We start from the raw sequence: 56138 nt of genomic DNA on the forward strand, positions 1-56138 counted from the left end.
CGGAGCAGGAGTTGCACCTGGTGATGGACAACTACGCCACCCACAAGACGCCCGAGGTGAAGGACTGGCTTCAGAAGCACCCGCGCTTCCATGTCCACTTCACACCGACCTCCGGATCGTGGCCGAACCTCGTCGAGGTCTGGTTCGGGATCATCGATCGCCAGGCCATCCGTCGCGGCGTGTTCACGAGCGTGAAAGACCTCAACGCGAAGATCCGCCAATTCATCACCGGCTGGAACGACCGCAAACACGCCTTCGTCTGGGCCAAGACCGCCGACGAAATCCTCACCAAAGCGAACCGTCAACCAACTTCAGAAACGCGACACTAGCTGCCCAGCGTCGCGAGCGCCGGCATCCGTGTCGGCGCCGCCGGCTGGGCCCACGCCGCCGGTCACCGACGACGCGAAGCGTCGGCGGTCCGTGCCGGCGGGGAGGGCGAGCCCTCAACACGGATGCCGGCGCGGTCCCCCGGGACTCAACGCGAGTACGTCGTCGGCAGCGGCAGCGCCGCGGGGTTCAGCCGCGCCACGATCTCCGTGAGCACGCGCGACGTCTGCGCCTCCCCCACCCACAGGTGCCTGCCGCCGGCCACGGCGACGAACTCGAGCTCGGGCACCGACCGGAACTGCTCCCGCGCCTCCTCGGGACGCAGGAAGTCGTCGAGCTCGGGCACGACGGCGACGAGTCGCTTGCCGCTGCCGGCCCACGCGGCGACCTCGGCATCCGTCGCGCGATGCAGCGGCGGCGACAGCAGGATCGCGCCGACGATCGGGTGCCGCAGGCCGTACTTCAGCACGACCTCGGTGCCGAACGACCAGCCGACGAGCCACGGGTTCGGCAGGCCGCGCGCGGCGACGAGGTCCAGCGCGGCCGCGAGGTCGTGCTGCTCGTCGACGCCGTCGCCGAACTCCCCCGCCGACGTGCCGTGCGGCGAGGTCACGCCGCGGAAGTTGAACCGCAGCACGGCGAGGTCGGCGAGCGCGGGCAGGCGCGCGGCGGCCTTGCGGATGATGTGCGAGTCCATGAAGCCGCCGTGCGTCGGCAGCGGATGCAGCGCCACCATCGTCGCGACCGGCTCCCGCCCGACCGGGAGCGCGAGCTCCGCGACGAGGTCGAGGCCGTCCGCGGTGCGCAGCGTGAGCGCCTCGCGTCGCGCGGGCAGCTCGACGGCGCCGCGGATCTCGACGGCGCCGGGGATCTCGACGGCGCCGGGGGCGGCATCCGGTCCGGTCGCGTCGGTCATGGCCTGATCCTCCAGCAGTGGGTGTGCCAGTGCCGCCGGGCGGCGAGCGCGTCGGCGTCGCCGAGGATGCCGTCCGCCCGCCACGCGACGACGTGCGCGACTCCCGCGCCGATCTCGAGCCCGCACGCGGGACAGGTGTACGCCTTGACCGCCGAGTCGGCGCGCTGCGGCTGCACGTACCAGTCGCCGTCGCGCTTCACCTCGGTGCGCTTGAACCCGGCCGTCGCGCGGGCGAGGTCGAGCGCCTCGGGCTCCTCGCGGCGTCGTCCACGGGGGCGATTGCTGCGGGGCATGCCCTCCAGCCTACGAGCGCGACCGCGGTCAGGTGGTGCGGCCGTCGGCCGCCTCGATGCGGGTCTGCTCCAGGTCGAGCATCGCCTGCGCGCGCTCGATCAGGCGCGACGGGTAGGTGCCCTCGCTGCGCGCCTCGAGCAGCGCCTCCCGCTGGGCCTCGATCATGTGGTGCACGAGCACGCGCCGGCGGCGATGCGGGCTCGACGCGACGTCCTCGGGCTCGTCGACGCCCTCCTCCGCCCGCTCGCGCGCGGCGTCCACGATCGCCTGGGCCTCGTGCTTGACGCGCTCGCGCTCCTCGTCGGTGAACGGCTGCCCGTCGATGACCTCGAGGGTCGGGTCGTCGACGGCCGCGGCCCCGGCCTCCGCGAGCTCCCCGAGCAGCTCCGCGAAGCGGTTCTCGTCGGCGGCGCGATCCGGGCCGCGGATGCCGGTGAGCCGGATCACGAGCGGCAGCGTGCCGCCCTGCAGCACGAGCGTGATGACGGCGACCACGAACGCGATGAGCACGAGCTGGGGCCGGTACGGCCAGTCGTCGGCATCCGTGGGGAGCGTCTGCGCGGCGGCCAGGGTGACCACGCCGCGCATGCCGCTCCATCCGATGACGATGCCACCGCGCCAGCCGAGGCCCTCGCGCCGCAGCTCCTCGGCGTCGTGCACGCGCCGCTGGTGCTCGCGCCGGGCACGCTCGTAGCGCGCGGTGAACCGCTCGTCCCCCTCGATGCGTTTCTGCACCCGTTGCAGCGCCTCGCCGAACCGCGTGTTCCGGCTGCGCGCCCGCGAGTTCTGCCGTCGCAGCAGCAGCAGCAGCGGCGCCACGAAGACGAACCGGATGCCGATGAGCACCGCCGTGACGAGCGCGCCGACGAGGACGGTGACCCCGAGAGGCAGCGTGCCCTCCCGGTCGACGGCGACGATGATCGAGCTGATCTGCACGCCCATGATGAGGAAGACGACGTTCTCGAGCACGAACTGGGCGGTGCGCCAGTTGATCCGCTCGGTGATGCGGGACTGCGCGCTGAACCGTTTCGCGCTCTCGTGCCCCGTGTACAGGCCCGTGACGACCACCGCGAGCACGCCCGACGCGCCGCGATCCTCCGCGAGGATGAAGGCCACGAACGGCACGGCGAACGAGATCGCGGTCTGCAGCACCGAGTCGGGCAGCTTCTCGCGCAGGCGCACGCTGATGAAGCCGATGACGAGCCCGACCACGATGGCCACGACGACGGCGTAGACGAAGTCGCCGATGGCGCCCCAGAACGACAGCGTCGCGCTCACCGCGGCGATCGCGGCCTTGAGCATGGTGAGCGCTGTCGCGTCGTTGACGAGCCCCTCGCCCTCGAGGATGGTCGTGAGGCGCGGGGGCAGTCCGAGCCGCTTGCCGACCGCCGTCGCGGCCACGGCATCCGGCGGGCTGATCACGGCGCCGACCGCGATCGCCGCGGGCAGCGACAGGTCGGGCAGCAGGAAGTACAGCAGCAGCCCGCTCGCGAACGCCGAGACGACGACGAGCAGCACGCTGAGCGCGCCGATGCTCGTGAGGTTGCGGCGGAAGTCGACGACCGGCACGGTGATGGCCGCCGAGTACAGGATCGGCGGCAGCAGTCCGACGAGGATGATCTCCGGGTCGAACTCGGTCGGCGCTCCCGGGATGTAGCTGAACCCGATGCCGACGAGGATGAGGATGATCGGCGTCGCCACGCCGAGTCGTTTGCTGAAGGCACCGGCCGCGACGATCGTGAGCACCGCGACGATCGCGAAAAGGGCCAGGTCCACGCGACGACTTTATCGACTCGTCAGTACCATCCGGAGTTCTGCGAGTGCGCCCACGCGGCGCACGGCGTGCCGTACCGTCCCGCGATGTAGCCGAGTCCCCAGGTGATCTGCGTCGTGGCGCTCGTCCTCCAGTTCGAGCCGACGGAGCCCATCTTCGAGCCGGGCACCGCCTGCGGGATGCCGTAGGCGCCGCTTCCGCCGTTGCTCGCGTAGACGTTCCAGTGCGACTCGCGGTTCCACAGCGCGACGAGGCAGGCGAAGTGCTTGTCGCCCCAGCCCTTCTTCTCGACCAGGTCGAGCGCGATGGCCTTCGCGGAGCCCGGGTCGGGCTTGCCGACCGCGGGCGCCTCGGCCTCGGCCTTCTCGACCTCGGCCGGCGCCACGGTGATCTTGTAGTCCGGCCGGTCGACGTCGGTGCCGTCCCCCGCCCCGACGAGCAGCGTCTGGGCGTCGCGCACGCCGTACTGGTCGACGAACGACTGCTCGGCGGTCATCGCGAACGCGTTCGACGGGTCGATCATCGGCACCGCGACGAGCGCCGTCGCGGCGAGGAACGCGAGCGTCGGCAGGATGCGGGACGAGCGGATGAGGTACCCGACGCCGCGTGCGGGCGCGCCGGAATAGGCCGGCCCGGCCGCGCTGTGTCTCCGATGCGTACCCACGAAGCCAGAAGCCTAACGGATCGGTAACGGCTGGCCCCCGGTCGGGTGCCACGACCCGGGTCGCTCGGCCGCCTCAGCGCACCGCGAGCATGACGCGCACGACGGTCTCCAGCAGGTAGTCGACCTTGGCCTCCGAGTAGCCGTGCCGCACGGGGGAGAACGCCACCGTGCGCACCTCCTCGACGCTCATCGGGGCGCCGCTCTGGAAGTAGTCGACGAGGCGGTCCAGGAACGCGTCGACCTGCTTCACGTCGTAGCCGCGGGTGAACTGGCCCTCGCGCGAGAACCGCTCGCCGGCCGGCCGCGCGAGTCGGTCGAGCACGACCTGGGCGGTCTCCCGGGCCTGCGCGAACCAGGCGTCCTGCCCGCCGGGGGCGGCGAGGGCGCGGTCGCGCTCGCGCTGGGCGAAGGCGTCCTCGAGGCGCTCGAGGGCCGCATCCACGTGCACGGGTGAGTACCCGCCCTTCGTCATCGGGAAGGCGATGCGACGGATGGTCGAGCTCGACACGACGGACAGCGCGGACGGATCGGCGGTGTAGGCGCGACGGGCCTCCTCGAGGAAGTCCTCGACGTGGTCCACGTCGTAGCCGGGGACCGACTTGCGCGTGCGCGGGAACGTCGAACTCACCGCTCCATCATGCACTACGGCGACCGCGGGAACGCCCTATCGGAACAGCAGGAACAGGGCGTAGGCGACGGGAGCGGACAGCATCGTCGAATCCAGCCGGTCGAGCACGCCGCCGTGGCCGGGCAGCCACGTGCTGATGTCCTTGATGCCGAGGTCGCGCTTGATGAGCGACTCGGAGAGGTCGCCGCTCGTCGCGCTCGCGACGAGCGCGAGTCCGAGCGGGATGCCGACCCACCACGGCTGGCCGAGCATGAGCCACGCGATCAGGATGCCCGCGATCGTCGCGGCGACGACCGAGCCCGCGAACCCTTCCCAGGTCTTGCCGGGGCTGATCATGGGCGCCATCTTGTGCCGCCCGAAGGCGAGCCCCGCGGCGTAGGCGCCGGTGTCGACCGAGACCACGACGATGAGGAAGCCGAGCACCCACCACTGCCCGCCGTCGTTCCCGACCAGCACGATGGCGAACGAGCCGAGGAAGACGATGTAGACGAGCACGAACACGCCCGCGAGCAGGTCTTTTCCGAGCTCGCGGGCCGCGACGCGGCGACCGGGGACGACGGACTCGACGAGCCGCCACACGGTGACGAGCACGACGGCCGCGAGCAGTCCGAGCCAGTGCCCCTCGTCCCGGGTCAGCCCGAGGGCCGGCACGCCGTAGAACGCGAGCGGGACGATGCCGATGCTCGCGATGACGAGCGGGATGCGCGGCACGTCGCGCCCCGCCGACCGCAGCGCGCCCGCGAGCTCGAGGGCCGTGACGGTGACGAGCGCCGCGCCGAAGAGCATGAAGAACTCTTTGACGACGATGAGGCTCGCGACCACGGCGGCGCCGAGCACGAGTCCCACGATGATCGCGAGCGAGAGGTTGCGTCCGCTCCGGGCGTTGATCCGATCGCTCGTCGCTCTCGCCCGCGCCTCGAAGTCGTGCAGATTGGCCTCGATCTCCGCGCGCGACGGCGGATGTCTGCGCCCCGGGGGCGTGCCAGAGCCCTCCGACATCAGACCTCGAGCAGCTCGGCTTCTTTGCGCTTGAGCGCCTCGTCGATCTGGTCGACGTGGCCCTTCGTCGCGCCGTCGAGCTCCTTCTCCGCGCGCGAGATGTCGTCCTCGCCGACCTCGCTCAGACCGTCCAGGTCGTCCTTGGCCTTGCGACGGATGTTGCGGATCGCGACCTTCGCCTGCTCGCCCTTCTCGCGCACGATCTTGACGAACTCCTTGCGCCGCTCCTCGGTGAGCTCGGGGAGCGTGACGCGGATGATCTCGCCGTCGTTGCCGACGTTCGCGGAGAGGTTCGGCATGGCGACGAGCGCCTTCTCGATCTCCTTGAGCGCGCTCTTGTCGTAGGGCGTCACGAGCAGCACGCGCGCCTCGGGGTTCTGCATGCCCGCGAGCTGGTTGAGCGGGGTCGGCGAGCCGTAGTAGTCGACGAGCACGCGCTGGAACAGGGCCGGGTTCGCGCGTCCCGCGCTCACCGTTCCGAAGTCGTCCCTGGCGACCTCGACGGCCTTGTCCATCTTCTCCCTGGCCTCGGCCAGAACGTCGCTGATCGCCACAGTCACTCCTTCGCGTCCAGTCGAGTGTAGTGGGCGCGCCGGCACCCCTCAGGCGGAGACGAGCGTGCCGATCGTCTCGCCGCGCAGGGCGCGGGTGAGGTTTCCCGCGGGCTCCATTCCGAAGACGAGCATCGGCATCCGGTTGTCCATGCACAGGCTGAACGCGGTCGAGTCGACGACCTTGAGGCCCTGCACGAGCGCCTCCTGGTAGGTGACGGTCTCGAGCTTGCGAGCCTCGGGGTTGTGCCGCGGATCGGCGTCGTACACGCCGTCGACGCCGTTCTTCGCGACGAGCACGATGTCGGCCTTGATCTCCAGCGCCCGCTGCGCCGCGACCGTGTCGGTCGAGAAGTAGGGCAGGCCCGCGCCCGCTCCGAAGATGACGACCCGGCCCTTCTCGAGGTGCCGCTCGGCGCGGCGCGGCACGTAGGGCTCCGCGACCTGCTGCATCGAGATCGCCGACTGCACGCGCGTCGAGGCGCCGGCCTGCTCGAGGAAGTCCTGTAGCGCGAGCGCGTTCATGACCGTGCCGAGCATGCCCATGTAGTCGGCGCGGCCCCGATCCATGCCGCGCTGGCTGAGCTCGGCGCCGCGGAAGAAGTTGCCGCCGCCGACCACGACCGCGACCTCGACGTCGTCGAGCACGGTGGCGATCTCGACCGCGATCGCGCTCACGATGTCGGGGTTGACCCCCAGTTGACCACCGCCGAACGCCTCCCCCGAGAGCTTCAGAAGAACCCGTCTCTTGGCGGCGTGCGACATCGATCTCCTCGGTTGTGGGTGGTCGGGCCGGGTCAAGGCTATCGGTTCGCGATGCGCGCGCGGCGGGCGGGACGGGGCGACGGCCGGAAACGGATGCCCCTGGGTCCCCCTTTGAGCGGACACTGCGTCAAGCGGACACTGGCGCTTGCGCACGTCGCTGGTCAGGCTGGCGCCCGCTCGATCGGCGGTGCGGAGGCGCCGCGACCTTGCCGACCGAGAGCTTGTCGTCCTTCCCGTGGTTCTTCGCGTGGTCCTGCTCGAGGAGCGCGACCGGCGTGACGTAGGCGCCGAGAGCACTGGTCGCCCCGTGACGCGAGCCACGCGAGAAAGCACGCGTCGATGTCGCACGGGACGCGTCGGTCATGCCGCTGAGATCAGGTCCATCCCGCTGCCCATCGAACGCGTGCCACCTGAACCAACTACTGGCGCGCGGGGCCGCCCCGGCATATAATCGGCCTCCAACGAGAGCTCGTCCTCCCCAACGAATGGCGAATCGAATGACGCTCGTTCCGCGAAGAGTGACCGTTGCAATTGTCGCGTGCCTTACGCTGATCGTCACCTCGGTTGTCGCGGCAACCCCGGCCTCAGCCACCTGCACAGCGACCGCCAACAGTTCGACAGACACCTACGTCAAGCCGTTCCCCAACACGTATGGTGGAGACAACATCGGATGGGTCGTGGGCTCGGAGGGCTGCAACAGCTCCCATTCCGGAAACGATTGGGATCGATTCGATGGCGCTCAGGGCACTTTTCCCGTGTACGCAATGTCCGGCGGAGCTGCCATATACATTGAGTTGAACGATGTCGGCGGATACGGCAGATACGTCGCAGTCAACAACCAGTACGACACGAACGAATGGGCTGTAGCCCATCTGGCCACCACGTGCTATGGGTGTGGGACGGAGAGCTATATCGTCGAAGGGGAGACTGTCGGCACAGCGGGATCCTCTGGGACCTATGCCGATTACACGCACGTTCACGTCTCGATGACTCCAGACTGGAACGGGTGGGGCAGTTCCACCAACTTCTTCTCTCCGCGGGTATTTCTTGCGTCTCACGGTGTCACGTGGACCTCATATCAAGAGCCTTGACTCACAAAGGAGAGGGAAGCCGAAGTGAACGCTGCATCCTCTAAGCGAATCCATGCCGCTGGCCTCGCCATTCTTGTCGCCTTCCTCATCTCCGGTTGTGCGAGCCCAGAACCCGGAGCTTCACTACTCAAGGAATCAGTCGCCGACGACGGCAGGGTGATGACCGCCGAGTACCACCATCTCGCGAACGTGAATCTGCCGGATAAACTGATCGCCCCCGATGCACGATATTCGAGCGTGCCGTGGGCCGTCATCGAACGCTTCCCCGACGTGACGACGCTCTTCATCGCGTTCGTCGACAATGCGCGAGTGGCCGAAGGGTGCATCGCACACGTCGGCACAGCGGTGTATGAGACGAGCACCACCGTCACAATCGCCGCGCTGAGCGGCGAGTCCGATCAACCATGTGATGAGGAGCCGGCCATCGGCGGAGGCTACTTCGATCTGGGCGAGCCGATCGGAGATCGAACGCTTCTTCACGCAGCGCTCTCCGCACCATGGGACGATCTGGGCAACCCTCTACCGACGCGCGTGGGGCCGACGTATTCGACTCCGACGCCCGAGGCAGTCCCGAGCTTCGACAGCGACGCGACCTGCGACAACCTTCTTGATCCGTCGACGCAGTCAACTCTGCGCGAGAGCGGCCTGTCTCTCTCGGGGACTTTCCGCGACAAGATTCTCGCCGCGCCCGATCAGCAAATCCATGCATTTCTTCGTTATGGCGGAATCGTGTGTGCCTGGATGAGCGACGGGGAGAACTCGACCATTTACGCCTATGGTCGAATCGCCGCTGACCAGGCGGACGACGAGCAGGCTTCTCTTGTCGCCAGTGGCTATACAGCGGTTAAAACGTCGGCGGACAGAGCTTGGCAGGATCAGCGAGACGGATACGGCACGTTCGCTTTCGGACACGGTTACTGGGCTTACGCCGACATCCTGGACGACAGCTCCGAGCTCGCGTTCCTCGAGGAGATCATCGGCAACGTTCCCGCGTTCTAAGAGGACGGCCCCGCTCGCTGTTCGAGAAGCGGGGCCGTCCGTTGTCGGACTGCTACGCGCCGACCTTGAAGCGCACGAAGTCGGTGATGGTCAGGCCGGCATCGGCCGCGACCTTGCCGACCGAGAGCTTGGTGTCCTTCGCGTAGTCCTGCTCGAGCAGCGCGACCTGCTTGAAGTACGCGCCGAGACGGCCGGCGACGATCTTCGGCAGGGCGGCCTCGGGCTTGCCCTCTCCGCGGCTGATCTCCTCGACGATGCGACGCTCGTTCTCGACGGACTCGGCCGGAACCTGCTCCTTCGAGACGTACTGCGGGTCGGCGAACGAGATGTGCTGCGCGATCGAGCGCGCGGTGTCCGCGTCGTCGCCCGAGTACGCGAGCACGACGCCGACCTGCGGGGGCAGGTCCTTGCTCGTGCGGTGCAGGTAGATCGAGAACGTGTCGCCCGTGATGCGGGCGACGCGACGCAACTCGACCTTCTCGCCGATGACCGCGGCCTGGTCGTCGATGGTGTCCTTGACCGACTTGCCGCCCTCGACGATCACGGCGTTCGCCGCGTCGACGTCCTCGGCGCCCGAGTCCGCGAGCGCCTGCAGCACGGTCTGGCCGAGCGCGATGAACCTGTCGTTCTTCGCGACGAAGTCGGTCTCGCAGGCGAGCTCGATGAGCGTCACCGCGGTCGCCGACTCGACGACGCCGACGAGGCCCTCGCTCGTGGAGCGGTCGGCACGCTTCGCGTTGCCCTTCGCGCCCTTGAGGCGGAGGATCTCGACCGCCTTCTCGATGTCGCCCTCGGCCTCGACCAGGGCGTTCTTCGTGTCGACCATGCCGGTGCCGAGGCGCTCGCGCAGGGCCTTGATGTCGGCGAGACTCACGTCAGCCATCTCTGTTCCTCACTTGTCGTGATCTGGTGCGGCAGCGCTCCTGACGAGCGATGCCGCGGATGGGGCGGTTCGGAACCGCGGATGCGGGCCCGAAACCACGGATGCGGTTCGGAACCGCGGATGCGGACGGAGCCGGGTTCGGCATCCGCCCGCGATGCGGGAGCGTGGCTTCCGCGGGTGTCTCAGGAGAGACGGTGCTTACTCGGCGGCCTCGGTGGCGCCCGCGTCGGCCTTGGGCGCCTTCTTCGCGGCCGGCTTCGCTTCGGCAGGCTCAGCGCGGCGCTTCGCGGCGGGCTTCTTCTCGGCCTCGGTCGCCTCGGCCTCGATCTTGGCCTCGGCGGCCTCCTCGGTCTCCGGGGCGTGCTCGACGACGAGGGCCTCGTCCGCGGCGGCCTCGGCGTCGGCGATCACGGCCGCCTCGGCGTCGTTCTCCTCGACGGGGACCTCGGCGGCGATGACCTCGGCGACCGCCGCGTCGGCGACAGCCGACCCGCCGACGAGCGCGTCGCCGGCCTCGATCTGCTCGGCCGGGGTCGCGGGCGTCTCGCTCGCGGCGAGCAGCTCGGCCTCCCACGCGGCGAGGGGCTCGACGTCGGCCTCGGCACCGCCCTGGTGACGCTGCGTGAGGCCCTCGGCCGCGGCATCCGCGACGATGCGCGTCAGGAGCGCCACGGAACGGATGGCGTCGTCGTTGCCCGGGATCGCGTACGTGACCTCGTCGGGGTCGCAGTTCGTGTCGAGGATCGCGATGACCGGGATGCCCAGCTTGTGGGCCTCGTCGATCGCGAGGTGCTCCTTCTTGGTGTCGACGATGAACACCGCCGACGGCGTCTTGGCCAGGTTGCGGATACCACCGAGCGACTTCTGCAGCTTGGTGAGCTCGCGCTTCTGGATGAGGAGCTCCTTCTTCGTGTAGCCACGCGTGGTGTCGTCGAAGTCGATCTCCTCGAGCTCCTTCATGCGCGCGAGACGCTTGGAGACCGTGGTGAAGTTGGTGAGCAGGCCGCCGAGCCAGCGCTGGTTGACGAACGGCTGGCCGACGCGGAGCGCCTGCTCGGCGATCGCGCCCTGCGCCTGCTTCTTGGTGCCGACGAACAGGATCGTGCCGCCGTGGGCGACCGTCTCCTTGACGTAGTCGTACGTCTTGTCGATGTACTCGAGCGACTTCTGCAGGTCGATGATGTGCGAGCCCGAGCGCTCGGTGAGGATGAAGCGCTTCATCTTCGGGTTCCAGCGGCGGGTCTGGTGTCCGAAGTGGACGCCGCTGTCGAGCAGCTGGCGGATGGTGACGACGGCCATGGTCGTTCTCTCTTTTCTGGCGCGCGGGGGCGCCCCTCAGTTGTCTTCTCGCCCCGGTGGCAGTGCCGGGCTGTGCGGAACCTGGTGCCCCACGCGCATCCGCACACACCGTTTGCGGTGTGCGACTGGAGGATGCGGCGCCCGCTGCGTCGGCATTCCGGCCGACGCGGTACGGTTCAGGGCACGCGTAGTCATCCCGATGGACGGGATGCGGTGTCGAGCATAGCAGAGCGGATGCCGCGCCGATCCGCGGAGCGCGCCGTCCACTCCTCCACCGGTCACGGCTGTGCACCGGTGCCGGCGTCGTGCCCGGAGCGAGACGCTCGGAGCGGAGCCTGGGGCGATGAGGTCTCGGGTCGGCTGGCGACGCGGTGCGCGGGTGCGACGCGACGCGCGGGTGCGACGCGACGCGCTCGCGCTGCTGACCCTGGTCGCACTCGGCGCAGCGCTGTCGCTCGGTGCGACGGCGTCGCTCGGCGCGACGGTGGCCGCCGACGACGTGACGGCGGGCGAGACCTGGCGCTGGCCGGTCGACGGGCCGCACGTCGTCATCCGTCCCTACATCGCGCCGGCCACCCGGTACGGCCCGGGCCACCGCGGGGTCGACCTCGCCGCGGGCGACGACCTGCTGGCGCCCGCCGACGGCGTCGTCTCGTTCGCGGGGGTCGTGGTCGACCGCGGCGTGCTCTCGATCGATCACGGCGGCGGCGTCGTCTCGAGCTACGAGCCCGTCACGACGGACCTCGTCGCCGGCGACTCGGTGCGGGCGGGCCAGGTCATCGCGACGATCGACGGCGGCCACTGCGCCGACCCGTGCGTGCACCTGGGCGTGCGCGTCGACGGCGAGTACGTGTCACCGATGCTCTACCTCGGGGGCGTCCCCCGCGCGGTGCTGCTGCCGACGCGCCCGATCGACTGAGCGCGCCCGCGCGTGCGCCGGGCCGCGCGGCTGCGCCAGGCCGCGTCGGGCCGGGTCGCGTGTGAGGACGGTTTGGGCGTTTGAGGACGGATCAAACCGTCCTCAAACGCCCAAAGCGTCCTCACAGGCAGTCGAGCGCGGGCGTGCGCAGTCGAGCGCGAGCAAGCGCGGGTAAGTGCGGGCGTGTGCGGGCGTGTGTTCAGCAGCCGGGGCCGGCGGGGTTCTGTGTGCAGGATCCGTTCACGAGCACGGTGGATGCCGTGCCCACGAGCACGTCCCACTCCCCGGAGCGGACCGTCAACGTCCCCTCGACCGGTGTCCACGCCTGGACGCCCGCGAACCGGTACTCGGCACGGTAGATCACGTCCGCGACCACCTGCACCGTGCCCCGGCCCGCATACACGTGGCTCGAGTCGGTCGTGGTGAACTCGTCCTGCCCGAGCGTGCGCCAGCTGCCGCCCGCCGTCACCGTGTCGAGCACCACACCGTCGCCGAAGTCCCACCGCCACGACAGACCCGTGAACCGCACCTGCACCGCGGCACCGAACAACACCCCGGATGCCGTCACCGGTGCCGGGGCCCCGTACGCGTTCATCGGCAACCCCACCAGGGCCCACCCCTCCGGCTCCAGGAACACCACCCCACGGCCCGGCGCGAACCGGGCCACATCCGACAGCGTCACCACCACCCCACCCGTGTCCTCATCCGACACGTGCTCCCCACACACATCCGCCCCCGGATCCACCGGCCACGAATACACACAGTCATTCCCCAACAGCGCCGGAGCCGCCGACACGTCGCTCGAGTCGATCGGCGACGCCGTTCGACCACCGCCACTCTTGCCAGGGAGTTGCGTCGAACGGTTCTCCTCGGCGTGCGTGCGAAGCGACTCATCGATTCGAACGACAGTGGCGTCGGTGTGTGCGCTCACAGCACACAGGCCCGCTTCGCGCATCAAATCGGTGCAGAGCTCATGCGCTGGGGCTCCCGACACCGGACCGGTAAGTGCGCCGAGCACGAATGTGGCAACCGCGGCGCCGACGCCTAGCAAATGGCCGCGCCGGTCCATTGGTCCAACCCGTCGACGACGAGAACTCCGCCCTCGACGACAAGATGCACCAGGGTGTCTTGCCGCTCTGGAGTGCCGCTCGCTACGGCCGAGACGCCGTTCTCGTCCACAAGATCGCTGTCGGTGTTGTCGACGCACACGTGTATGGCCGCCGAGGTGGGGCCGTCAGCCTGCAGCGACGCGTGGTCGAAGCTGGCGCTTCCGACTTTCTTGACGCCGACGCTTCGAAGCGCCTCGGCTCCCGCCTTCTCGCGCTCGAACAGGGCTTCGGAGACATACGGGCGCATCGTCTCGACGGCCTCGCCGCCTGCCCGCGCCATGGCGTCCGACGCGACCAGGTACGCCGAGAAGGCAGCGGTTGCCTGTTCCAGCGATATCGACGACGAGATGCGCGTCGGCCGCGACGGGATCGGCTCCGGGTCGGCCGTGACGCTCGCGCATCCGCTGAGAAGCGCGATTACGACGAGGACCGTCCACGATCGCGTTCGCATGGCGACGAAGGTAGGCAACCGCATCCGTTCGCGCACGCGGTTTCCACATCCGCGGTGTCGCGGCGGCGCCGGTCGCGTCTGAGGACGCTTTGGGCGTTTGAGGACGGTTTGAACCGCCCTCAAACGCCCAAAGCGTCCTCAGACCCAGGCGAGTGCGGGCGAGTGCTCCCCACACACATCCGACCCCGGATCCACCGGCCACGAATACACACAGTCATTCCCCAACAGCGCCGGAGCCGCCGAACCCATCGAGGAACTCGCCGAGCCGCTACCACCTTGGAGCGTGGTGCCGCCCGGCGAGCTCGAGCCCTCATCACTACGGCTTGACTCATCGCGCGACGTTCTCAAGGAACCCGTCAGGTCCACTTCTCGTCCGTCGGAGCGAGCGTCGAGCTCGGGGCAGAGCCCCGCCCGCGCGAGTGCCTGCGCGCAGCTTGGATCCGCGGGAGCGCCGGCCGCACGTGCCGCGGTCGGAGCGAGCAGCGCGAGCGCCACAACCGTCGCCGCGGTCAGCACACGGATTGTCCGGACCACAGGTTCAATCCGTCCACTCGCAGTTGCGTACCCTGGCGCACGAACGTGACGACGACCGATTGCCGATCCGGAGTGCCCTCCTTCACCGCTGAGTGGCCGTCGGCGTCAGTGAGGTGCGTTTCTGAACCGTCCAGGCAGAGATACGCCACCATCTCGGATTGGTCGCTCCGCTGCACCGTGAATCCGTCGAACGTCGTCGCTCCGTCCTGGTGGACGCCCGCTTCTTTGAACGCGGTCGCGGCTCTCTGCTCGACGACGAGCATCCTGGGCGTCACATACGGCTTCACGGGCGACGCATCGCCGCGCTCGGCGACGGCCACGGAGTCGCTCGCGATGAGATACTGGGCGAAGACGGCTTGGGCCTCGTCCGCCGAGACCGCCGCAGGCGTCGAAGCGTGCGACGCCGAGGTCTCGACCGGGGGGCGCGCCCCATCCGAGCACGCCGCGAGAATGAGCGCCAAGACGATCGCCGCTGACGCTGTCCATCCCACGCGCATGGCGACGAAGGTAGGCAACCGCATCCGTTCGCGCCTACGGTCTCCACATCCGCGCCGGGCCGCATCCGTGGATCAGGCTCGGGGGTGGGCGCGCGCGTAGCTCTCGAGCAGGCGCTCCGTCGAGACGTGCGTGTAGATCTGCGTGGCGCCGAGGCTCGCGTGGCCGAGGAGCTCCTGCACGGCGCGGAGATCCGCCCCCCCGTCGAGCAGGTGGGTCGCCGCGGTGTGACGGAGCGTGTGCGGACCGGACGGGCCCGCGCTCGGCAGATCGACGAGCAGCCCCGCGATCATCTCGTAGACCGTGCGGCTGCCGACCCGTGCCGCCCGGGTGTTGAGGAACAGCGCGTCGGAGGAAGCGCCCAGTTCGTCGCGGGCGACGAGCCAGCGCTCCAGCGCTCGGCGGGCCGGCACCCCGAACGGCACCACGCGCTCCTTCGCACCCTTGCCGAGCACGCGCACCGTCATCCGTTCGAAGTCGACGTCGGGCAGGTCGAGCCCGGCGAGCTCGCTCACGCGCAGCGCCGAGGCGTAGAGCACCTCGACGATCGCGAGATCGCGCACGGCCATCACGTCGCCGCCGGCGGCGCGCGCCTCGAGCCCCGCCAGCAGCCCGTCGATCTGGGCGCGGGTGACGACTCGCGGCAGGCGGTGCTCCCTCTTCGGGGTGCGCAGGCGCGCACCGGCGTCCGCGGGCGTGCGGCCGGTGCCGGACAGCCAGTGCGTGAACGCCCGCGCCGCGGAGGAGCGCCGGGCGAGGGTCGCCGAGGAGAGTCCCTGCTGCGAGGAGCGCCACATCCAGCCGCGCAGCAGCTCCAGGTCGAGCTGCGCGACATCCGTCACCCCGGTCTCGTCGGCGAACGCGGCGAGCGCCGCCAGGTCGGACCGGTACGCCCGCGCGGTGAGCGCGCTCAGCCCGCGCTCGACGACGACGTGCTCGATGAAGCCGTCGATCTCGTCCGCGATGCCCACCCGACCATCGTGACGGATCGGCGGCATCCGTCGGCTACTCCGCGCCGCGATTGAACGTGGAATCCTTCCGGCTGAATGCCTCCGTGCGCTCCTCGGGCGTCATCGCCTCGATGCGCGAGCGAGCGGATGCCGGGAAGCTCGACGTCTCGGGCTGGTCGACGAGCGGCACGGCGGTGTGCACGATGCGGTCGTCGTAGACGTGCACCATCGAGATCGCCTGGTTCGCATCGACCCCGGAGATGAGCCGGTCGGGCGTCGCGAGGGCCATCGTGTAGCAGGTCGCGGCCGCGACGCTCACCGGGATGCCCGCGAACGTCGAGTGGGTGCTGTAGTGCAGGTGGCCGCCGAGGATCGCCCGCACGTCCGTGCCGCGCACGACGTCGGCGAGCGCGCCCTGGTCGAACAGCTCGAGCATCGCCATCGCCGGCATGAGCGGCACCGGGACCGGCGGATGGTGCACCGCTATGACCGTGCCGTGCGGCGCCGGGGTGGCGAGCACGCCGCGCAGCCAGTCGAGCTGCGACGAGTCGAGCGCGCCGTGGTGGTAGCCGCGCACCGTCGTGTCGAGCGAGACGATGCGCAGGCCGTCGAGGTCGTGCACGCGATCCTGCGGCGCCGAGGTCGGTTGCTCGCCGAACAGCTCGGCCGCGTAGGGTTCGCGCTCGTCGTGGTTGCCCATCACCCAGATCACCTCGGCGCCGATGGCGGCCGCCGCCGGTTCGACGATGGAGCGCAGGCGGCGGTAGGCGTCCGGCTCGCCGAGGTCGGCGAGGTCGCCCGTGAACACGAGCGCCTGCGGCAGCGGATCGAGGTGGCGCAGCATCGTCACCGCGCGCTCGAGGTGCGCCACGGTGTCGACCGCGCCGTGCAGCGGCGCCCCGCCCGCGAGCAGGTGCGGATCGCTGAGGTGGGCGATCGTGTGGGTGGGCGCGCCGTACTGGCCGAGCAGCATCACGGCGCCAGCCTAATGGGGGTGCATTGCGTGGTCCTGTGGGCCAGTGTGGTGTCCGAGTCCGCCAGCGGGTGAGCACTCTCGCAGCCTGACCCTTCGAGGTCTACGTCTAGATCGTGCCCCCGCTGGTTGGTGAGGAAGCGGTGATGGCTGCTGGGATGACGTGCTTCGAGCACTGAACCATTAGGGCGCTGCGGGCTTCCTCCAGGGACGCGTCATTGATCAGGGTGAGCGAAGGGAGCGGGACGATGTTGTTCCTTGGTGATGACTAGGCGGAGGCCCATCACGACATCGAGCTGCAGGACGGGCAGGGTGCGGTACTGGCCCGGCATCGACTGCCGGAAGGAGTGGCTGGCCTGGCGCGGTTGCATGCGCTGATCGCGGATCATCTCGACGAGGACGATGGCCCGGAATCGGTGTTGGTGGGGATCGAGACGGATCGGGGCGGGTGGGTGCAGGCTCTGATCGGAGCTGGGTACACGGTGTATCCGATCAACCCGCAGCAGTCTGCCCAATACCGGCTACGGCACTCGACATCGGGCGCGAAAAGCGACCCGGGAGATGCGCACGTGCTCGCGGAGATCGTCCGTACCGACCGTGATCATCACAGGCCCGCGACCGGGGACAGTGATCTCGTCGAGGCTGTGAAGGCACTGGCGAGGGCGCATCAGACGATGATCTGGTCGCGACAGCGGCAGGCCAACCAGCTGCGGTCGATGCTGCGGGAGTTCTACCCGGCCGCGTTGACCGTGTTCAGCGATGACCTCGCCGGGCGAGACGCCCTCGCGGTCCTCGCCGCCGCGCCAACTCCGACTGCCGGTCGGGCGCTGACCCGGGCCCGACTGGTCTCGGTGCTGCGCCGGGCAGGACGGCAACGCAACCTCGAGCACCGCGCCGCAGAGGTCCTCACCCCGCTGCGGTCCGAGCAGCTCGAACTGTCCGACCCGGTCGCGGCCGCCTACGGCTCCGCGGTCACCGCGATCGTGACGGTGCTGACCGCGATGACCGGCCAGATCGCCGCGCTGGAAGCGGAGGTCGAGTCGTGTTTTGGTCGGCACCCGGACGCTGAGATCATCACCAGCCAGCCCGGCCTGGGGACAGTCCTCGGCGCGAGGGTGCTCGCCGAGTTCGGAGACGACCCCGACCGCTTCGCCGACGCGAAAGCACGCCGGAACTACGCCGGCACCAGCCCCATCACCCGCGCGTCCGGCACCCGCCGCGTCGTGCTCGCCCGCTACGCCCGCAACCGACGCCTCGCCGACGCCCTGCACCAACAGGCGTTCTGCGCCCTCAGCACCTCACCAGGCGCCCGAGCGTTCTACGACGCGCACCGCGCCGCCGGCGCGACACATCACACCGCACTCCGAGCACTCTCGAACCGGCTCGTCGGGATCCTCGACGGCTGCCTCCGCCACCACACCCGCTACGACGAAACCATCGCCTGGGCACACCGACATGCCCTCGCCGCTTGACAAACCACGCCCCTGGGATATCTAGGCGCGCGCCGTACCTCACGCGCGGCGCCAGCCGTCGGGAGTCTCGCGCGCGCGCCCGTCGAGGGCGAGCAGACCGAGGATCGCCTGCGCCCGCGCGACGGCGAGCCCCGATCGCACCGCGACGTCGTGCGGCGTGCGGGACGAGCGCGGCGCGAGCGCGTCGAGCACGCGGATCTCGTCGGAGGTCGGCTCGGCCGCATCCCGCGCCCCGTCCGGCCGCTCCGGATAGAGGTCGAGCTGCGCGGGGCCGACGAGCGGGGCGAGCTCGGCCATCTCGGCGGCGGTCGTCACGAGGGTCGCCCCGAACTCCCGGACCAGCCGGTGGCATCCCGCCGACGTCGCGCTCGTCACCGGCCCGGGCACGGCGCCGAGCGGACGCCCGAGAGCGGATGCGTGCGCCGCGGTGTTGAGGGATCCCGACCGCCAGCCCGCCTCGAGCACGACCGTCGCGCTGCTCGCCGCCGCGATGAGTCGATTGCGCTGCAGGAAGCGCCACTTGGTCGGCGGCACGCCGCACGGCACCTCGGAGGCGACCGCCCCCACGCGCGCGATGCGGGTGAGGAGGTCGTCGTGCCCGCTCGGATAGAACCGGTCGACGCCGCCCGCGAGGAACGCGACCGTGCGCCCGTGCGTCGCGAGGGCCGTGCGATGCGCGACCCCGTCGATGCCGTACGCCGCGCCCGACACGATCGTGTAGCCGCGTTCGACGAGCCCCGCGCTCGCGTCGACCGTGACGTGCTCGCCGTATCCGGTCGAGGCACGCGCGCCGACGAGCGCGAGGCCCCGTGCCGACGACGCGAGCACGTCGGGGTCGCCGCGCACCCAGAGCGCGACCGGGGCGTGCGACCCGAGATCGTCGACGCCCTCGGGCCAGCCCGGATCGCCGGGGATCACCAGGTGCGCGTTGAAGCGGGCGGCCTGTCGCAGCCAGCGCAGCACGTCGGCCGCGATCACACGCGGCTGCCAGCGGGCCACGGCTTCCGCCGCCCGCTCATCGGTGAGATCGGCCGCTGCGGCGAGCTCGCTCGCGGACGGGCGGCGCAGCAGCAGCTCGAGCGCGCCGGTCGCACCGAGCGCGCCGACGAGCGCTCCCGCGTCGCCGTCGCCGGGTTCGGCGATCCCGGTCCACGCGGCGCGGGCGAAGGCCTCGCGCACCGCGGCATCACCGAGGCCGGGGCGCCGTACCGCGGCGACGAGCGAGCGCACCTCGGTGCCGTCGATTCCGAACATGGTCATGGTGCCTCCTAGATCGCTCGGCGGAAGTACAGGGCGCGGCCGACGTGGTCGATGCCGGGGCGGGATGCCTCGTCGAGGTCGGCGAGCGTCCACGCCACCCGCAGGATGCGGTCGTAGCCGCGCATGGTGATCGCGCCGCGTTCGAGCGCTCGGTCGATCGGCGCCGTCGCCGACGCCGGCAGACGGATGCTGTCGGAGCGGAACCACACGCCGGGCACCTCCGAGTTGATGCGCCACGGGGTGCCGTGCAGTCGCTCGGCGGCGCGCGCCCGCGCGGCGATGACGCGCTCGCGCGCGGTCGCCGAGTCGAGGCGTCCCCCGCGTTCGGTCGCGAGCGCGAGCTGGCCCGCGGTCACCCGGGTGATGTGGAGCTGGATGTCGACACGATCGAGCAGCGGGCCGGACAGCCGGGCGAGGTAGCGCCGTCGCGCGAACGGGGTGCACGAGCAGTCGGCGTCCTTCGCGCCCCACTGCCCGCACGGGCACGGGTTCGCGGCGAGCACGAGCTGGAACGCGCCCGGGAACTGCGCGACCGCCTTCGCGCGGTGGATCGTGATCGTGCCCGACTCGAGCGGCTGACGGAGCGCGTCGAGCGCGACGGCCGCGAACTCGGGCGCCTCGTCGAGGAAGAGCACCCCGCGCGAGGCGCGCGCTGCGGCGCCCGGCCGGATGACGCCGCTGCCTCCCCCGATGAGCGAGACCGCCGAGGCGGTGTGGTGCGGCTGCTCGAACGGCGGCCGGTCGTCGAGGGTCGCGCCGACGGGCAGGCCCGCGAGCGACCGCAGCGAGGCGACCTCGAGCGCAGCCTCGCCGTCGAGCGGGGGCAGGATCGTGGGCAGGCGCGATGCGAGCATCGTCTTGCCCGCGCCGGGCGGCCCGAGCAGGAAGACGTGGTGCCCGCCGGCCGCGGCGACGACCATCGCGTCGATGGCGTCGTCGTTGCCGATGATCTCGGCGAGATCGCCCTCGGGCGCGCCGCGCTCCTCGGACGGTGCGCCGAGCACGGGATCGACCGGCTCGGGATCGAGCTGTGCGCCGTGCCAGATCGCCGCCTCGCGCAGGCTTGCGACGCCGACCACCCGCACGCCGGGCACGAGCGATGCCTCGTGCGCGTTGGCGGCCGGCACCATCACGGTGCCGACGCCCGCGCGCCGGGCCGCGGCGACCGCGGGAAGCACTCCGGCGACCGGGCGCACGCGCCCGTCGAGCCCGAGCTCGCCGATGTGCACGACCCGGTCGAGCGACTCGGCGGGCACCGCGTCGTCCGCCGCGAGCGCCGCGAGCGCGATCCCGAGATCGAATCCGGAGCCGTGCTTCGGCAGCGACGCGGGCGAGAGGCCGACCGTGATCCGGTGGTGGCTGAGCGGCAGCCCGGCGTTGGTCGCCGCCGCCCGCACGCGATCCTTGGCCTGGGCGAGCGCGGCATCCGGGAGCCCGATGAGGGCGAATTGCGGCAGCCCGGCCGCGATGTCCGCCTCGATCTCGACGAGGGCGCCGTCGAGCCCGAGCATGGCCACCGAACGGGTGCGACCGACGGCCATCAGGCCACCCCGGCGAGGTGCTCGATGACGGCGTCGCCGCCGGGCGGGGCGATGATCGCGACGGCGTCGATGCGCAGGCCGCCGGCGACCTCGGGATGCGCCGCGCGCCACAGCCCGGCGAGCCGTCGCAGCCGGGCGAGCTTGGCGGGCGTGATCGCCTCGAACGGATGCCCGAACGCGACGCTCGACCGGGTCTTGACCTCCGCGATGACGATCGTCGTCGCGTCGCGCGCGACGATGTCGATCTCGCCGTGCGGCGGGCAGCGCCAGTTGCGCTCGACGATGACGAGACCCGCGCCCTCCAGGTAGGCGGTGGCCAGGTCTTCGCCGCGTCGGCCGAGATCGTCTTTGCGTGCCATGGCGCAGAAGGATGCGACGCCCCGCCGACGGCGCCGGGCCGAACGGGGCGTGCCTGTGCGCGGCCGCGCGGAATCCGTCCTGGGGAGGAGCGCCGGGCCTCACGCGACGGATGCCCGACCGCGCGAGGCGATCGGGCATCCGTGGCTCCTGGCTCGGCCGGCGCTACTCCGCGAGGATCGCGTAGAGCGCCTTGCGGGCGTCGTCGAGCACGCCGGCGGCGCGCTCGCGCTGCTCGGCGCTGGCGCCGAAGCGCAGCTGGCCGACGGCGGCCATGAGCTTGCCGACGCTCTCGCCGAGCCCGGCGTCGCGCTCGGCCTGCTCCTGGCTCGACGCCCAGACCGCGGCGAGCTCGTCGGCGTGCTCCGCGACGTAGGCGCGCCCCGCATCCGTGAGCTGGAACTCCGTGCGGCGTCCCTCGCCGGTCGCCTCGACGAGCTCCTCGTCGACGAGCTGCTGCAGCGTCGGATAGACGGAGCCGGGGCTCGGTGTCCAGGTGCCGCCGCTGCGCTCGCCGATGGCCTTGATGAGGCCGTAGCCGTTGGCGGCCGCGTCGCTCAGCAGGGACAGGATGGCGAGGCGCACGTCGCCGCGGCGCTTGCGGTGCGGGCCGGGTCCGAAGCCGCGGGGCCCGAACCCGCCCGGGCCGAAGCCCGGCCCGAAGCCGCCGGGGCCGAAGCCCGGGCCGTGGCCGTCGCGACCGAAGCCGCCGAAGCCGGGGTGACGGCCGAGTGCCGGTCCGTCGAAGCCGTGGCCGCGGCCGCCGAGCTGCTCACGCAGGGCGGCGACGCGCGGGTCGTGGTGTCGGCGGAACGGGCCTGCGCCGAATGCGGCGCGGTTCTGTGAGTCCTTCATGAGGATCCCCTTCCGTTGGGATGACATCGCCGAATGTCGGCGATGCAGTAACGATATATCGGTAGAACCGGGCTGTCAACCCCGCGCCGATCGGGCGACCAGCGGGCGACCAGCCGGCGGGGCCGGGGCTGTCAACCCCCCGCCGATCGGGCGACCACGGGGCGACCAGCCGGCGGGGATTGGCCCGCGACCGCGACCGCCCCCGTCGCGTTGGATGGTGCGGTGACCCGTCGCCACACCCTGCTCGCGCTGCTCGTCGTGCTCATCTGGGGCGTCAACTTCCTCGCGATCGACGCCGGGCTCGCGCGGGTGCCGCCGCTGCTCTTCGTCGCGGTGCGGTTCCTGCTCGTCTGCATCCCCGCGGTGCTGCTCGTGAAGCCGCCGCGCATCCGCTGGTGGAAGGTGCTGCTCGTCGGCGCGTTCCTCAGCCTCGGGCAGTTCACGCTGCTCTACCTCGCCATGGGGCTCGGCCTGCCGCCCGGCCTCGCCTCGCTCGTGCTGCAGGCGCAGGTCGTCTTCACGGTGCTCGCGAGCGCGCTCGTGCTGCGGGAGCGCCCGAGCGCCCGCGGCTGGGTCGGCATCGCGGTCGGCGTCGCGGGCCTCGCCACCGTCGCGGTCTCGCGCTCGGGTGCGGGCCTCGGCGTGCTGCCGCTCGTCGTCGCGCTCGGCGCGGCCCTGTGCTGGGGCATCGGCAACACCGTGAGCCGCTGGTCCGGCCCCGCGGGCGGCTCGGCGCTCAGCCTCGTGGTGTGGTCGGGTCTCGTCGTGCCGGTCCCGGCAGCGGCGCTGTCGCTCGCGGTCGACGGACCGGATGCCGTGGTCGCCGGGCTCGCGCAGTTCGTCGCCTCGCCCGCACCGATCCTCTCCACGCTCTACACCGTCGTGCTCGGCTCGCTCGTCGGCTACACGATCTGGAACGGGCTGCTCAGCCGGTACCCCTCGGCGAGCGTCGCGCCGTTCACGCTGCTCGTGCCCGTCGTCGGCATCGCCGCGGCGTGGCTCGTGAAGGGCGAGGCGCCGACCGTCCTCGAGCTCGTCGGCGGCGTGGTCATGGTCGCGGGACTCGCGATCGCCACCCTGCGGATGCGGCGGCCGGCGGCATCCGTTCCCGTGGCCGTGCCGATCAGCGACTGATCGCGCCGGCGCGCGGCCCGCTCACTCGTCGAGCGCGAGCTCCTTGGGCAGCTCGAGCTCCTTCGAGCTGAGCTCCTCGACGTTGACGTCCTTGAAGGTGAGCACGCGCACGTTCTTGACGAAGCGGTCGGCGCGGTACACGTCCCACACCCACACGTCGTTCATCGTCAGCTCGAAGTAGAAGTCGTGCTCGGTGTCCTGCCGCACGAGCTCGACCTCGTTGGCGAGGTAGAACCGCCGCTCGGTCTCGACCACGTACCGGAACTGCCCGACGACATCGCGGTACTCCTTGTAGAGAGCCAGTTCGACCTCGCGGTCGTAGTCCTCGAACTCGTCCTCATCCATCGTGCCGACGAGTCTAGTTGCCGGGCCGGACGCCCGCCGACCCGGTGTGAGCGAGCGGCTCAGACCGCCTCGTCGTCGAGGCCGAGGTCGAAGGCCAGCTGCTCGGCGCTCCGCGGATGCAGCCACGTCGCTCGGTGCAGAGCGTGCGGGCCGTGCTCCGCGATCGCCGCGTAGTGCGCCGCCGCCGCATACCCCTTGTTCGCCGACCAGCCGTAGACCGGCGCGTCGGCGTGCGCGGCGATCATCAGCCGGTCGCGGTGCACCTTCGCGAGAACGGATGCCGCGGCCACGGCCGTGCAGTCCTGGTCGGCCTTGATGCGGGTGTGCACGGGCAGCCGCGGCTCGAGGGCGGCCGACAGGTAGTCGTGGTTGCCGTCGAGCAGCACGACCGCCTCGGCGAGCACGAGCGGGTCGAGCCGCGCGATGGCGCGAGCGCCGGCGAGCCCGAGGGCGCGGATGATGCCGACCTCGTCGATCTCCGCCGCCGTCGCGAGACCCACGGCCGAGTGGATCGCCCAGCGCTCGACGAGCGGATGCAGCGCCTCGCGCCGCTTCTCGCTGAGCAGTTTCGAGTCGCGCAGGCCCGCGGGCGCCGACCGCATCCGGTGCTCGACGACGGCGACCCCGACCGCGACGGGACCGGCGATCGCGCCGCGGCCCACCTCATCCGCGCCGATGACGTAGCGCGCGCCGGCCCGGTGCAGGGCGAGCTCCGCGCGACGGGTCGGATCGACGACGGGCGTCATTTCGAGCCCTGGGTGTCCGAATCCTCGACGTTGCGGAACACGGCCGGGTAGTCGTCGAGCCAGGCCCAGCGGCTCACCGGCCAGCTGATGAGCACGGCCCGGCCGACGACGTTCTTGATCGGCACGAACACGTTCGAGTCGCCGTTCTCGTAGTGGTACGCCGAGTCGGCCGAGTGGTAGCGGTTGTCGCCCTCGACCCAGAGGTAGCCCGTGGGCACCGTGACGTCGAAGTGCGAGTCGGCCGCGTCCTGACCCGGGTCGACGTTGACGTAGGGCTCCTGGATCGGCACGCCGTTGACCCGCAGGTAGCCGGACGTGTTGCAGCACGACACCTCGTCGCCGGGCAGGCCGATGACGCGCTTGATGAGGTGGTCGTTGCTGTCCGGGGCGGCGAGGCCGACGACGCCGAGCACGTTCTCGACGACCTTCTGCACGTCGGACCGGGTGTCGGGCTCGGGCGTGAGCCAGCCGCCCGGGTCGGTGAACACGACGACGTCGCCGCGTTCGATCGGCATCACGTCGGGCACGAGCTCGTTGACGATGATGCGGTCGTTCACCATCAGCGTGTTCTCCATCGACGGAGACGGGATGTAGAAGCTGCGGACCAGGAAGGTCTTGATGAGGAAGGAGATGACGATCGCCGCGACCAGGATGAGGGCCACATCCCGCAGGAACAGTGCGAAACTGCGGGACCGGGAGCGCTTCGGCGTCTCGGGCTGATCGCCCTCGAGCGACGAGGCCTCGCCGTCGTCGCCGGTCGTGGTCGGTGAGTCAGTCATGGAACCTCTGCGCGCTCGTCGTGCGCGCCCGTCAACGGCCGCACTCCCCGCCCAGTGTATGCGGCGGGGAGTGCGGGAAAGCCTGGGAAGCGCCGCTACGCGTCGCGCGCGGCGCGCGTCGGAAGCGGTCCGCTACGCGTCGCGCTTCTCCTTGATCTTGGCCTTCTTGCCGCGGAGCTCGCGCAGGTAGTAGAGCTTCGCGCGGCGCACGTCGCCGCGCGTGACGACCTCGATGTGGTCGATGATCGGCGAGTGCACCGGGAAGGTGCGCTCGACGCCGACCTGGAAGCTGACCTTGCGCACCGTGAACGTCTCGCGCACGCCCTCGCCGGAGCGGCCGATGACGACGCCCTGGAAGACCTGCACGCGCGAGCGCGTGCCTTCGATGATGTTGACGTGCACCTTGACGGTGTCACCCGCGCGGAACTCGGGGATATCGCTGCGCAGGCTGGCTGCGTCGACGGCGTCGAGGATGTGCATGGCGGATTCGCTCTCTGCGGCAGCACACAGGTCCACCGCGGTTCGGTAAGTCGAGAAGGGGGTGCCCGGCGTGACACGGCTCCCCTGTGGCAGAGCCGTGCCGGAGCACAAGGAGCCATTGTGCCAGATGCGGCACCCCACCCGCTACCGCGGGCTGAGGACCACGGCACGCCGCCGCGGGCCGCCGACCACGGCACGCCGCCGCGGGCCGCCGATCACGGGGACGGCGGACGGATGACGTACACGTCCGCGTCGGGACGGCGCCGCATCGCGTCCCGCACCCGCGGGTCGACGCCGTCGACGAACGCCCGCACGCGCGCCCGCGCCTCCGCGACGAACTCGTAGAGCGCGAGCCAGAACCACGCGAGCACGAGCAGCACGGCCGGCACGACGGCGAAGGGCGAGGTCGTGACGCCCGCCGCGGCGAGCGCGACCGTGACGCCGAGCAGCACCGCGGCATCCGCCCATGACGTCGCGCGCGCGAGCCGCGAGCTGCGCCGCGCGACCACGAGCGCCGCGCCGACGCCGAGCACGACGAACAGCACGAAGCTCACGACGATCGTCGCGAGCACGTCGGTCGCGCCGTCCGCGGCCACGACGCCGCGGGCGATCAGCAGCCAGGTGGGCAGCACGACGACGAGCGGCAGGAGCGCGAGATACGCGGCACGGCGGAGCACCATGGGCCGAGGGTAGCCTCGGGAGTCGAGTGAAAGCAGGGAATCGGTGATCGAGCTCAGGACCCCCGCCGAGATCGAGCAGATGCGCGCGGCAGGCACGTTCGTGGCATCCGTTCTCGAGGCCACCCGCGACGCGGCCGACGTGGGCGTCGACCTGCTCGACCTCGACCGGCTCGCGCACCGGATGATCCGCGAGCGCGGAGCCGAGAGCTGCTACATCGACTACCACCCGTCGTTCGGCGCGTCCCCGTTCGGCAAGGTCATCTGCACCTCGGTGAACGACGCGGCGCTGCACGGGCTGCCGCACCGCTACCGCCTGCGCGACGGCGACCTGCTGTCGCTGGACTTCGCGGCATCCGTCGACGGCTGGGTGGCCGACTCGGCGCTGTCGTTCGTCGTCGGCACGCCCCGCGACGAGGACGTCGCGCTCATCGACACCGTCGAGCGCGCGCTCGCCGCCGGCATCACGGCCGCGGTCGTCGGCAACCGGCTCGGCGACATCTCGGCCGCGATCGGCGGCGTCGCCCACGCGGACGGCTTCAGCGTCAACACGCAGTTCGGCGGGCACAGCGTCGGGCACGAGATGCACGGCGACCTGCACCTGCCCAACGACGGCCGCCCGGGCCGCGGCCTGCCGCTGCGCGCCGGGCTCGTCATCGCGATCGAGCCGTGGCTCATGCTCGGCACCGACGAGATCTACACGGATGCGGACGGCTGGACGCTGCGCAGTCGCGACGGCTCACGCGCGGCGCACGTCGAGCACACCGTCGCGATCACGGATGACGGCCCGCTCATCCTGACTGCTCGCCGGGCCTGAAGCCGCGCACGTTCGGCGGTAGAAGCTGCAAACGGACGGCGTTGTAACGCCCGCCGTTAGACCCCAACTCCGCCGATGGTGCGCGGATCTACCGCCGAACGGGAGGGAGCGGAGGCTAGTCGGGCGGGAGCAGGTCGGGGCGCACGCGGCGGGTGCGCTCGAGCTGCTGCTCGCGGCGCCACGAGGCGATCGCTCCGTGGTTGCCGCTGAGCAGCACGGGCGGCACCTCGCGCCCGCGCCAGAGCGCGGGCTTCGTGTAGCTCGGGTACTCGAGCAGACCGTCCTCGTGGCTCTCCTCGTCGAGCGACGCCGGGTTGCCGATGACGCCCGGCACGAGCCGGCCGACCGCCTCGATGATCGCCATCGCGGCGACCTCGCCGCCGTTGAGCACGTAGTCGCCGAGGCTCACCTCGAGCACCCGCGCCCGCGTCGAGGCGTCATCGATGACGCGCTGGTCGATGCCCTCGTACCGCCCGCAGGCGAAGACCAGGTGCGATTCGGCCGCGAGCTCGCGGGCCAGCGCCTGGGTGAAGCGCGTGCCGGCCGGGCTCGGCACGATGACGACCGCGGCATCCGTCAGCACAGCGTCGAGCGCCTCCCCCCACGGCTCGGGACGCATCACCATGCCCGCCCCGCCGCCGTACGGGGTGTCGTCGACCGTGCGGTGCCGGTCGTGGGTGTGTTCGCGCAGGTCGTGCACGCGCACGTCGAGCAGGCCCGAGCTGCGCGCCCTGCCGACGAGCGACACGTCGAGCACCCCGAAGAACCCGGGGAAGATGCTGATGACGTCGATGCGCACGGGGTTCAGCGTAGGCGGCGGAGCGGGGCTCAGTCGTCCGTCGGAGCGGGAGCGGACGGGCCGGCGCCGTCGTCGTCGGGCAGCTCCTCGAACAGCCCAGCGGGCGGCGTGACGGTCACGGTTCCCGCGGCGATGTCGACGCTCGGCACGATCGCCTTGACGAACGGCACGAGCACCTCGCCGGTCGCCGTCGCGACGACGAGCAGGTCCTGCGCCGGGAAGTGGTCGACCCGGGCGACCCGGCCGACGCCCTGGCCGTCGCGCACGACGGCGAGGCCGACGAGCTGGTGGTCGAACCAGGCGTCCTCCTCCTGAGGCTCGTCGTCGTCGACGTCGACCCACAGGATGGCGCGCACGAGCGACTCGGCCGCCGTCCGGTCGGCCACGCCCTCGAAGAACGCGACCGGACTGCCGTTGTAGTAGCGCAGCTCGGTCAGCTCGAGGCTCTTGCCGTGCCACGGCGACTCGCGCGGCACCTGCAGCGAGAACGAGGCACCGGGCACGAAACGGCGGTCCGGGTCATCCGTGAACAGCTCGAGCTTGAGCGCGCCCTTGAGCCCGTGCGCCTTGAGGAGCCGGCCGACGCGGAGGCGCGTCGGAGCGTCGGATGCGGTGGCCACCTCAGTCGTCGAGCACGTCGACGCGGATGCGGCGACCGTCGGCGAGGGCGGACACGAGCGTGCGGAGGGCCTTCGCCGTTCGGCCGGCGCGACCGATCACGCGGCCCAGGTCGTCGGCGTGCACGCGAACCTCGAGCACGTCACCGCGCCCGGACGTGCGCTCGACGACCTGCACCTCGTCCGGGTGATCGACGATCCCCCGGACGAGGTGCTCGAGAGCGGGAGCGAGAGTGCTCACGCCTCGTCGGCGGCCTCGGCGGCCGGCGCCTCGGCGACGGGTGCGGCCTTCTCGGCCTTCGGCCCTTCGGCAGGCTCGGGACGGCGCTTGAGCACGGGCTTCTTCTTCTCGTCCGCGACGAAGGCGACCGGCGCCTCCTTGGTCTTCACCGTGCTGACCGCGTTCTTGTCGCCCTTGAACCTGCCCCAGTCGCCGGTGAGCTTGAGGATCGCCTCGACCTGCGGGGTCGGCTGGGCGCCGACGCCGAGCCAGTACTGGGCGCGCTCCGAGTCCACCTCGATGAACGACGGCTCCTCGGTGGGGTGGTACTTGCCGATCTCCTCGATCGCCCGACCGTCGCGCTTGCTGCGCGAGTCGGCGACGACGATGCGGTAGTAGGGCGCGCGGATCTTTCCGAAGCGCTTGAGACGAATCTTGACAGCCACAATTCTCCTGATGACGTGTGTGTGTTGGTGGCGAACCGCTGGCCGTGAGCGTGGGGGCACACTCGGCACGAAAGCTCTGAGTCTTGGTTACTCGGGGTGGAGTCGCCGGATCGGATAGAGGGTCGGACCGCGGCGGAACCCGATCGTCCATTGTGCCAGATTTCCCGGGGGCCGCGTAACCCGCCGCGGGACGGCATCCGTTCTCCGCCCGGTCCGCTCCGTTACGCCCGGCGCGTGACGTGCCGACGTCGCCCCCCGCGGATGCCAGACTCACCGCATGGCCGTCGACTTCGCCCCGTCGCAGCGCAGCACCGTGGGCATCGAGTGGGAGCTCATGCTCGCCGATCCGGCGACCGGGGAGCTCGTCGGACGGGGCCCCGAGGTGATCGAGCGGGTCGCGGCATCCGTCGATCCGGAGGCGCGCCACACGATCACCGCGGAGCTGCTCACCAACACGGTCGAGGTGACGAGCGGCGTGGGCCGCGACGTGAGCGAGGCGGTCGACGACATCGCCGCGGCGATCGCCGCCGTGCGCGCGGCCACCGATCCGCTCGGCGTCGAGCTGATGTGCGCCGGCAGCCACCCGTTCGCGCAGTGGTACGAGCAGGCGGTCACCGACAAGACGCGCTACCACACCCTCATCGAGCGCACCCAGTGGTGGGGTCGGAACATGATGATCTGGGGCGTGCACGTGCACATCGGCGTCGAGGATGCGCGCAAGGTGATGCCGCTCGTCGGCGCACTGACCGCGACGCTCCCGCACCTGATCGCGCTCACCGCGTCGAGCCCGTTCTGGGCGGGCGAGCGCACCGGGTACGCCTCGAACCGCTCGCTCGTGTTCCAGCAGCTGCCGACCGCGGGGCTGCCCTGGACGCTGCCCGACTGGCCGGCCTACGAGGAGTACCTCGACGACATGGTGCGCACCGGGATCATGCACGATGCGACCGAGGTGCGCTGGGACATCCGTCCGGCGCCGCGCTGGGGCACGATCGAGGTGCGCGCGTTCGACGGCATGTCGACGCTGCCCGAGCTCGCCGCCGTCGCGGCGCTCACGCAGTCCCTCGTCGAGCGCTACTCGCGCGACCTCGACGCGGGCCGCGCGCTGCCGACGCTGCCACCCTGGTACCACCGGGAGAACAAGTGGCGCGCCGCGCGCTACGGCCTCGAGGCGGACGTCATCATCGACCGCCGTGGCCGGGAGCGGCCCGTGCGTGCGCACCTGGACGAGCTCGTCGACGAGCTGCTGCCGGTCGCGGCCGAGCTCGGCTGCGCGTCCGAGCTGCTCGGCGTGCGCACCACGCTCGCGACCGGCGCGAGCTACCAGCGGCAGCTCGCGGTGGCGGATGCCGCGGGCGGCGACCTGCGCGCGGTCGCCCGGCACCTCATCCGGGAGTTCCGCGCCCCCATCCAGTCCGTGTGAGGACGTTTTGCGCGTGTGAGGACGGCCCGGGCCGTCCTCACACGCGCAAAACGTCCTCACACGGACTGGCTGGGGGCAGCCGAGGGGGCGGGGTCACACGGGGTCGACGAGGGTGAGGAACGCGCTCAGCTCCGCGACCTGCTCCGGGCGGTGCGGCAGGTGCTCGGCGAGCCCCGGCGAGTAGACCAGGAACGCCGCCCACTGCGCCCGCGAGATCGCGACGTTGAGCCGGTTGCGGTTGATGAGGAAGTCCATGCCGCGCGGCACGTCCGCGGCGCTCGACGCGGCGAGGCTCGTGATCGACACGACCGCCTCCCGGCCCTGGAACTTGTCGACCGTGCCGACCTGCACCCCCGTCAGCCCGACGGCGTCGAGGGCGTCGCGCAGCAGGGCGACCTGCGCGTTGTACGGCGTCACGACGATGACGTCCGCCGGCCCGAGCGGCTCGCGCACGCGCGGCGGATCGAGCGTCGGATCGGACCACGGGGTGCCGATGAGCGCCAGGGCGAGGCCGACCACGGCATCCGCTTCCTCGGGCGACTCCGTGCTGCGTCCCTCGTGCGGCACGGGCACCGCCTGCAGACCCGGCGTCACGCCCTCGAGCGAGCGCGTCGCGGTGCACGGATGCGCGCGCAGGGCGCCCTCGTACGCGAGACGCGACACGGGCGCGGTGACGGCCGTGTGCATCCGCCGGGACTCGGCCAGGAAGTAGCCGAGCTCGGGCGGCAGCACGCGGTGCTCGTCGCTCACGAAGCCGAGCGCCGAGCCGTCGACCGGCGCGGGGTGGATGCCCTGGCTCACCTGCGGCAGCTGCTGCGGGTCGCCGAACAGCAGCAGGTTCCGCGCCGCGGACGCCACGGCGATCGTGTTCGCGATCGAGAACTGACCGGCCTCGTCGATGACGAGCAGGTCGAGGCTGCCGGGGCGCACGCGGGCCGGGTTCGTGAGGTCCCACGCGGTGCCGCCGACGACGTAGCCGCGGGCCGCGCGCTGCGCCTGGAAGATCGCGTACCCGTCGCGCTCGAGCACCGTGAAACGGGCCGTCGCATCCGCCGTCGACTTGCCGACGAGGTCGGGGTCGAGCCCGGCCGCGACGACGCGCTCGAGCACGTGCTCGACGACCGCGTGCGACTGCGCGACGACCCCGACGCGCCAGCCGTGCTCCGCGACGAGCCGGCGGATGACGTGCGCGGCCACGTAGGTCTTGCCCGTTCCGGGCGGGCCCTGCACCGCGAGATACGACCGGTCGAGGTCGAGCAGCGACGCGACGAGCGCGTCGACGGATGCGTCGGGCGAGGCGAGCGGCGCGAGCGCGCCCGAGCGGGTGCGCGGCGGCGTGCGCCGCAGCAGGTCGGTGACCGGACCGAGCGGGAACGCGGGCGCCGCGTCGATGAGCGACTGCCCCCACGACTCGATCGCGGCGACGAGCTTGTCGGCGCGCGGCGGCGACGCCGGGGTGAGCGCCACGGGAACGGTGCGCCACGGCTGCACGTCGGGCGGGCAGGTCTCGTCGACGATCACGGACCCGTCCGCGAGCTCCTCGACGACGCGCACGCCGCGGTACGGACGCGATCCGGGCTTCGCGCCGCGCACCCGGAACGGTCCCGGGTGGTCGTAGACCGCGAACGGCTCGTTCGACACCCTGCTGCCGGGCGCCCACTCCCCCGCGAGCCGTAGCCGGCGCGCGGCCAGGCGCGCCCGCGGCGGCACGTGCCAGTCGTCGAGCACCTCCGCGCGCTCGACGCGCAGCACGTCGCGCGTGTTCGCCCAGTCGTCGATCGGGTCGGCGAGACGCGAGTAGTGCGCCCACCAGAACGCCTTGTTCTCGCGGCGGTGGTAGTCGATCGCGGCCGACGCGAGGGCGTAGGCCGCCTCATCCGCCGACCGCTCCCGGAACGGCTCGCCCGCGAGCACGGCGAGGGCCTGCGCCGTCTCGCTCGGCTCGTCGCGGGCGACCTCGTCGGGGTCGTAGTCGTCGAGCGAGCCGGGCGCGACGCCGCGCTCGGCGGCGAGCGAGAGCATCCAGTCGCGCAGCCGGTGCGTCGACACGACGTCGTAGCGGTTGTAGTCCGCGATCTCGGCGAGCAGGCGCTCGGCCACGGCATCCGCGCCCGCATCCCGCGCCGCACGGAACGCGACGTACTGCTCGATCGACGCGACGGCGCTCGTCACGCCCTCCTCGTCGCGCAGCTCGTCGCCCATGTAGATCGGCTCGAGCTTCTTGATCGAGTACGACCGGGTGCCGATGCGCAGCGCCTTGCGCACGATCGGGTAGAGGTCGACGAGCACGTCGTCGCGCAGCAGGTCGTCGACATCGGCCTCGCCGACCCCGTGCCGCGCGGCGATCGACAGCAGGTGGGTGCGCTCGTAGGCCGCGTAGTGGTAGATGTGCAGGCGCGGATGCCGCTGCCGCCGCTCGCGGATGAACGCCAGGAAGTCGAGCAGCGCCCGGCGCTCCTCGCGCAGGTCATGCGCCCAGAACGCTCGGAACCCCTCGTCGGGGCCGCACAGTCCGAACAGGTAGTCGATGCCCCACTCGGTGCCCGCGCCGGCGGCACCCCCGCCGCCCGGGCGCGGCTCGGCGTACAGCGGGTCGCCCTCGAAGTCGAAGAACACGTCGCCCTCGTCGGGCACCGGGATCGCACCCAGCTCGGCGGCGGAGAACACCTCGACGGGCGGCGGCGCGCCGACCGCGCGGGCGAGCTGAGCCCGCGCCTGCAGGCGCAGCGACGCGAGGCCCGTCGTCGTGATGCCCTCGACGGCCGCGCTCGACGGCAGCTCCGCCAGCTCGTCGATCGTGCGGATGCCGGCGCCCAGCAGGTGCGCGCGCTGCGTGCCGCGCATGCCCGCGACGAGGAACAGGTCGCGCGCCGCCTCCAGCTCCGCCGCGCAGAAGTCGCAGTGCCCGTCGGCCGCGTAGCGCGGGTCGAGCCAGGGCGCCGCGGTCGCGGTCGGCTCGGCGAGGCGCTCCGCGACGATCGCGTCGAGGCGCGCCTTGCGCCGCCGGTAGACGGGGGCGATGTCGGCGACCGAGTGCGCGCTCGTCGTGCCGTCGCCGAGCAGCAGCTCGACGGTGTCGTCGACCGGCACCCCGTTCCGCTCGAGCTGCTCATGGTAGGCCGCGAGCTGGAGCAGCGCGGTCACCTTCGCCCGCCGGGCGAGCTTGGTGTCCTGCACGCGGTAGCGGCCGGAGGGCTGCCGCACGATGAAGTCCGCGAACCCGATGAACGGCGAGAGCGCGCCCGTTCGGCCGACACCGGCCGGCGCCGTCTCGCTCGCGAACGTCGCCTGGAACACGACCGGCGCCCCGGCCGCGAAGCCCGCGAGCGTGGCGGCCACGGCATCCGTCACCTGCTGCGCGTCGCGCACGTCGGGCCGCTCGATCTCGACGACGCCGGGGCCGAACTCGGCGCGGTAGGCATCGAGCTGGTGCCGCTCGTGCACGTCGCCGAGCGCCCCCGCCCGCACGAGCATCGGGTCGTCGGGCACGGCGAGCGCCTCAATGCGGCCGAGCTTCGCGTCGAGGGTGCGCACGAACGCGAACTCGCACTGCGACGCGACGGTCAGGTCGCTCGCGCTCGTGACGACCGCGCCATCCGCTCGAACGAACATGGGCCGACCCTACCCAACGCTGAGGGGACGCATCCTGTCGGAATCGCACCCGGGATTCCGACAGGATGCGTCCCCTCAGCGACCAGGGCACCCAGGGACCAGGACGCTCAGGCGAACCTTGGAGTGGTGATGCCCCGGCCCGCGGCGGCGTCCCACGCGTAGACGGGCTCGCCGGCGATCCACACCCGCTCCGCTCGTGCCGTCACGTCGAGCGGGTCGCCCGACCACAGCACGAGGTCGGCGTCCTTGCCCGGCTCGAGCGACCCGACGCGGCCGGCGAGCCCGAGGATCGACGCCGGGTTGATCGTGAGCGCCTCGATCGCCGTGACCGGGTCGAGGCCCTCCTTCACGGCGAGCGACGCCTGGTGCACGAGGAAGTTGATCGGCACGACCGGGTGGTCCGTCGTGATCGCGACCGTCACGCCCGCGCGCGCGATCAGCGCGAGGTTGCCGATCGCCCGGTCGCGCAGCTCGAGCTTCGAGCGCGTCGTGAACATCGGCCCGAAGATCACCGGGATGCCCTTCTCGGCGAGCACGTCGGCGATCTTGTGGCCCTCCGTGCCGTGGTTGACGACGAGGCGGTAGCCGTACTCCTCCGCCAGGCGGATGGCCGTGGCGATGTCGTCGTGCCGGTGGCAGTGCTGGTCCCAGATCAGGTCGCCGTCGAGCACGGCGGCGAGAGTCTCCTTGCCCAGGTCGCGCTGGAACGGCTCGCCGTCGATCGCCGCCTTGGCGCGCTTCGCGGCGTAGAACCGGGCGTCCTCGAAGGCCTGGCGGATGACGACGGCCGTGCCCATGCGCGTCGCCGGAGTCTTGCCCTTGCCCGCCCACACGCGCTTCGGGTTCTCGCCGAGGGCGCTCTTCACGCTCACGTCGGCGCGCAGCAGCTGCTCGTCGATCGTGCGGCCGCCCCAGGTCTTGATCGCGACCGTGCGCCCGCCGATCGGGTTGCCGCTGCCGGGCTTGACGACGACGCTCGTGACGCCGCCGGACAGCGCGTCGCGGAAGCCCTCGTCCTCGATGTCGATCGCGTCGATCGCGCGGGCCGGCGACATGTCCGGGTCGGTCATCTCGTTGGTGTCGTCGCCCATCGCGCCGTTCGACTCCTCGTGGATGCCGACGTGCCCGTGCGCCTCGATGAAGCCGGGCAGCAGCCAGCGCCCGCCGGCGTCGACGACCTCCGCGTCATCCGGCACCCGGATGCCGGCGGCGGCGCCGAGCTGCGCGATGCGACCGTCCACGGCGACGAGCGTGCCGCCCTCGATCGGGTCTCCGACGACGGGGACGATGCGGGCGTTCGTGATCGCGAGGGTAGTCATACCGCCACGCTACGCGTCAGTGCGCGGCGCACGATCGTGCGCTCGACAAGGCCCCACACGCTCGAGACCGCGAGGTAGATCGCGGCCGCGAACGGCACGACGAGCGCGATCGCGGCGGTCGCGAGCGGCATCCAGCCGAGGACCCGGGCGATGCCGGTGGGCGGTGTCGCGGCGAGCCGCACCGCCTGACGGCGGTTCAGGATGCCGACCACGACGAGCACGACGACGATCGCCGCGTAGACGGCGATGCCGATCGGCGAGGCGACCGCAGCGGACGCCGTGGTGCCGAGCGGCACGCCCACGACCGTCGCGGCGAGGAGCGCGTTCGCGCCGCCCGCGATCTGGGCGTGCGTGAAGACGCCGTAGACGAGCGACACGACGGGAAGCTGCGCGAGCGCGGGCAGCACGCCGGCGAAGGGCGACACCCCCTCGCGCGCGTAGAGCCCGCGCATCTCGGTCGCGAGGCGCTCGGGCTTCTTCGCCCAGCGCTTCTGCACGGCCGCGAGCTGCGGCGCGATGCGTCTCCGGGCGATGTCGGCGCGCACCTGGCTCACCCCGACCGGGATGAGCGCGGCTCGCAGCACGAGGGTGATGAGCACGATCGCCCCCGCGGCGGCGGATGCGCCGAGCAGCGGGGCGAGCAGGGCGGAGAGCGCCTCGACGGCGCGGTAGGCGGCGGCGAATGCCGCATCGATGGGGTTCACGGGAGTCCTTCGGTGGGAGCGGGTGGCGGGCTGATGGCCGCATCCGTTCTCCGATCCGGAGGACGACGACGTCGTGACCGGGGGGTCGGGACGTCAGGCGGCCGGGCGCCGCCGTCCGGGCGCGCGGGAGCGCGTGCGTCCCGCCGTGTCGGGGTGCGCCGGCTCGACCTGCCAGGCGACGGACTCCGCGTGCGCCCGCGATCGCGCGCCGACCGTCACCGCACGCGCGCTCGGCGTCGCCAGGACCGCACGGATGCCGAGGCCCGCCACCGCGAGGAGCGCGACGGATGCCGCGACGGCGGCCGGGTCGGGCGCGGTCTGGGCGAGGACGAGCGCGATGACGCTCAGCGCGAGCAGCATCCGTCCCATGCCTCTCACTCTAGATCGCGTTCGCGCTAGATCGCGCTCGCGCTAGATCGCGTTCGCGCTGAGGGGACGCATCCCGTCGTTATGGGGCGTGCCAGAACAGCAGGATGCGTCCCCTCAGCGACTGCCGATTCAGCGCGCGATGCTGTCGCGCCAGGCGATCCACTTCTCGATCGAGGCGACGTCGTACTCGGGGCCCGAGATGCCCACCGTGAACAGGGTCACGCCGCGCTCGAGCAGCTCGTCGACGCGGTCGAACTTGTCGGCGCGCTGCTCGTTCGAGATCTCGATCTCGCCGACGTCGCGGCCGATCTCGGCGGCGTGCGCGGCGAGGATGCCGAGCTTGCGATCGAGGGTCTCGGGGTCGCTGAACGAGTGCCAGATGTCGGCGTGCCTGGCGACGATGCGCAGCGTCTTCTGCTCCCCGCCGCCGCCGATGAGCACGGGGATCTTCCGCGTCGGCGGCGGGTTGAGCCTCGCCCAGCGCTCCTCGATCACGGGCAGCGCGTCGCGCAGGGCGTTGAGCCGGCCGCCGACCGTGCCGAACTCGTAGCCGTACTCGTCGTAGTCGCGCTCGAACCAGCCCGAGCCGGTGCCGAAGATGAACCGGCCGGTGCCGCCCTTCGCGCTGATGTGGTCGATCGTGCGCGCCATGTCGGCCTGCAGGTCGGCGTTGCGGTACGAGTTGCAGTTGACGAGCGCGCCGAACTCGACGCGGCTGGTCTGCTCGGCGATCGCCGCGAGCATCGTCCACGCCTCGAAGTGCGGGCCGTCCGCGGGGCCGCTCAGCGGGAAGAAGTGGTCCCAGTTGAAGATCACGTCGACGCCGAGGTCTTCGAGGCGTCGCACGGTGTCGCGGATGTGCTCGTAGGTCGCGTGCTGCGGCTGCACCTGCACGCCGATGCGGATCGGTCTGCTCACCCGTTCAGCCTAGGCGCGGAGCGACATCGCCCCGCGCGCGCTCGTAGTCTGGCGAGGAGGAGGGGAACGGATGTCGCCGACGGTGATCGTGATCGGAGCCGGGGTCGCGGGTGCGAGCACCGCGTTCGCCCTCGCCCGGCGGGGCGTGCCGGTCACGATCGTGGATGCGGCGCTGCCCGGCCGCGCGACCGCGGCGGGCGCCGGCATCATCCAGCCCTGGACCTCGTCCGCCGGCGGGGAGTTCTATCGGCTGTACGCGGGCGGGGCGGCGTACTACGGCGAGCTCCTCGGCCGCCTCGCCGAGGTCGGCGTCGACGACATCGGGTACCGGCGTGCCGGCTCGCTCGTCGTCTCCGACTCGGCCGCCGCCCTCGACGAGGTCGAGGCACGCGCGAGCGCCCGTGCCGCCGACGCGCCCGCGATGGGCGAGCTGATCCGCGCCGGGGCCGGGCGCGCCCGCGAGCTGTTCCCGCCGCTCGCGCCGCACCTGGCGGCGCTGCTCGTCTCCGGGGGCGCGCGCGTCGACGGCCGGGCGCTCGCGGCCGGTCTGCTCGCCGGCGCGCTGCGTCGAGGGGCGGAGGTGCTCGCGGCGACGGCCCGGATCGTCTCCGGGCCGGGGCCGTGGCGGATCGAGACGGATGCCGGCCCTCTCAGCGCGGACGTCGTGGTCGTCGCCGCCGGCGCCTGGACGAACGGCGTGCTCGGGCCGCTCGGCCGACGTGTCGGCGTCGAGCCGCAGCGTGGCCAGATCACCCACCTGCGCGTGACCGCGGACACGCGGCAGTGGCCCACCGTGCTGCCCCTGGGCGGGCACTACCTGCTCGCGTTCGACGACTCACGGGTCGTGGTCGGGGCGACGCGCGAGTCGGGCGCGGGCTTCGACGTGCGCGTCACCGCGGCCGGGCAGCGCGAGGTGCTCGAGAACGCGCTCCGCGTGGCCCCTGGCCTGGCCGATGCGACGATCATCGAGACGCGCGTGGGGCTGCGCCCGTACCCGGATGCTGAGCTGCCGACCGTCGGCGAGCTGAGCGGGCTGGGAGGGCTCTACGTCAACGCCGGATTCGGTGCGGCCGGGCTCACGATGGGCCCGTCCGTCGGCGAGCGGCTCGCGGCCGAGATCGTCGGCGAGCGCGCTCCGGGCGCGGCGCTCGCGAACGTGCCCGGGCGCTGAGCGCACGGGCCGGCGCGGCGCCGTCGGCCGAGGAGCGGCGAAGGAGCGTCTCGAAGCCCAGCACCCGCAGCGCCGGGCGTTGCGGGACCACCGCGACTCGAGACGGCGCCGGCGCGCCTCCTCAGCCCGCACGAGCGACGGCGCTGGCGCGCCCGGCCGGCGAGTGCGACGACGGACGCGTCAGCCGCGGCCGAGGAACTTCTGCAGCGACGCGAGCTCCTCGGGCGACGGACCGCCCGCGGCGCCCGCGCCCGCCTGCTTGCCCAGGCCGAATCCCGATCCGGATGCCGCACTCGCGCCCGCCGGCTTCACGCCCGCGGCGAGCGCCGCGTTCTCCGCCGCGCGCTTCGCGGGATTGCCCGAGCGCGAGCCCTTCTTCTTCGACGACGACCCGCGCGAGCCCTTGCCGGCGTACGACGCGCCGGGCACCGGACCCATGCCGGGCACCTGCGGCACGCCGCCCTTCGCGACGGTCTTCATCATCTTCGCGGCCTGCTCGAAGCGGTTCACGAGCGCGTTCACCTCGGTCACCGTCGTGCCCGAGCCGCGCGCGATGCGCAGGCGACGTGACCCGTTCAGCAGCTTCGGCATCCGTCGCTCCGCCGGTGTCATCGACCGGATGATCGCCTCCGTGCGGGTGATCTCGCCCTCGTCGAAGTTGTCGAGCTGCTCGCGCATGCCCTTCGCGCCGGGGAGCATCCCGAGCATGTTCTTGATCGAGCCCATGTTCTTGAGCTGCTGCATCTGCTCGAGGAAGTCCTCGAGCGTGAACGTGGAGGTCGCGAGCTTCTCGGCGACCTTCGCGGCCTCGGCCTCGTCGAAGTTCGCCTGCGCCTGCTCGATGAGCGTGAGGATGTCACCCAGGTCGAGGATGCGGCTCGCCATGCGGTCGGGGTGGAACGGCTCGAAGTCGTCGAGTCCCTCGCCGGTGCCCGCGAACATGATCGGCCGGCCGGTGATCGACGCGACCGAGAGCGCGGCCCCGCCCTTCGAGTCGCCGTCGAGCTTCGTGAGCACGACGCCCGTGAAGTCGACGCCCTTCTGGAACGCCTGCGCGGTCGCCACGGCATCCTGACCGATCATCGCGTCGATGACGAACAGCACCTCGTCGGGATCGACCGCTCTGCGGATGTCGGCGGCCTGCTTCATGAGCTCGGCGTCGACGCCGAGACGGCCCGCCGTGTCGACGATGACGACGTCGTGCTGGCGGCGCTCGGCCTCCCTCACGCCGTCCTTCGCGACCTTCACGGGGTTGCCGACGCCGTTGCCCGGCTCGGGCGCGTAGACCGCGACCCCGGCCTGCTCGCCGACGACCTGCAGCTGCGTCACCGCGTTCGGGCGCTGCAGGTCGGACGCGACGAGCAGCGGGGTGTGGCCGTCCTTCCTGAGCCACGTCGCGAGCTTGCCCGCGAGCGTCGTCTTGCCGGCGCCCTGCAGGCCCGCGAGCATGATGACCGTCGGCGGCTTCTTGGCGAACTCGAGGCGTCGCTGCTCGCCGCCGAGGATGCGCACGAGCTCGTCGTTGACGATCTGCACCACCTGCTGCGCGGGGTTGAGCGCCTTGTTCACCTCGTCGCCGAGGGCGCGCTCGCGCACGCGCGCCGTGAAGTCCTTGACGACGTCGAGCGCGACATCCGCCTCGAGCAGCGCGCGACGGATCTCGCGCACCGTGCCGTCGACATCCGCCGGGCTCAGCCGGCCCTTGCCCCGGAGTCGGGTGAAGGTCTCGGCGAGACGGTCGGTCAGGTTTCCGAAGGTTGCCATGATCGAAGAAGTCTAAACGGCGCTCACGGGCGCGAACGCGGAGGGAGAGCGGATGCGGCAGGTGGAGCTCGGGCGCACGGGGGTGCGCGTCACGGAGTTCATGTTCGGCGCCGGGACCATCGGGGGTGTGGGCTCCCCCGCGGCGACGCGCGGCCGCGGCCTCTCGGAGGTCGAGGGCATGGTGCGCCTGGACGAGGCGTTCGACCGCGGCATCCGTGTCGTGGACACCGCGAACTCCTACGCCGGGGGTGTGAGCGAGGAGGTCGTCGGGCGCTGGCTCGAGCGGCACGACGACGTGCTCATCGAGACGAAGGTCGGCAACCTGGCCGAGGAGGGGCAGACCGCGGTCGACCTCAGCCGCGCGGCGATCGAGCGGGGCGCGAGGCGCAGCCGCGAGCGGCTCGGCCGGTTCGAGCTCTACCTCGTGCACGCGCTCGACGACTCGACCCCCGACGAGGAGTGGATCGACGCGATGACCGAGCAGGTCGAGCACGGTCCGGTGCACGCCTGGGGCGTCTCGAACGTCGGCGCCGCGGAGCTCGAGCGGATCCTCGCGGCATCCGCCCGGCTCGGCGTGCGCGGACCGGGCTGGGTGCAGAACGGCTTCAACCTGCTGCAGCGCGACGACGACGTGCAGGCGCTGTGCGCGAGCGAGCTGCTCGGCTACACGGGGTACTCGCCGCTCGCCGGCGGTCTGCTCTCCGATCGATATCTCGACGGCCGCGAGCCCGAGCCCGGGTCGCGGCTCGACGTGGCCGCGGGCGCGCACCCGTCGCGCACGCCCGACCTGCTCGGGCGCGTCGCGCGACTCGACGCGCTGGCCCGCGAGCTCGGCACCTCCGCGGCCGCGCTCGCGCTGTGGTGGCTGCGGTGGCATCCGCTCGTGACCGCGACGCTCGTCGCCCCGCGCCGCACCGCGCACTGGGCCGACGTGGACGCGGCGCTCTCCCGCGACGACGATCCCGCGCTGCGGCGGTCGATCGACGACATCTTCGACTCCGCCGCCCGCTAATCTGGGCAGATGCCGCTCATCGTGCCGTTCGGGGGATACACCCCGCGCATCGATCCGACGGCGTGGGTCGCACCCAACGCGACGCTCATCGGCAACGTCACGATCGAGGCGCACGCGAGCGTGTTCTACGGCGCGGTGGTGCGCGGGGACCGGGACGCGATCCGCATCGGGCCGGGCACGAACATCCAGGACAACGTCACGATGCACACGGATGCCGGCCTGCAGCTCGAGATCGGAGCCCGCGTCTCGGTGGGGCACGGCGCCGTGCTGCACGGCTGCTCCATCGGCGACGACTGCCTCATCGGGATGGGCTCGACCGTGCTCAACGGCGGCGTCATCGGCTCGGGGTCGCTCATCGCCGCCAACGCGCTCGTGCTCGAGTACACCTCGGTGCCGCCCGGGTCGCTCGTGATGGGCGTGCCGGCCAAGGCGCTGCGCACGCTCACGCCCGAGGAGCAGGCGAGCCTCGTCGAGAACGCCCGGCAGTACGCGGAGATCGCGCAGCTGCACCGCGCCGCCGCCGGCTGAGCACTCGCGGGGCGGTCAGCCGACGAGGCCCTGCACGAACACGTGCGGCGTGAAGCCGGTCAGATCGCCGATGCCCTCCCCCTGGCCGATGAGCTTGATCGGGATGCCCGTGCGCTCCTGCACGGCGAGCACGAACCCGCCCTTCGCGCTGCCGTCGAGCTTCGTGATCACGAGTCCCGTGACGCCGGCGTGCTCGATGAACGCCTCCGCCTGCGCGACGCCGTTCTGACCGGTCGTCGCGTCGAGCACGAGCAGCACCTCGGCGATCTCGGTCTGCTTCTCGACCACGCGCTTGATCTTGCCGAGCTCGTCCATCAGCCCGCCCTTGGTGTGCAGGCGTCCCGCGGTGTCGACGATCGCGATGTCGATGCCGTCGGCGAGCGCCCGCTCGACGGTCTGGAAGGCGACGGATGCCGGATCCTGCCGCTCCTGCTGCGGACGCACGATCGCCGCTCCCCCGCGCTGCGCCCAGGTGGCGAGCTGCTCGACGGCCGCCGCGCGGAAGGTGTCGGCCGCGCCGACGACGACGCTGCGCCCGCGCGTCGTGAGGAAGTGGGCGAACTTGCCGATCGTCGTCGTCTTGCCGACCCCGTTCACGCCCACGACGAGCACGACGGCGGGGCGCGCCGTGAGCCGCAGCGTGGGGTCGTATTTCGCGAGACGCTCCTCGAGGGTCTCGCGCAGCATCCGCTTCAGGTCCTCGGGGTCCGTGGTGCGGAACCGCTCGACCTCGGCGCGCAGGTGCTCGACGACCTGCTCGGTGATGTCGGGTCCGAAGTCGGCGCCGATGAGGGCGTCCTCGAGGTCGTCCCACGTCGTGTCGTCGATGGTCTTCCTGGCGAACATCCCGCCGAGGGCGCGCGACAGGGACCACCGTTCAGCCATGCGCCCAGGCTACCCGGGCGCGTGCCGACGGTCGACGCGCCCGAGCGCCTCGATCGCCCGGTCCGGCGGATGCGCGGGGCGGCTCAGGCGGGCGCCGCCACCCGCTGACCGACGACCGCGCTCACGCCGTCCTGGCGCATGCTGACCCCGTACAGCGCGTCGGCGATCTCCATCGTGCGCTTCTGGTGCGTGATGACGATGAGCTGGCTCGACTCGCGCAGCTGTTCGAAGATCGTCAGCAGGCGGCCGAGGTTGGCGTCGTCGAGGGCCGCCTCGACCTCGTCCATGATGTAGAACGGGCTCGGCCGCGCCTGGAAGATCGCGACGAGCAGCGCGACCGCCGCGAGACTGCGCTCGCCGCCCGAGAGCAGCGACAGCCGCTCGATCTTCTTGCCCGCGGGTCGCACGGAGACCTCGATGCCGGTCGTCAGCATGTTCTCCGGGTCGGTGAGCTCGATGCGGCCGCTGCCGCCCGGGAACAGGATCGGGAACACCCGGTCGAAGGCGTCACGAGTGTCCTCGAACGCGGACCGGAAGATGTCCTGCATCCGTCCGTCGAGGTCGTCGATGATCGTGAGCAGGTCGGCGCGGGTCTTCGTGAGGTCGGCGAGCTGCTCGGTGAGGAACCGGTGGCGCTGCTCGAGCGCCGCGAACTCCTCGAGCGCGAGCGGGTTGACGCGGCCGAGCTGCCCGAGCTTGCGCTCGGCGCGCGCGAGCCGCTGTTGCTGCTCCGCACGCACGAACGGGATGCCGGCGGGCGCGGGGTCGTGCGCGGGCGCGGGGTTCGTCCCGGGGGCGGCCACGACATCCGATCCCGTCGCGGACAACGGAAATGCAGGAGCCGTCGCCCGGACGCCGTCCGCGATGGCGCGGGGGGATGCGGATTCATCGTCGCCAGAGAGGCCCCGCTCCTGCATTTCCGTGATTCCCGGGGCGGAGGGGGCGGCGGGGGCGCACTGCGCGGGCGGCGCGGGCGGAAGCCCGGCGGGCGCGGGGTTCTGCGCGGGCGCGGGGTTCGTCCCGGGGGCGGCCACGGCATCCGATCCCGTCGCGGACAACGGAAATGCAGGAGCCGTCGCCCGGACGTCATCCGCGATGGCGCGGGGGGATGCGGATTCATCGTCGCCGGAGAGGCCCGGCTCCTGCATTTCCGTGATTCCCGGGGCGGACGGCGCGGCGGGGGCGGACTGCGCGGCCGTGGCGGAGGGGGCGGAGGGAAGCCCGGTGGGGTACGGGGGCGCCGCGGACCCGTCGGCGGAGGGGGCGGCGGCGGAGGGGGCGGACGCGGGCGCCAGCGCGGGCGCGGGCGGGACGAGGGCCGCGTCGTCGGGCACCGGGAGGTGCGGACCGTACTCGGCGACGAGCACGTCCTCGACGAGTCCGAGCTCCTCGGCGGCGCGCTCCAGCAGGGAGGACAGGTGCAGCTTCTTCTCGTAGACCTGCATCTCGAGGCCGTGAACGCTCTCGCTCACGGCCGCCAGGCGCTCGCGCAGGTCCGCTTCGCCGCGGCGCAGGGCGGCGAGCTCCTCGTTCTGCTGGGCGCGGTCGGCCTCGGCGGCCGCGAGCGCGACGCGCGCCTGCGACACCGATCGATCGACCGAGTCGAGCACGGGCGGCAGCGCGGCGAGCACGCGGTTCGCCGCCGCGATCTGCCGCGTGCGGATGACGGTGTGCCGCGCCTGCTCCTCGGCCGCCGCGCGCTCCGCCTCGAGCTGCTCGGCGAGCGCCGCCGCGCGCGCCCGCTCGGCACGCACGCGCTCCCGGGCGGTCTCGAGCGCGATGCGGGCCTCGAGCTCGGCCGCGCGGGCGCGCTCCAGCTCCTCGACGAGTCCGTCGCGCGCGGACGCATCGAGCATCGGGCGCGGGGTCGCCGCGAAGCGGTCCCGCTCGGCGACGGCGTGGTCGACGGCGGCGAGCGCCGCCGACACGCTCTCGCTCGTCGCGACGAGCGCGGCCTCGAGGCGGTCGACCTCCGCGGCGGTCGTGTCCGCCTGGCTGCGCAGACGACCGAGCTGCTCGCTCTGCGCGGCCACCGCCGAGTCGTGCTCGCGGAGCGCGGCGAGCGCCGCCTCGGATGCCGTGGCCGCGGCCTTCTGCGCGTCACGCGCGTCGGAGAGCTCCCCCCGCATCCGCTCGATCGTCGTCGTGACCGCCTCGAGCCGGGATGCGGCGTCGTCGCGCTCGGCCGCGAGCTCGATCCGGCTCGGCGCGTCGCCCGCACCGCCGCGCAGCACGGCTTCCGTGAGCACGTCGCCCGCGCGCGTCACGATCGTGAGCGGCAGAGCGGATGCCGCGGCGAGCGCCGGCGCGAGGGCGCGCGCCGCGTCGAGGTCGTCCACGACGACCGCGGAGGCGAGCAGCGCGAGCACCCCGTCGGGCGCGTCGACGACCTCGGCGAGGGCCGTCGCGCCGGCGACACCGGATCGCGCTGGGCCGCTGGAGCCGGACGCCCCGGTGATGCCGGACGGGACCGTAGCCGCCGCGGAGACCCCGTCGACACGGGCGACACCGGCGACCCCGGCGACCCCGTCGACCCCGTCGACCCCGGCAACCTCGGCGACCCCGGCGTCGGCCGATCCGGCCGATCGCGGCGCGGCATCCGCGATGACGATCTCGACGCGGCCGAGCGACTCCTCCCGGGCGCGGGACACGGCGGCGATCGCGGTCTCACGCGTGTCGGCGAGCAGCGCCTCGGCCGCGGTGCCGAGCACGGCGGCGACGGCCGCCTCGAATCCCGGGCGCGGCTTCACGTGGTCGGCGACGAGGCCGCGGATGCCGTCGGTCCCGGTGAGAGCGCCCGTGCCGCTGCGGCGGTCGAGGGCGAGCGACAGCGCGCTCGTGCGCGCCGCGAGGGCGTCGCGCTCGCGCTCCGCGACGTGCAGCTCCTCCCGCAGGGACTCGACCCGCGCGCGGGCCGCGGCGAGCGCCTCCTCGGCGACGCGGTACGCCTCGTCGAGCGACGCGTCGCCCTCGGCGATGACCGTCGCGGCGTCCACCTCGGCGAACGCGGCGGCCGCGGCATCCCGTCGCTCGCGGGCCTGCTCGAGGGCGTTCTCCTGGCGCAGCAGCTCCCCGCGGGCGGCGGCCAGCTTGGACTGGGCGACATCGACCCGGCTCGTGTGGCCGGCGAGCTCGAGGTCGTGCCGCGAGACGAGGGCGCTCTGCGCCGCGATCTCCTCATCGAGCGAGTCGAGGGCCGCGCGCGAGGTCGCGGTCTGCGCGGCGGCGCGGCCCGCGGCGGCCTCGGCGGCGGCGATCTCGGCCTCGAGCGCGACGGCCTCGGCCCAGGCGTCGTGCACGGACTGCTCGGTGACCGTGGAGACGGCCGACGGTCCCTCGGCCTGCTGGCTGAGCAGCGCGAGACGCTGGTTCGCGAGCGAGTAGAGGCCGCGCAGGCGCTCCTGCACCTGCTCGAGTCCGTGGCTCGTGCGCCGGGCGCCGTCGACGGCGTCGCCGAGCTGCGCCTGCTCGAGGCGGTGCTGCCGCAGCCGGGTCTGGTCGAGCTGCTCCTGCAGCACGAGTCGCTCGGTCTTGCGCTCGTTCTCGCTGCGACTCGACGACGTGATCTGCTCACGCAGCCCGACCACCTCATCCGCGAGCAGCCGGGCCCGCGCGTCGCGCACGATCGCCTGGATCGACGCCGCCTCGCGGGCGATCTCGGCCTGGTGCCCGAGCGGCTTGAGCTGGCGGCGGATCTCGCCGGCGAGGTCGGACAGGCGCGTCAGGTTCGCCTGCATCGCCTCGAGCTTGCGCACCGTCTTCTCCTTGCGGCGACGGTGCTTGAGGATGCCGGCGGCCTCCTCGATGAAGCCGCGGCGCTCCTCGGGGGTGGCGCGCAGCACCTGGTCGAGCTGCCCCTGGCCGACGATGACGTGCATCTCCCGGCCGAGACCGGAGTCGGAGAGCAGCTCCTGCACGTCGAGCAGACGGCAGCCCTCGCCGTTGATGGCGTACTCGCTGCCGCCGTTGCGGAACAGCGTGCGCGAGATCGTGACCTCGGTGTACTCGATCGGCAGCGCGCCATCCGTGTTGTCGATGGTGAGCGTCACCTCGGCGCGGCCGAGCGGGCCGCGGGTGGAGGTGCCCGCGAAGATGACGTCCTCCATCTTGCCGCCGCGGAGGGTCTTCGCGCCCTGCTCGCCCATCACCCAGGCGAGCGCGTCGACGACGTTCGACTTGCCCGACCCGTTCGGGCCGACGACGCACGTGACGCCGGGCTCGAACGCGAAGGTGGTGGGCTGCGCGAAGGACTTGAAGCCCTTGAGCGTGAGGCTCTTGAGGTACACGCCGCCCCTTCCGTGCCCGCCGCGCTGTGGTCTTCGAGCGTACCGGAGCCCCGCGCGGCGTCCCGCGTGCCGGATCGCGCGTCGGGGGTTCCGCTCAGCGCCGCGCAGGCCGTAGCCTGGTCGGCTGCCCGGTGAGGCCCGGGCGGCGGGAAGGCCGACGATGACCCCGCACCACGTGATCGAGCGCGTCAGGATCCCGGCGTCCGTGACGGATGCGGACGCCGCCGACTACCTGGACGCCATCGAGGTCCTGAACGCGGCCGAGGCCGCCGACCTCGGCACGCGCGACACCGCCCTCGACCCGGCACCGAACCTGGCGTGGTTCCATCGCGACTGGGAGCCGCGGGAGCTGTACGCGATCCGCGTCGACGGGCGCTTCGCGGCCGCGCTCGAGCGTTCCTGGGAGGCCGACTCGCCGGCGACCGAGACCATGTGGCCGGCGGTGCGGCCCGAGTTCCGCCGGCGCGGGCTCGGCTCCGCGCTCGCGGAGCACGGGATCGCGCTCGCGACGGATGCCGGCCGCACCGCCGTGCAGACCTGGACGTCAGCGCCCGCCCCCGGCCCCGCCGCCGACGGGCGGTACGCACGCGCGCTCGAGTCGCCGACGGGCTTCGGGTCGATCGACGCCGACCATCCCTCCGTGCGCTTCGCCGTGCGGCACGGGTTCGCCCTCGGCCAGATCGAGCGCATCAGCCGGCTGCCGTTGCCCGTGGACGCGCTCGGCGACGCGCTCGGCGACGCGCCGGCCGACGACGGCTACGACATCGTGCACTGGGTCGGGGCGACGCCGCCCGAGCACCGCGCGGGCAAGGCGGCGCTGCTCATGGCCATCCAGCGGGATGCGCCGGCCGGCGAGCTCGACGCGGGGTTCACCGCGTGGGACCCCGACCGCGTCGCCGAGGTCGACGCGGCGAACCTCGCCGCGAGCGATGCCCAGCGCCCCACGGTGCTCGCGGTGCACCGAGCGACCGGTGCGGCGGCGGGGTTCAGCGCGATGCTCGTGCCGCGCGCCCTCGAGCGCCCCGCGTGGCAGGGCGAGACGATCGTCGACCCGGCGCACCGCGGCCACGGCCTGGGCATGAGGCTCAAGCGCGCGAACCTGGCGTTCCTGCGAGAGATCGCGCCGGGGCATCCGTCGGTCATCACCTACAACGCGGAGGAGAACCGGTTCATGCTCGATGTGAACGAGAAGGTCGGCTTCGTGCCGATCGGGTACGAGGGCGGCTGGCGGCGCGAGCTCTGAGCACACGCCGCGAGCCACCAGCACCTCGCCCGCGCGCCGCTCACACCCCGCCCGCGCCCGCGCGTCGCTCACACCCACCCGCGCATCGCTGAGGGGACGCAACCTGTCGGAATGACGGGGTGCATTACGACGGAATGCGTCCCCTCACCGAGCGCCTCGCCCGCGCGCGGCGGCTCAGGCCGCGGCGCGGGGGCGCTGGCAGCGCGGGCAGACGTGCGAGCCGCGGTTCATGAACCGCTCGCGCACGATGGGCGTGCCGCAGCGCGGGCACGGCTCGCCCTGCTGTCCGTACACATTGAGCGATCGCGCGAAGTAGCCGCTCGCGCCGTTCACGTTGACGTACTGCGCGTCGAAGCTCGTGCCGCCCTCCGCGAGCGCCTGGTCGAGCACCGCGCGCACGTCGTCGAGCAGCCGCATCGCGGTCGCGCGCGTGAGCGAGTCCGCCGGCTGGTCGTAGTGCAGCCGCGCGCGCCACAGCGCCTCGTCGGCGTAGATGTTGCCGACGCCCGAGACCGTGGTCTGGTCGAGCAGCACGCGCTTGATGCCGGAGCGCCTGCGGCGGATGCGGGCGACCACCGCATCCGTGTCGAACAGCGGATCGAGCGGGTCGCGGGCGATGTGCGTCACGTGCGTCGGGATGCGCTGCTCCGGGTGGTCGGCCGCGGGCACGAGCGGCACGATCGCCATCGAGCCGAAGATGCGCTGGTCGACGAAGTTGACCCGCAGCTCGCCGTGCGTCGGATGCACGATGTCGAGACGGATGCGGGTGCGCACGTCGTCGACGTCGCGCTCGCGCAGCAGCACCTGGCCGCTCATGCCGAGGTGGATCGCGAGCGCGCTGGCGGTCTCGGCGGGCCCCTCGACAAGCCCGGGGAACGAACGGACAAGCCCAGGGAACGAAGGAGGGTCGAGCGGGATCCAGATGAACTTGCCGCGGCGCTCCGGCGCGCCGAGCACCCGGCCGACGAGGCGGTCGACGAAGTCCTCCGCCGGTCCCCCGTGACGCCGCAGCGAGCGCTCGTCGAGCACCCGCACGGCCACGATCTCGGCGCCGTCGACGGCGGGGGCGAGGCCCGCGCGCACGACCTCGACCTCGGGCAGCTCAGGCACGGAACGTCCCGTGCCGCGGCGGGAGCGGCATCCGTCAGCCCCGCTCGTGCAGCTCGGTCCAGGCGGTGAGCGCGGCGGCCATCTCGGCCTGCTTCTTGCTCGATCCCTCGCCCGTCGCGACGGGATCGCCGCCGAGCCGCACGGTCGCGTGGAAGCGCTTGAGGTGGTCGGGTCCGGTGTCGCTCACCTCGTAGAACGGCGACCCCAGCCCGCGCGCCGCGGCGAGCTCCTGCAGGCTCGTCTTGGGGTCCATCGCGGCGCCGAACCGCGCCGGGTCCTCGGCGAGCGGACGGATGAGGCGCAGCACGAGCGCGGTCGCCTCGTCGGCGCCGCGCGACAGGTACGTCGCCCCGATGACCGCCTCGATGCTGTCCGCGAGGATGGACGACTTGTCCCGGCCGCCGGTGAGCTCCTCGCCGCGTCCGAGCCGGAGGTGCCGCCCGATGCCGATGCGCCGGGCGACCTCCGACAGCGCCACCGTCGAGACGAGGGCCGCGCGCCGCTTGGCGAGCTCACCCTCGTCGAGGAACGGGAACTCCGTGTAGAGCATCACGGTGACCGCCTGGCCGAGGATCGAGTCGCCGAGGAACTCGAGGCGCTCGTTGTGCGCCACACCGCCGTTCTCGTAGGAGAACGAGCGGTGGGTGAGCGCGAGCTGCATGAGATCGTCGCCGATGCGCACGCCGAGCACGTCGGCGAGCGCGGGGAAATCGGTCATGGTCAGAGCGAGTCAAGCACGAACGGGTTAAGCACGACGAACCCCCACGGCCCGGGGGCCGTGGGGGCGGGATCCGCCGAGCGGATCAGACGTCGGCGACCTTGCGGCCCTTGTACTCGAGGAACAGCGGCGTGCCGGCCGAGTCCTCGACGACGCGCGCGCGGTGCGGCAGCGAGTAGACGGTCTTGCCGTTCTCGACGGTCTTCACCAGGGTGGGGGCGTCAGCCTTCCACTGGGCGCGGCGGGCACGCGTGCTCGCACGCGACATCTTGCGCTTCGGGACAGCCATGGTCGTCTCTCTTCTCTCGCGGCTCGGGGCACGTGCCCCTCGCCGGTGGTCTGTTTCTCGCTAAGAACGCGGCTCTTCGGCAGAGCGGAAGCCCTCGAGCGCGGCCCACCGCGGGTCCAGCACCTCACGAGGCGCCCGATCCGGGTGATCGGCCAGCCGCTCACCGGTCTCGGGGTCGAGTCCGGGGCAGTCCGGCCGGCAGACCGGCTGGAACGGCAGTGACATCGCCACCGCATCCCTGACCATCGGTTCGAGGTCGACGGACTCGTCGGCCACCGTGTAGTCGAAGGCTTCGTCCTCAGTGTAGGCGAAGAGCTCCTGGATTTCGACCTCGACCGGAAGCGTGACGGGGTCGAGGCAGCGCACGCACTCGCCCTCGGCCACCGTCTCGGCGTCGACGGAGGCGAGGATCCCCTCGTGCAGCGACTCCAGGCGCACGTCGAGGTGCACGGTCGCACCCTCGCGCACGCCGATGACGGCGTTGCCGAAGCCCTCCGGCTGGGCGATGTCGCGCGACCACTCCCGGTGGTCGCCCGGACGACGCATGAGGTCGCGGACGTTCACGACGTAGGGGCTCACGGATGCGGACACGGCGCACGATTCTACGCGCCGACCACGCGCACCGCTTGCATAGCACGCGCGCTATGATGATCCCGTGAAGGGCATCGGCAACGACCTCGTGCGCGAGGCGCGCAAGCGCGTCGGCTGGACCCAGCAGCGCCTCGCGGATGCCGCGGGCACGACGCAGTCGTCGATCGCCCGGCTCGAGTCGGGCCGCACCTCCCCCGCGTTCGACGACGTGCTGCGCCTGCTGCGTCTGATGGGCATGGACCTCGACCTCATGCTCGTCGAACGCGACGACTCCGACTGGCAGCAGGCGAAGACATCGTGGCTGCCGCTCTCCCCCGAACAGCGTCACGATCAGCTGCTCGCCTGGACCCGTACCCTCGACGATCTGCGCGACGACTATCGGAACTCGGTCGCATAGTGGCCGAGTTCGATCCGGTGCCGATCCTCCGCGCCCTGCGCGAGCGCGACGTCGACTTCGTCATCATCGGCGGGTACGCATCGGCGCTCCAGGGCGCACCGTTCCTGACCCACGATGTCGATGTCACCCCGGAGCGCTCGCGAGCCAATCTGGATCGCCTGTCCGACGCGCTCCGCGATCTCGACGCCCGCATCCGCACCCTCGACGAGAGCCTGCCGTTCAGTCACACGGGCGCATCGCTCGCGGACGCGGGCGTGTGGAATCTCACCACCGAACACGGCGATCTCGACATCTCGTTCGTCCCTGACGGCACCGAGGGCTATCCCGACCTCGCGCAGGACGCCGACTCAGTCACCCTGCACGGCATCGAGGTGCGGGTCGCGTCGCTCGCCGACATCATCCGCTCGAAGCAGGCCGCGAACCGCCCGAAGGACCAGCGCGTGCTGCCGACACTTCGCGAGATCCTGGCCTCGCGCAACCCGCGCAATCACCCGTAGCGCACCGCGTCCGCCCCGGTGTGAACTCCGTGTTACGGATGCGGCTCCGCGCCCGTCGGCACCGTCGCGCCTCCCTAGGGTGAGGTTCATGACGACAACCGTGGCATCCGCTCCCCGTGTTCTCGCCGTCGAGCCCGGCGGCATCGAGTCGATCCCGCCGGAGAAGCGGCACGGGCATCCGTGGACGCTGTTCGCGAGCTGGACGAGCCCGAACCTCGAGTTCGCCACCGTCTTCGTCGGCATGATCGCGGTCGCGTTCTTCGGGCTCGGCTTCTGGCAGGCGATCCTCGCCGTCGCGATCGGCAACGCGCTCGGCGGCATCTCCCAGGGCGTGCTGTCGACGTGGGGGCCGCGCGAGGGCATCGCGCAGCTCGTGCTGAGCCGCACCGCGTTCGGGCTGCGGGGCAACATCCTGCCCTCGGCGATCAACACGATCATGGCCGGGCTCGGCTGGTTCGCCGTCAACTCGGTGAGCGGCGCGCTCGCGCTGTCGACGCTCACCGGGATGCCCGCGGCGCTCGCGCTCGTCATCATCGTCGTGCTCGAGGTCGGGCTCGCGTTCGTCGGCCACGACCTCGTGCAGGTCTTCGAGCGCTACGCCGCGATCGTGCTCGGCATCGTCTTCCTCGTCGCGACGATCACCGTGTTCGTCAACGTCGACGTCACGACCCCGGCCGCGAGCGCCGGCGGCTTCAGCTTCGCGGGCTTCACGCTCACGGTCGCCGCGGCCTTCGGCTACGCGGCCGGCTGGAACCCGTACGCCTCCGACTACAGCCGCTACCTGCCCAAGGCGACGAGCAGGGCCGCGATCGGCTGGGCGGCGGGCCTCGGCAACTTCGTGTCGTGCACCGTGCTCATGGCCGCGGGGGCCGCGGTCGCCGTCGCGGTCGGAGCGGACGGCGTCGGCTCCGACCCGACCGGATCGTTCGTGCACGAGATGCCGACCGTCATCGCGGATGCCACCCTCGTCGCGATCGCGGTGGGCGCGATCGCCGCGAACGCGGTCAACATCTACTCGGGGTCGATGTCGTTCCTGGCCGCCGGCATCCGGATCCCGTTCTCGCTGCGGCGCGCGATCATCGCGATCGGGTTCGGCGTGATCGGCTTCGTCATCGCGCTCGTCGCCGTCATCGACGCGAACTTCCACGAGACGTACGAGAACTTCCTGCTCGTGATCGCCTACTGGATCGCGCCGTGGCTCGCCATCGTGCTCGTCGACCGGTTCCTGCGCCGCGGCACCGCGATCGCGGCGCTGCTGCCCGACGGCGCCAAGTACCGCAACGCCGCCGGCATCGTCTCGCTGATCGTCGCGGGCGTCGTCTCGATCGCGCTGTTCTCCAACCAGGTGTTCTACCTCGGCCTCGTCGTGCAGGCGACGGGCGGGGTCGCGTCGCCGCTCGGCGACCTCACGCCGCTGGTCGGGTTCGTGCTGGCCGGGGCGCTCTACGCGATCCTGTTCACCCTCATCAAGCCGGCGGTCGGCGGTCCGATCGAGGAGGAGCCCGACACGATCATCGGCATCGACGCCGCGGACGCCGAGGCGTGAGCGTCGATCCCGCGCCGGTCTACGCCGACGACGCGGCGATGCTCGAGGTCGCCCGGGCGGAGGCGCTCGCGGGACTCGCGGAGGGCGGCATCCCGATCGGCGCCGCCCTGTTCGACGCCGATGGACGCCTGCTCGGCAGCGGCCGCAACCAGCGCGTGCAGGGCGGCAACCCCGCACTGCACGGTGAGACCAGCGCGTTCTTCGCCGCGGGACGCCAGCGCTCGTACCGCGGCACGACGATGGTCACGACGCTGTCGCCGTGCTGGTACTGCTCCGGGCTCGTGCGCCAGTTCGGCATCGGTCGGGTCGTGATCGGCGAGAACACCACGTTCTACGGCGGCGAGGACTGGCTGCGCGAGAACGGGGTCGAGGTCGTCGTGCTGCAGGACCCCGAGCTCATCGCCGTCATGACCGGGTTCATCGAGCGCAGCCCGGAGCTCTGGAACGAGGACATCGGCGTCGACTGAGGCGCCGACGTTCGCCGGTCGCTCCCCCGCTGGTTGAGGAGCGCCCGCTGGTCGAGGAGCGCCCGCTGGTCGAGGAGCGCCCGAGCGCAGCGAGGACGCGTCTCGAAACCACCCCACCGAGCACACCCAGTGGTCTCGAGACGCGAGCGACTCCGTCGCGCGCTCCTCGACCAACGAACGCCCGAGCACCACACCACCCGCTGGTTGAGGAGCGCCCGAGCGCAGCGAGGACGCCTCTCGAAACCACCCCACCCACCAAACACACCGAAGTGGTCTCGAGACGCGAGCGACTCCGTCGCGCGCTCCTCGACCAACGAACGCCCGAGCACCTCCGTCGCGCGCTCCTCGACCAACGAACGCCCGAGCGACTCCGTCGCGCGCTCCTCGACCAACGGCACGGGAGCTACGCGTGCAGGGCGAGCACCTCGTCGTAGAGCGCGAGCGCGCGGGCGACCTCGTCGGGCGTCACGACGCACGGCGGCACGACGTGGATGCGGTTGTCCTGGGTGAACGCGAGCAGGCCGCGGTCGAGCAGCTCCTTCTTCATCCGCAGCACCACCGAGGTCGCGAGCGGCTCGCGCGTCGTCCGGTCGGCGACGAGGTCGAGCGCCCAGAACACGCCCATGCCGCGCACGTCGCCGATGAGCTCGTGCTTCTCGGCGAGGGCGGCGAGACCGGGGCCGATGTGCTCGGCGCCGATCTGCTTCGCGTGGGCGACCACGCCATCCGTCTCCATCGCCTCGATCGTCGCGACGACGGATGCGGCGGCGAGCGGGTGCCCGGAGTACGTCAGCCCGCCGGGGAAGACGACGTCGTCGAAGGCGTTCGCGATCGACTCGGAGATCACGACGCCGCCGATCGGAACGTAACCGGAGTTGACGCCCTTCGCGAAGGTCGTCAGGTCGGGGGTCACTCCCCCGTCGATGCCCTGCCAGGCGAACCACTCGCCGGTGCGGCCGAAGCCGGCCATCACCTCGTCGAAGATGAGCACGATGCCGTACCGGTCGGCGAGCGCGCGCAGACCCGCGAGGTAGCCCGGCGGGGGCACGATCACGCCCGCCGTGCCGGGCACCGTCTCGACGATGATCGCCGCGATGCCGGACGCGCCCTCCGAGACGATGACGCGCTCGAGGTGCTGCAGGGCGCGCTCGGTCTCCTGGGCCGCGGACTCGCTCCAGAACTCGCTGCGGTACGGGAACGCCCCGAAGAAGTGCGCGTGGCCGCGCGCGAACTCGTTGGGCACGCGACGCCAGTCCCCCGTCGCGACGATCGCGGCACCCGTGTTGCCGTGGTACGAGCGGTAGGCGGAGAGCACCTTGTCGCGCCCCGTGACGAGGCGCGCCATCCGGATCGCGTTCTCGTTCGCATCCGCGCCGGCGTTGGTGAAGAACACCTTGCCGAAGGTCGGTCCGGCCTTCGCGAGGATGCGCGCGGCCGCTTCGCCGCGCGTGAGGTTCGCGTGGGCCGGCGCGACCGTGGCGAGCAGGTCGGCCTGCTCCTTGATCGCGGCGACGACCTTCGGATGCTGGTGCCCGATGTTGACGTTGACGAGCTGGCTGGAGAAGTCGAGGTACTCGGTGCCGTCGAAGTCCCACACGGTCGACGCGAGGGCGCCGGCGACCACGAACGGGTGGAGGGCGCCCTGCGCGCTCCAGGAGTGGAAGACGTGGGCGCGGTCGAGCTCGAGCGCGCGGGCGCCGTCGGCGGGGTCGAGGTCGTGGGGCATGGGTCGTCCTTCGTCGTGCGAACCGCCTCACCCGAGCGTGTTACTCGAAACCGGGCGGATGTCCGGCCGGTTTCGAGTAACACGCTCGGGTGAGCGGGATTCGGGTGGTGCGGGGGGGGTGCGGGTGGTGCGGGTGGGGCGGGCGGGGTGGGTGCGGAGCGGGGCCGGCCGTGGCCGGCCCCGCTCTCGGTGCCGCTGGCGCGGCTCGGGGGTACGGCTACTTGCCGCCCTCCTTGAGGGTGACCGTGAGCGGCGTGAAGTCGGTGCCGAGCACGTCCTCCCCCTCGCTCTTCAGCTCGTCGAGCGCCTTCGTGACGTACTCGTTCGAGAACGCCGTCGACGGCGGGTCGGCGGTGATGATCGTGGAACCGGTGTTGTCCTTCGTGTTCTTCGCGATGTC

General features: G+C 72.0%; 56 protein-coding genes and 1 pseudogene (1 of these 57 running past the window's edge). 15 read left to right on the forward strand and 42 right to left on the reverse strand.

What is annotated here, in order from left to right; translation table 11 throughout:
- A partial coding sequence (locus tag QT381_RS07655) for a transposase (protein WP_289248274.1) occupies positions 1-329 on the forward strand: 329 nt, incomplete at its 5' end.
- 146 nt (positions 330-475) lie between these two features.
- Here QT381_RS07655 and QT381_RS07660 read toward each other — a convergent pair.
- From QT381_RS07660 to pyrH, 8 genes are all read right to left on the reverse strand, one after another.
- On the reverse strand, positions 476-1243 hold the full coding sequence (locus tag QT381_RS07660) for an alpha/beta hydrolase (protein WP_289248275.1): 768 nt from the start codon (positions 1241-1243) through the stop codon (positions 476-478).
- Complete coding sequence (locus QT381_RS07665; RefSeq protein WP_289248276.1) at positions 1240-1536, reverse strand: Rv1322 family protein; 297 nt, start codon at positions 1534-1536, stop codon at positions 1240-1242. The genes QT381_RS07660 and QT381_RS07665 overlap by 4 nt, the downstream gene beginning before the upstream one ends.
- Positions 1537-1564: 28 nt before the next feature.
- Positions 1565-3313, reverse strand: coding sequence for a cation:proton antiporter (locus QT381_RS07670; RefSeq protein WP_289248277.1), 1749 nt, complete (start codon positions 3311-3313; stop codon positions 1565-1567).
- A 20-nt stretch (positions 3314-3333) separates the two neighbouring features.
- Positions 3334-3975, reverse strand: a complete 642-nt coding sequence (locus QT381_RS07675) for an aggregation-promoting factor C-terminal-like domain-containing protein (RefSeq protein ID WP_289248279.1) — start codon at positions 3973-3975, stop codon at positions 3334-3336.
- A 73-nt stretch (positions 3976-4048) separates the two neighbouring features.
- Complete coding sequence (locus QT381_RS07680; RefSeq protein ID WP_289248280.1) at positions 4049-4603, reverse strand: DivIVA domain-containing protein; 555 nt, start codon at positions 4601-4603, stop codon at positions 4049-4051.
- Between the two features lie 36 nt (positions 4604-4639).
- On the reverse strand, positions 4640-5602 hold the full coding sequence (locus tag QT381_RS07685) for a phosphatidate cytidylyltransferase (protein ID WP_289248281.1): 963 nt from the start codon (positions 5600-5602) through the stop codon (positions 4640-4642).
- Complete coding sequence (gene frr, locus QT381_RS07690) at positions 5602-6117, reverse strand: ribosome recycling factor (protein WP_289248399.1); 516 nt, start codon at positions 6115-6117, stop codon at positions 5602-5604. Before frr ends, QT381_RS07685 begins: the two co-directional genes overlap by 1 nt.
- Before the next feature lie 87 nt (positions 6118-6204).
- Positions 6205-6918, reverse strand: coding sequence for a UMP kinase (gene pyrH / locus QT381_RS07695; RefSeq protein WP_289248283.1), 714 nt, complete (start codon positions 6916-6918; stop codon positions 6205-6207).
- 1115 nt (positions 6919-8033) lie between these two features.
- On the opposite strand from pyrH, the gene QT381_RS07700 reads away from it, so the two are divergent.
- Positions 8034-9008 carry a hypothetical protein gene (locus QT381_RS07700; protein WP_289248284.1) on the forward strand — a complete coding sequence of 325 codons (975 nt, stop codon included), beginning with the start codon at positions 8034-8036 and terminating at the stop codon, positions 9006-9008.
- A gap of 52 nt (positions 9009-9060) precedes the next feature.
- Here QT381_RS07700 and tsf read toward each other — a convergent pair whose 3' ends face one another.
- Together tsf and rpsB are read right to left on the reverse strand one after the other, a co-directional pair.
- Positions 9061-9891, reverse strand: a complete 831-nt coding sequence (gene tsf / locus QT381_RS07705; RefSeq protein ID WP_289248286.1) for a translation elongation factor Ts — start codon at positions 9889-9891, stop codon at positions 9061-9063.
- Positions 9892-10089: 198 nt separating this feature from the next.
- Positions 10090-11190 carry a 30S ribosomal protein S2 gene (gene rpsB / locus QT381_RS07710; RefSeq protein WP_289248288.1) on the reverse strand — a complete coding sequence of 367 codons (1101 nt, stop codon included), beginning with the start codon at positions 11188-11190 and terminating at the stop codon, positions 10090-10092.
- A gap of 343 nt (positions 11191-11533) precedes the next feature.
- Here rpsB and QT381_RS07715 point away from each other — a divergent pair, with 343 nt between their 5' ends.
- Entirely contained in the window at positions 11534-12109 is a 576-nt protein-coding gene (locus tag QT381_RS07715; protein ID WP_289248289.1) for a murein hydrolase activator EnvC family protein, read from the forward strand.
- 199 nt (positions 12110-12308) lie between these two features.
- On the opposite strand, the gene QT381_RS07720 is transcribed toward QT381_RS07715, so the two are convergent.
- The 5 genes from QT381_RS07720 to QT381_RS07740 form a co-directional block, all read right to left on the reverse strand.
- On the reverse strand, positions 12309-12821 hold the full coding sequence (locus QT381_RS07720; protein WP_289248290.1) for a hypothetical protein: 513 nt from the start codon (positions 12819-12821) through the stop codon (positions 12309-12311).
- A gap of 332 nt (positions 12822-13153) precedes the next feature.
- Positions 13154-13687: a hypothetical protein gene (locus tag QT381_RS07725; RefSeq protein ID WP_289248291.1), complete on the reverse strand. Its 534-nt coding sequence runs from the start codon at positions 13685-13687 to the stop codon at positions 13154-13156.
- Between the two features lie 491 nt (positions 13688-14178).
- On the reverse strand, positions 14179-14724 hold the full coding sequence (locus QT381_RS07730) for a hypothetical protein (protein ID WP_289248292.1): 546 nt from the start codon (positions 14722-14724) through the stop codon (positions 14179-14181).
- A gap of 48 nt (positions 14725-14772) precedes the next feature.
- The gene (locus QT381_RS07735) at positions 14773-15669 is read right to left on the reverse strand and encodes a tyrosine recombinase XerC (RefSeq protein ID WP_289248293.1); all 897 of its coding nucleotides are present in this window, start codon (positions 15667-15669) and stop codon (positions 14773-14775) included.
- A 34-nt stretch (positions 15670-15703) separates the two neighbouring features.
- Entirely contained in the window at positions 15704-16621 is a 918-nt protein-coding gene (locus QT381_RS07740; protein ID WP_289248400.1) for a metallophosphoesterase, read from the reverse strand.
- Between the two features lie 248 nt (positions 16622-16869).
- Between QT381_RS07740 and QT381_RS07745 the strand changes: the two are divergent.
- Positions 16870-18093: pseudogene (locus tag QT381_RS07745) on the forward strand (IS110 family RNA-guided transposase).
- Positions 18094-18132: 39 nt separating this feature from the next.
- Here QT381_RS07745 and dprA read toward each other — a convergent pair.
- From dprA to QT381_RS07765, 4 genes are all read right to left on the reverse strand, one after another.
- A complete protein-coding gene (gene dprA / locus QT381_RS07750) occupies positions 18133-19353 on the reverse strand; it encodes a DNA-processing protein DprA (RefSeq protein WP_289248295.1) in 1221 nt (406 codons plus the stop codon).
- An 8-nt stretch (positions 19354-19361) separates the two neighbouring features.
- Positions 19362-20894: a YifB family Mg chelatase-like AAA ATPase gene (locus QT381_RS07755; RefSeq protein ID WP_289248297.1), complete on the reverse strand. Its 1533-nt coding sequence runs from the start codon at positions 20892-20894 to the stop codon at positions 19362-19364.
- Positions 20894-21253 carry a YraN family protein gene (locus QT381_RS07760; protein ID WP_289248298.1) on the reverse strand — a complete coding sequence of 120 codons (360 nt, stop codon included), beginning with the start codon at positions 21251-21253 and terminating at the stop codon, positions 20894-20896. Before QT381_RS07760 ends, QT381_RS07755 begins: the two co-directional genes overlap by 1 nt.
- A gap of 163 nt (positions 21254-21416) precedes the next feature.
- A complete protein-coding gene (locus QT381_RS07765; protein ID WP_289248299.1) occupies positions 21417-22106 on the reverse strand; it encodes a PadR family transcriptional regulator in 690 nt (229 codons plus the stop codon).
- Positions 22107-22328: 222 nt separating this feature from the next.
- Here QT381_RS07765 and QT381_RS07770 point away from each other — a divergent pair, with 222 nt between their 5' ends.
- Positions 22329-23240: an EamA family transporter gene (locus QT381_RS07770; protein ID WP_289248300.1), complete on the forward strand. Its 912-nt coding sequence runs from the start codon at positions 22329-22331 to the stop codon at positions 23238-23240.
- Positions 23241-23261: 21 nt separating this feature from the next.
- On the opposite strand, the gene QT381_RS07775 is transcribed toward QT381_RS07770, so the two are convergent.
- The 5 genes from QT381_RS07775 to QT381_RS07795 all read right to left on the reverse strand — a co-directional run bounded on the left by QT381_RS07775 (position 23262) and on the right by QT381_RS07795 (position 26270).
- Positions 23262-23585: a DUF2469 family protein gene (locus QT381_RS07775; RefSeq protein WP_289248302.1), complete on the reverse strand. Its 324-nt coding sequence runs from the start codon at positions 23583-23585 to the stop codon at positions 23262-23264.
- Positions 23586-23644: 59 nt separating this feature from the next.
- Entirely contained in the window at positions 23645-24331 is a 687-nt protein-coding gene (gene rnhB / locus QT381_RS07780) for a ribonuclease HII (protein ID WP_289248303.1), read from the reverse strand.
- The gene (gene lepB, locus QT381_RS07785) at positions 24328-25110 is read right to left on the reverse strand and encodes a signal peptidase I (RefSeq protein ID WP_289248304.1); all 783 of its coding nucleotides are present in this window, start codon (positions 25108-25110) and stop codon (positions 24328-24330) included. Before lepB ends, rnhB begins: the two co-directional genes overlap by 4 nt.
- A gap of 132 nt (positions 25111-25242) precedes the next feature.
- On the reverse strand, positions 25243-25590 hold the full coding sequence (gene rplS, locus QT381_RS07790) for a 50S ribosomal protein L19 (protein WP_289248305.1): 348 nt from the start codon (positions 25588-25590) through the stop codon (positions 25243-25245).
- A 215-nt stretch (positions 25591-25805) separates the two neighbouring features.
- Positions 25806-26270, reverse strand: coding sequence for a hypothetical protein (locus QT381_RS07795; protein ID WP_289248306.1), 465 nt, complete (start codon positions 26268-26270; stop codon positions 25806-25808).
- Between the two features lie 43 nt (positions 26271-26313).
- Here QT381_RS07795 and map point away from each other — a divergent pair, with 43 nt between their 5' ends.
- The gene (gene map / locus QT381_RS07800; RefSeq protein ID WP_289248307.1) at positions 26314-27084 is read left to right on the forward strand and encodes a type I methionyl aminopeptidase; all 771 of its coding nucleotides are present in this window, start codon (positions 26314-26316) and stop codon (positions 27082-27084) included.
- Between the two features lie 115 nt (positions 27085-27199).
- On the opposite strand, the gene trmD is transcribed toward map, so the two are convergent.
- Genes trmD through rpsP form a run of 4 tightly spaced genes read right to left on the reverse strand, consistent with a single transcriptional unit; the run spans position 27200 to position 29166 of the window.
- The gene (trmD, locus tag QT381_RS07805; RefSeq protein ID WP_289248308.1) at positions 27200-27883 is read right to left on the reverse strand and encodes a tRNA (guanosine(37)-N1)-methyltransferase TrmD; all 684 of its coding nucleotides are present in this window, start codon (positions 27881-27883) and stop codon (positions 27200-27202) included.
- Positions 27884-27912: 29 nt separating this feature from the next.
- Complete coding sequence (gene rimM / locus QT381_RS07810; RefSeq protein ID WP_289248309.1) at positions 27913-28503, reverse strand: ribosome maturation factor RimM; 591 nt, start codon at positions 28501-28503, stop codon at positions 27913-27915.
- Between the two features lies 1 nt (position 28504).
- Positions 28505-28741 (reverse strand): RNA-binding protein, encoded by a 237-nt coding sequence (locus tag QT381_RS07815; protein WP_289248311.1) that lies wholly within the window; start codon positions 28739-28741, stop codon positions 28505-28507.
- Positions 28738-29166: a 30S ribosomal protein S16 gene (gene rpsP / locus QT381_RS07820; protein ID WP_289248313.1), complete on the reverse strand. Its 429-nt coding sequence runs from the start codon at positions 29164-29166 to the stop codon at positions 28738-28740. Before rpsP ends, QT381_RS07815 begins: the two co-directional genes overlap by 4 nt.
- A gap of 277 nt (positions 29167-29443) precedes the next feature.
- Between rpsP and QT381_RS07825 the strand changes: the two genes are divergently transcribed.
- The gene (locus QT381_RS07825; protein WP_289248314.1) at positions 29444-30586 is read left to right on the forward strand and encodes a glutamate--cysteine ligase; all 1143 of its coding nucleotides are present in this window, start codon (positions 29444-29446) and stop codon (positions 30584-30586) included.
- Between the two features lie 93 nt (positions 30587-30679).
- Here QT381_RS07825 and QT381_RS07830 read toward each other — a convergent pair whose 3' ends face one another.
- The 5 genes from QT381_RS07830 to QT381_RS07850 form a co-directional block, all read right to left on the reverse strand.
- Positions 30680-34198 (reverse strand): TM0106 family RecB-like putative nuclease, encoded by a 3519-nt coding sequence (locus QT381_RS07830; protein ID WP_289248315.1) that lies wholly within the window; start codon positions 34196-34198, stop codon positions 30680-30682.
- A 107-nt stretch (positions 34199-34305) separates the two neighbouring features.
- Positions 34306-35517, reverse strand: coding sequence for an amidohydrolase (locus tag QT381_RS07835; protein WP_289248316.1), 1212 nt, complete (start codon positions 35515-35517; stop codon positions 34306-34308).
- Positions 35514-36221: a YidC/Oxa1 family membrane protein insertase gene (locus QT381_RS07840; protein ID WP_289248317.1), complete on the reverse strand. Its 708-nt coding sequence runs from the start codon at positions 36219-36221 to the stop codon at positions 35514-35516. The genes QT381_RS07835 and QT381_RS07840 overlap by 4 nt, the downstream gene beginning before the upstream one ends.
- A gap of 93 nt (positions 36222-36314) precedes the next feature.
- A complete protein-coding gene (locus QT381_RS07845) occupies positions 36315-36590 on the reverse strand; it encodes a hypothetical protein (protein WP_289248318.1) in 276 nt (91 codons plus the stop codon).
- A gap of 129 nt (positions 36591-36719) precedes the next feature.
- On the reverse strand, positions 36720-37508 hold the full coding sequence (locus tag QT381_RS07850; RefSeq protein WP_289248319.1) for an LLM class F420-dependent oxidoreductase: 789 nt from the start codon (positions 37506-37508) through the stop codon (positions 36720-36722).
- A gap of 70 nt (positions 37509-37578) precedes the next feature.
- Here QT381_RS07850 and QT381_RS07855 point away from each other — a divergent pair, with 70 nt between their 5' ends.
- Positions 37579-38679, forward strand: a complete 1101-nt coding sequence (locus QT381_RS07855) for an NAD(P)/FAD-dependent oxidoreductase (protein ID WP_289248320.1) — start codon at positions 37579-37581, stop codon at positions 38677-38679.
- A gap of 180 nt (positions 38680-38859) precedes the next feature.
- On the opposite strand, the gene ffh is transcribed toward QT381_RS07855, so the two are convergent.
- Positions 38860-40443: a signal recognition particle protein gene (gene ffh, locus QT381_RS07860; RefSeq protein ID WP_289248321.1), complete on the reverse strand. Its 1584-nt coding sequence runs from the start codon at positions 40441-40443 to the stop codon at positions 38860-38862.
- A gap of 52 nt (positions 40444-40495) precedes the next feature.
- Between ffh and QT381_RS07865 the strand changes: the two genes are divergently transcribed.
- On the forward strand, positions 40496-41455 hold the full coding sequence (locus QT381_RS07865) for an aldo/keto reductase (protein WP_289248322.1): 960 nt from the start codon (positions 40496-40498) through the stop codon (positions 41453-41455).
- Between the two features lie 9 nt (positions 41456-41464).
- Positions 41465-41983: a gamma carbonic anhydrase family protein gene (locus tag QT381_RS07870; RefSeq protein WP_289248324.1), complete on the forward strand. Its 519-nt coding sequence runs from the start codon at positions 41465-41467 to the stop codon at positions 41981-41983.
- A 15-nt stretch (positions 41984-41998) separates the two neighbouring features.
- On the opposite strand, the gene ftsY is transcribed toward QT381_RS07870, so the two are convergent.
- Together ftsY and QT381_RS07880 are read right to left on the reverse strand one after the other, a co-directional pair.
- Positions 41999-42868, reverse strand: a complete 870-nt coding sequence (gene ftsY, locus QT381_RS07875) for a signal recognition particle-docking protein FtsY (RefSeq protein WP_289248325.1) — start codon at positions 42866-42868, stop codon at positions 41999-42001.
- A gap of 83 nt (positions 42869-42951) precedes the next feature.
- Complete coding sequence (locus QT381_RS07880; protein ID WP_289248326.1) at positions 42952-47154, reverse strand: AAA family ATPase; 4203 nt, start codon at positions 47152-47154, stop codon at positions 42952-42954.
- 160 nt (positions 47155-47314) lie between these two features.
- On the opposite strand from QT381_RS07880, the gene QT381_RS07885 reads away from it, so the two are divergent.
- Complete coding sequence (locus QT381_RS07885; protein ID WP_289248327.1) at positions 47315-48397, forward strand: GNAT family N-acetyltransferase; 1083 nt, start codon at positions 47315-47317, stop codon at positions 48395-48397.
- A gap of 174 nt (positions 48398-48571) precedes the next feature.
- On the opposite strand, the gene mutM is transcribed toward QT381_RS07885, so the two are convergent.
- The 4 genes from mutM to QT381_RS07905 form a co-directional block, all read right to left on the reverse strand.
- Positions 48572-49507, reverse strand: a complete 936-nt coding sequence (mutM, locus tag QT381_RS07890) for a bifunctional DNA-formamidopyrimidine glycosylase/DNA-(apurinic or apyrimidinic site) lyase (RefSeq protein ID WP_289248328.1) — start codon at positions 49505-49507, stop codon at positions 48572-48574.
- Positions 49508-49541: 34 nt separating this feature from the next.
- Positions 49542-50225, reverse strand: a complete 684-nt coding sequence (rnc, locus tag QT381_RS07895; RefSeq protein WP_289248330.1) for a ribonuclease III — start codon at positions 50223-50225, stop codon at positions 49542-49544.
- 85 nt (positions 50226-50310) lie between these two features.
- Positions 50311-50514: a 50S ribosomal protein L32 gene (gene rpmF, locus QT381_RS07900; protein WP_289248332.1), complete on the reverse strand. Its 204-nt coding sequence runs from the start codon at positions 50512-50514 to the stop codon at positions 50311-50313.
- Between the two features lie 60 nt (positions 50515-50574).
- Positions 50575-51105 (reverse strand): YceD family protein, encoded by a 531-nt coding sequence (locus tag QT381_RS07905; RefSeq protein WP_289248334.1) that lies wholly within the window; start codon positions 51103-51105, stop codon positions 50575-50577.
- A gap of 64 nt (positions 51106-51169) precedes the next feature.
- Between QT381_RS07905 and QT381_RS07910 the strand changes: the two genes are divergently transcribed.
- From QT381_RS07910 to QT381_RS07925, 4 genes are all read left to right on the forward strand, one after another.
- A complete protein-coding gene (locus tag QT381_RS07910) occupies positions 51170-51502 on the forward strand; it encodes a helix-turn-helix domain-containing protein (protein ID WP_289248336.1) in 333 nt (110 codons plus the stop codon).
- Positions 51502-51999 carry a nucleotidyltransferase domain-containing protein gene (locus QT381_RS07915; RefSeq protein ID WP_289248338.1) on the forward strand — a complete coding sequence of 166 codons (498 nt, stop codon included), beginning with the start codon at positions 51502-51504 and terminating at the stop codon, positions 51997-51999. The genes QT381_RS07910 and QT381_RS07915 overlap by 1 nt, the downstream gene beginning before the upstream one ends.
- An 88-nt stretch (positions 52000-52087) precedes the next feature.
- The gene (locus QT381_RS07920; RefSeq protein ID WP_289248339.1) at positions 52088-53545 is read left to right on the forward strand and encodes a purine-cytosine permease family protein; all 1458 of its coding nucleotides are present in this window, start codon (positions 52088-52090) and stop codon (positions 53543-53545) included.
- A complete protein-coding gene (locus tag QT381_RS07925) occupies positions 53542-54012 on the forward strand; it encodes a nucleoside deaminase (RefSeq protein WP_289248340.1) in 471 nt (156 codons plus the stop codon). Before QT381_RS07920 ends, QT381_RS07925 begins: the two co-directional genes overlap by 4 nt.
- 403 nt (positions 54013-54415) lie before the next feature.
- Here QT381_RS07925 and QT381_RS07930 read toward each other — a convergent pair whose 3' ends face one another.
- Both QT381_RS07930 and QT381_RS07935 read right to left on the reverse strand, forming a co-directional pair.
- On the reverse strand, positions 54416-55738 hold the full coding sequence (locus QT381_RS07930; protein WP_289248341.1) for an aspartate aminotransferase family protein: 1323 nt from the start codon (positions 55736-55738) through the stop codon (positions 54416-54418).
- A 217-nt stretch (positions 55739-55955) separates the two neighbouring features.
- Positions 55956-56138 carry the final stretch of an ABC transporter substrate-binding protein gene (locus QT381_RS07935; RefSeq protein WP_289248343.1) on the reverse strand. Its footprint extends 972 nt past the window's final position, so the window shows 183 of its 1155 coding nt (coding positions 973-1155); its start codon lies beyond the right edge, outside the window; its stop codon occupies positions 55956-55958.

The organism is Galbitalea sp. SE-J8, assembly GCF_030345695.1.
Taxonomy (GTDB): Bacteria; Actinomycetota; Actinomycetes; order Actinomycetales; family Microbacteriaceae; genus JAUASV01.

Excerpts from the sequence above, each read along its gene's own strand:
- QT381_RS07660 (WP_289248275.1), bottom strand. The coding sequence starts at position 1,243 with ATGACCGACGCGACCGGACCGGATGCCGCCCCCGGCGCCGTCGAGATC.
- QT381_RS07665 (WP_289248276.1), bottom strand. The coding sequence starts at position 1,536 with ATGCCCCGCAGCAATCGCCCCCGTGGACGACGCCGCGAGGAGCCCGAG.
- QT381_RS07685 (WP_289248281.1), bottom strand. The coding sequence starts at position 5,602 with ATGTCGGAGGGCTCTGGCACGCCCCCGGGGCGCAGACATCCGCCGTCG.
- frr (WP_289248399.1), bottom strand. The coding sequence starts at position 6,117 with ATGGACAAGGCCGTCGAGGTCGCCAGGGACGACTTCGGAACGGTGAGC.
- pyrH (WP_289248283.1), bottom strand. The coding sequence starts at position 6,918 with ATGTCGCACGCCGCCAAGAGACGGGTTCTTCTGAAGCTCTCGGGGGAG.
- tsf (WP_289248286.1), bottom strand. The coding sequence starts at position 9,891 with ATGGCTGACGTGAGTCTCGCCGACATCAAGGCCCTGCGCGAGCGCCTC.
- rpsB (WP_289248288.1), bottom strand. The coding sequence starts at position 11,190 with ATGGCCGTCGTCACCATCCGCCAGCTGCTCGACAGCGGCGTCCACTTC.
- QT381_RS07715 (WP_289248289.1), top strand. The coding sequence starts at position 11,534 with ATGAGGTCTCGGGTCGGCTGGCGACGCGGTGCGCGGGTGCGACGCGAC.
- QT381_RS07730 (WP_289248292.1), bottom strand. The coding sequence starts at position 14,724 with ATGCGGTTGCCTACCTTCGTCGCCATGCGCGTGGGATGGACAGCGTCA.
- QT381_RS07740 (WP_289248400.1), bottom strand. The coding sequence starts at position 16,621 with ATGCTGCTCGGCCAGTACGGCGCGCCCACCCACACGATCGCCCACCTC.
- dprA (WP_289248295.1), bottom strand. The coding sequence starts at position 19,353 with ATGACCATGTTCGGAATCGACGGCACCGAGGTGCGCTCGCTCGTCGCC.
- QT381_RS07755 (WP_289248297.1), bottom strand. The coding sequence starts at position 20,894 with ATGGCCGTCGGTCGCACCCGTTCGGTGGCCATGCTCGGGCTCGACGGC.
- QT381_RS07760 (WP_289248298.1), bottom strand. The coding sequence starts at position 21,253 with ATGGCACGCAAAGACGATCTCGGCCGACGCGGCGAAGACCTGGCCACC.
- QT381_RS07765 (WP_289248299.1), bottom strand. The coding sequence starts at position 22,106 with ATGAAGGACTCACAGAACCGCGCCGCATTCGGCGCAGGCCCGTTCCGC.
- QT381_RS07775 (WP_289248302.1), bottom strand. The coding sequence starts at position 23,585 with ATGGATGAGGACGAGTTCGAGGACTACGACCGCGAGGTCGAACTGGCT.
- rnhB (WP_289248303.1), bottom strand. The coding sequence starts at position 24,331 with ATGACGCCCGTCGTCGATCCGACCCGTCGCGCGGAGCTCGCCCTGCAC.
- lepB (WP_289248304.1), bottom strand. The coding sequence starts at position 25,110 with ATGACTGACTCACCGACCACGACCGGCGACGACGGCGAGGCCTCGTCG.
- rplS (WP_289248305.1), bottom strand. The coding sequence starts at position 25,590 with ATGCACATCCTCGACGCCGTCGACGCAGCCAGCCTGCGCAGCGATATC.
- QT381_RS07795 (WP_289248306.1), bottom strand. The coding sequence starts at position 26,270 with ATGGTGCTCCGCCGTGCCGCGTATCTCGCGCTCCTGCCGCTCGTCGTC.
- QT381_RS07825 (WP_289248314.1), top strand. The coding sequence starts at position 29,444 with ATGGCCGTCGACTTCGCCCCGTCGCAGCGCAGCACCGTGGGCATCGAG.
- QT381_RS07830 (WP_289248315.1), bottom strand. The coding sequence starts at position 34,198 with ATGTTCGTTCGAGCGGATGGCGCGGTCGTCACGAGCGCGAGCGACCTG.
- QT381_RS07835 (WP_289248316.1), bottom strand. The coding sequence starts at position 35,517 with ATGACTACCCTCGCGATCACGAACGCCCGCATCGTCCCCGTCGTCGGA.
- QT381_RS07845 (WP_289248318.1), bottom strand. The coding sequence starts at position 36,590 with ATGGGACGGATGCTGCTCGCGCTGAGCGTCATCGCGCTCGTCCTCGCC.
- QT381_RS07855 (WP_289248320.1), top strand. The coding sequence starts at position 37,579 with ATGTCGCCGACGGTGATCGTGATCGGAGCCGGGGTCGCGGGTGCGAGC.
- ffh (WP_289248321.1), bottom strand. The coding sequence starts at position 40,443 with ATGGCAACCTTCGGAAACCTGACCGACCGTCTCGCCGAGACCTTCACC.
- QT381_RS07865 (WP_289248322.1), top strand. The coding sequence starts at position 40,496 with ATGCGGCAGGTGGAGCTCGGGCGCACGGGGGTGCGCGTCACGGAGTTC.
- QT381_RS07870 (WP_289248324.1), top strand. The coding sequence starts at position 41,465 with ATGCCGCTCATCGTGCCGTTCGGGGGATACACCCCGCGCATCGATCCG.
- ftsY (WP_289248325.1), bottom strand. The coding sequence starts at position 42,868 with ATGGCTGAACGGTGGTCCCTGTCGCGCGCCCTCGGCGGGATGTTCGCC.
- QT381_RS07885 (WP_289248327.1), top strand. The coding sequence starts at position 47,315 with ATGACCCCGCACCACGTGATCGAGCGCGTCAGGATCCCGGCGTCCGTG.
- rnc (WP_289248330.1), bottom strand. The coding sequence starts at position 50,225 with ATGACCGATTTCCCCGCGCTCGCCGACGTGCTCGGCGTGCGCATCGGC.
- rpmF (WP_289248332.1), bottom strand. The coding sequence starts at position 50,514 with ATGGCTGTCCCGAAGCGCAAGATGTCGCGTGCGAGCACGCGTGCCCGC.
- QT381_RS07920 (WP_289248339.1), top strand. The coding sequence starts at position 52,088 with ATGACGACAACCGTGGCATCCGCTCCCCGTGTTCTCGCCGTCGAGCCC.
- QT381_RS07930 (WP_289248341.1), bottom strand. The coding sequence starts at position 55,738 with ATGCCCCACGACCTCGACCCCGCCGACGGCGCCCGCGCGCTCGAGCTC.